General features: G+C 33.6%; 39 protein-coding genes and 1 pseudogene (1 of these 40 only partly in view). 37 read left to right on the top strand and 3 right to left on the bottom strand.

The window, feature by feature from the left end:
* A partial coding sequence (locus N7659_RS04160) for an IS3 family transposase (protein WP_263275970.1) occupies positions 1-578 on the top strand: 578 nt, incomplete at its 5' end.
* Positions 579-646: 68 nt separating this feature from the next.
* Here the strand turns inward: N7659_RS04160 and N7659_RS04155 are convergent.
* Complete coding sequence (locus N7659_RS04155) at positions 647-2,815, bottom strand: LTA synthase family protein (RefSeq protein WP_263275969.1); 2,169 nt, start codon at positions 2,813-2,815, stop codon at positions 647-649.
* Between the two features lie 238 nt (positions 2,816-3,053).
* On the opposite strand from N7659_RS04155, the gene N7659_RS04150 reads away from it, so the two are divergent.
* The 12 genes from N7659_RS04150 to N7659_RS04095 all read left to right on the top strand — a co-directional run bounded on the left by N7659_RS04150 (position 3,054) and on the right by N7659_RS04095 (position 23,375).
* Positions 3,054-4,217: a class I SAM-dependent rRNA methyltransferase gene (locus tag N7659_RS04150; RefSeq protein WP_263275968.1), complete on the top strand. Its 1,164-nt coding sequence runs from the start codon at positions 3,054-3,056 to the stop codon at positions 4,215-4,217.
* Positions 4,214-4,891, top strand: coding sequence for a type I 3-dehydroquinate dehydratase (gene aroD / locus N7659_RS04145; protein ID WP_263275967.1), 678 nt, complete (start codon positions 4,214-4,216; stop codon positions 4,889-4,891). Before N7659_RS04150 ends, aroD begins: the two co-directional genes overlap by 4 nt.
* Complete coding sequence (gene aroE / locus N7659_RS04140; RefSeq protein ID WP_263275966.1) at positions 4,881-5,753, top strand: shikimate dehydrogenase; 873 nt, start codon at positions 4,881-4,883, stop codon at positions 5,751-5,753. Before aroD ends, aroE begins: the two co-directional genes overlap by 11 nt.
* Before the next feature lie 11 nt (positions 5,754-5,764).
* Positions 5,765-6,835, top strand: coding sequence for a 3-dehydroquinate synthase (gene aroB / locus N7659_RS04135; RefSeq protein WP_263275965.1), 1,071 nt, complete (start codon positions 5,765-5,767; stop codon positions 6,833-6,835).
* Positions 6,832-7,998: a chorismate synthase gene (aroC, locus tag N7659_RS04130; RefSeq protein ID WP_263275964.1), complete on the top strand. Its 1,167-nt coding sequence runs from the start codon at positions 6,832-6,834 to the stop codon at positions 7,996-7,998. The genes aroB and aroC overlap by 4 nt, the downstream gene beginning before the upstream one ends.
* 129 nt (positions 7,999-8,127) lie before the next feature.
* Complete coding sequence (locus tag N7659_RS04125; protein WP_199567065.1) at positions 8,128-8,469, top strand: YlbF/YmcA family competence regulator; 342 nt, start codon at positions 8,128-8,130, stop codon at positions 8,467-8,469.
* 103 nt (positions 8,470-8,572) lie between these two features.
* Complete coding sequence (aroA, locus tag N7659_RS04120; protein WP_263275963.1) at positions 8,573-9,856, top strand: 3-phosphoshikimate 1-carboxyvinyltransferase; 1,284 nt, start codon at positions 8,573-8,575, stop codon at positions 9,854-9,856.
* Complete coding sequence (locus N7659_RS04115) at positions 9,849-10,331, top strand: shikimate kinase (RefSeq protein ID WP_263275962.1); 483 nt, start codon at positions 9,849-9,851, stop codon at positions 10,329-10,331. The genes aroA and N7659_RS04115 overlap by 8 nt, the downstream gene beginning before the upstream one ends.
* 164 nt (positions 10,332-10,495) lie before the next feature.
* The gene (locus tag N7659_RS04110; RefSeq protein WP_263275961.1) at positions 10,496-11,980 is read left to right on the top strand and encodes an LCP family protein; all 1,485 of its coding nucleotides are present in this window, start codon (positions 10,496-10,498) and stop codon (positions 11,978-11,980) included.
* Positions 11,981-12,055: 75 nt separating this feature from the next.
* Positions 12,056-13,411, top strand: a complete 1,356-nt coding sequence (gene rlmD / locus N7659_RS04105; RefSeq protein ID WP_263275960.1) for a 23S rRNA (uracil(1939)-C(5))-methyltransferase RlmD — start codon at positions 12,056-12,058, stop codon at positions 13,409-13,411.
* A gap of 291 nt (positions 13,412-13,702) precedes the next feature.
* Entirely contained in the window at positions 13,703-16,852 is a 3,150-nt protein-coding gene (locus N7659_RS04100) for a hypothetical protein (protein WP_263275959.1), read from the top strand.
* Positions 16,853-17,264: 412 nt separating this feature from the next.
* Entirely contained in the window at positions 17,265-23,375 is a 6,111-nt protein-coding gene (locus N7659_RS04095) for a ZmpA/ZmpB/ZmpC family metallo-endopeptidase (protein ID WP_263275958.1), read from the top strand.
* A gap of 68 nt (positions 23,376-23,443) precedes the next feature.
* On the opposite strand, the pseudogene N7659_RS04090 reads toward N7659_RS04095, so the two are convergent.
* Positions 23,444-23,645: pseudogene (locus N7659_RS04090) on the bottom strand (ISL3 family transposase); the annotation flags it as partial.
* A 379-nt stretch (positions 23,646-24,024) separates the two neighbouring features.
* Between N7659_RS04090 and N7659_RS04085 the strand changes: the two are divergent.
* The 20 genes from N7659_RS04085 to ldcB all read left to right on the top strand — a co-directional run bounded on the left by N7659_RS04085 (position 24,025) and on the right by ldcB (position 44,654).
* Complete coding sequence (locus N7659_RS04085) at positions 24,025-25,233, top strand: alpha/beta hydrolase family protein (RefSeq protein WP_263275957.1); 1,209 nt, start codon at positions 24,025-24,027, stop codon at positions 25,231-25,233.
* Positions 25,234-25,285: 52 nt separating this feature from the next.
* Positions 25,286-25,825 (top strand): hypothetical protein, encoded by a 540-nt coding sequence (locus N7659_RS04080; RefSeq protein ID WP_263275956.1) that lies wholly within the window; start codon positions 25,286-25,288, stop codon positions 25,823-25,825.
* Between the two features lie 52 nt (positions 25,826-25,877).
* The gene (locus tag N7659_RS04075; protein WP_263275955.1) at positions 25,878-26,933 is read left to right on the top strand and encodes a hypothetical protein; all 1,056 of its coding nucleotides are present in this window, start codon (positions 25,878-25,880) and stop codon (positions 26,931-26,933) included.
* Positions 26,934-26,983: 50 nt separating this feature from the next.
* A complete protein-coding gene (locus N7659_RS04070) occupies positions 26,984-27,703 on the top strand; it encodes a pseudouridine synthase (protein ID WP_263275954.1) in 720 nt (239 codons plus the stop codon).
* A gap of 168 nt (positions 27,704-27,871) precedes the next feature.
* Positions 27,872-29,167, top strand: coding sequence for a DUF262 domain-containing protein (locus N7659_RS04065; protein ID WP_263275953.1), 1,296 nt, complete (start codon positions 27,872-27,874; stop codon positions 29,165-29,167).
* 2 nt (positions 29,168-29,169) lie between these two features.
* Positions 29,170-30,960 carry a DUF262 domain-containing protein gene (locus tag N7659_RS04060; protein WP_263275952.1) on the top strand — a complete coding sequence of 597 codons (1,791 nt, stop codon included), beginning with the start codon at positions 29,170-29,172 and terminating at the stop codon, positions 30,958-30,960.
* A gap of 46 nt (positions 30,961-31,006) precedes the next feature.
* Positions 31,007-31,651, top strand: coding sequence for a hypothetical protein (locus N7659_RS04055; protein WP_263275951.1), 645 nt, complete (start codon positions 31,007-31,009; stop codon positions 31,649-31,651).
* 57 nt (positions 31,652-31,708) lie between these two features.
* Positions 31,709-32,167 (top strand): hypothetical protein, encoded by a 459-nt coding sequence (locus tag N7659_RS04050; protein WP_263275950.1) that lies wholly within the window; start codon positions 31,709-31,711, stop codon positions 32,165-32,167.
* 262 nt (positions 32,168-32,429) lie between these two features.
* The gene (locus tag N7659_RS04045) at positions 32,430-33,059 is read left to right on the top strand and encodes a hypothetical protein (protein ID WP_263275949.1); all 630 of its coding nucleotides are present in this window, start codon (positions 32,430-32,432) and stop codon (positions 33,057-33,059) included.
* A gap of 13 nt (positions 33,060-33,072) precedes the next feature.
* Complete coding sequence (locus N7659_RS04040) at positions 33,073-34,110, top strand: hypothetical protein (RefSeq protein ID WP_263275948.1); 1,038 nt, start codon at positions 33,073-33,075, stop codon at positions 34,108-34,110.
* A gap of 9 nt (positions 34,111-34,119) precedes the next feature.
* On the top strand, positions 34,120-35,508 hold the full coding sequence (locus N7659_RS04035) for an AAA family ATPase (RefSeq protein WP_263275947.1): 1,389 nt from the start codon (positions 34,120-34,122) through the stop codon (positions 35,506-35,508).
* Positions 35,509-35,694: 186 nt separating this feature from the next.
* A complete protein-coding gene (locus tag N7659_RS04030) occupies positions 35,695-36,498 on the top strand; it encodes a DUF2785 domain-containing protein (protein ID WP_263275946.1) in 804 nt (267 codons plus the stop codon).
* A gap of 91 nt (positions 36,499-36,589) precedes the next feature.
* The gene (locus tag N7659_RS04025) at positions 36,590-36,988 is read left to right on the top strand and encodes a hypothetical protein (protein ID WP_263275945.1); all 399 of its coding nucleotides are present in this window, start codon (positions 36,590-36,592) and stop codon (positions 36,986-36,988) included.
* A 162-nt stretch (positions 36,989-37,150) separates the two neighbouring features.
* Positions 37,151-37,567: a hypothetical protein gene (locus N7659_RS04020; RefSeq protein WP_263275944.1), complete on the top strand. Its 417-nt coding sequence runs from the start codon at positions 37,151-37,153 to the stop codon at positions 37,565-37,567.
* An 89-nt stretch (positions 37,568-37,656) separates the two neighbouring features.
* Positions 37,657-38,049: a hypothetical protein gene (locus tag N7659_RS04015; RefSeq protein ID WP_263275943.1), complete on the top strand. Its 393-nt coding sequence runs from the start codon at positions 37,657-37,659 to the stop codon at positions 38,047-38,049.
* A 159-nt stretch (positions 38,050-38,208) separates the two neighbouring features.
* The gene (locus N7659_RS04010; RefSeq protein ID WP_263275942.1) at positions 38,209-38,610 is read left to right on the top strand and encodes a hypothetical protein; all 402 of its coding nucleotides are present in this window, start codon (positions 38,209-38,211) and stop codon (positions 38,608-38,610) included.
* Position 38,611: 1 nt separating this feature from the next.
* Positions 38,612-40,987, top strand: coding sequence for an SA1320 family protein (locus tag N7659_RS04005; RefSeq protein WP_263275941.1), 2,376 nt, complete (start codon positions 38,612-38,614; stop codon positions 40,985-40,987).
* A gap of 221 nt (positions 40,988-41,208) precedes the next feature.
* Positions 41,209-42,258: a DUF6574 domain-containing protein gene (locus N7659_RS04000; RefSeq protein WP_263275940.1), complete on the top strand. Its 1,050-nt coding sequence runs from the start codon at positions 41,209-41,211 to the stop codon at positions 42,256-42,258.
* Positions 42,259-42,278: 20 nt separating this feature from the next.
* Positions 42,279-43,877: a TcaA second domain-containing protein gene (locus tag N7659_RS03995; RefSeq protein WP_263275939.1), complete on the top strand. Its 1,599-nt coding sequence runs from the start codon at positions 42,279-42,281 to the stop codon at positions 43,875-43,877.
* Between the two features lie 15 nt (positions 43,878-43,892).
* On the top strand, positions 43,893-44,654 hold the full coding sequence (gene ldcB / locus N7659_RS03990) for an LD-carboxypeptidase LdcB/DacB (protein ID WP_263275938.1): 762 nt from the start codon (positions 43,893-43,895) through the stop codon (positions 44,652-44,654).
* A gap of 480 nt (positions 44,655-45,134) precedes the next feature.
* Here ldcB and N7659_RS03985 read toward each other — a convergent pair whose 3' ends face one another.
* A complete protein-coding gene (locus N7659_RS03985; protein ID WP_263275937.1) occupies positions 45,135-45,689 on the bottom strand; it encodes a hypothetical protein in 555 nt (184 codons plus the stop codon).
* 212 nt (positions 45,690-45,901) lie between these two features.
* Between N7659_RS03985 and N7659_RS03980 the strand changes: the two genes are divergently transcribed.
* From N7659_RS03980 to N7659_RS03965, 4 genes are all read left to right on the top strand, one after another.
* On the top strand, positions 45,902-46,306 hold the full coding sequence (locus N7659_RS03980) for an arsenate reductase ArsC (protein WP_263275936.1): 405 nt from the start codon (positions 45,902-45,904) through the stop codon (positions 46,304-46,306).
* Positions 46,307-46,373: 67 nt separating this feature from the next.
* Positions 46,374-46,784, top strand: coding sequence for a PaaI family thioesterase (locus tag N7659_RS03975; RefSeq protein ID WP_263275935.1), 411 nt, complete (start codon positions 46,374-46,376; stop codon positions 46,782-46,784).
* A 315-nt stretch (positions 46,785-47,099) separates the two neighbouring features.
* Complete coding sequence (locus tag N7659_RS03970) at positions 47,100-49,418, top strand: dipeptidase (protein WP_263275934.1); 2,319 nt, start codon at positions 47,100-47,102, stop codon at positions 49,416-49,418.
* A 375-nt stretch (positions 49,419-49,793) separates the two neighbouring features.
* Positions 49,794-56,300, top strand: the 5' portion of a protein-coding gene (locus tag N7659_RS03965; protein ID WP_263275933.1) for a glycoside hydrolase domain-containing protein. Its footprint extends 747 nt past the window's final position; only the first 6,507 of its 7,254 coding nucleotides appear in the window; its start codon is at positions 49,794-49,796; its stop codon lies beyond the right edge, outside the window.

The following is a 56,300-nucleotide window of genomic DNA, read 5'->3' as shown; positions in this document are numbered from 1 at the left end:
GTCGCAAGCGTCAGTATTCTTCTTACAAAGGTGAGGTTGGCAAGAAAGCCGCTAATCTGATTAATCGCTCATTTGAAGCGTCACAGCCTCTTAAGAAGTGTTATACAGATGTCACTGAATTTGCGATTCCGGCTAGTGATCAAAAGCTTTATTTGTCTCCTGTCCTTGATGGTTTTAACAGTGAGATTATTGCTTACAACCTGTCAAAATCGCCAAATTTAAATCAAGTGAAAAGGATGCTGGAAGAGGCATTTCCGGATGACTGTTACTCTGGCACCATCTTGCACAGTGACCAAGGTTGGCAATACCAACATGATGTTTATCATCGCTTCTTAAGAAAGAAAGGCATGAGAGTTTCTATGTCACGCAAAGGGAATAGTCCAGATAATGGCATGATGGAATCCTTCTTTGGAATTCTTAAGTCTGAGATGTTTTATGGTTATGAGAAAGAGTTTCACTCACTGGAAGAGTTATCAGAGGCTATTTCAAACTATATTGACTATTACAATCACAAACGAATCAAAACAAAATTAAAAGGACTGAGTCCTGTACAATACAGAAACGCAATCCTTTATTAAAATATAATCTCCAACTTTTGGGGGTCAGTACATAAGCAATATAAGGTTTTTATCATCTTCTACTTGATTTATTCATCTTCTGAATTGTCTTCTATCGTATTGTCATCAGTTGCTATATCCTCAGGTTGTAGTGGGTTTAACTCACTATAACTTGGGGCATTGTAGAGGTCTTGAGTAGAAGTGTTATTATTTTGACTATAAAGACTTGTTGACTTTTCTCCAAGTTCTTCTTCAATTTGAGTTAGAATCTCAAAGGAATTATTGTAAGAAATGACAGAAGAATCAACTGGTGTCAGGCCACTATCCTTGTAAAAACGAAGAAGATCGCCAGTTTGGATACTATCACTAATATCTAGTTGTGTTTTAGCGATATTTCTAATCTCATCAATCACAAGGATGGTATTTTCATCTGGATTAGTAATCTCATCACCAGTCACTGTATGATATAACCGACCACCATAGCTAGTGTACTGAGGTGTAATGAAATAGCCAGCAGTTCTTAAGGCAACAATTTGACGATTGTCTTTAGAGAGTAAATCTTGTCCAAGTTGGATATATTGTTTTGTGTCAATTCCTAGAAGGTGTAGTAGAGTCGGGAGATTATCGACTTCACCACCATAGGTGTCACTGATAAATCCTTTATCCGTGCCTGGTATATGAATCATATAAGGAACTCTTTGGAGCATGGCATTATCATATTCAGACCAAGTCTCAGAATCTTTACCAAGCAATTCGGCGAGACTAGGATTTCTGGAGTTAGAAATACCATAATGGTCACCATACAATAAGATGACAGAATTATCGTAAAGACCACTTGCTTTTAAGTAGTCAAAGAAGCTTTTAACTGCTGAATCTAGATAGTTAGCAGTTGCAAAATAACCGTTAATGGTTTCATCATCTGTTTGAGCAAGCGGGAAACCAACTTCATCTCCTGAAAGATTTTGGTAGGGGTAGTGGTTTGAAACGGTGATAAATTTGGTGTAGAAAGGTTGCTGCATCCGCTCTAAGTATTTGATAGAGTCAGAGAACATGATTTTATCATTTAAGCCATATTGGAAAGAATTATCATCAGTTGCTTCAGACATATATGATTGATCAAAGAAATAATCATAATCTAAAGCCTTATAAACGTTATTTCTATTCCAAAAAGTGGCTATATTACCATGGAAAACGGCACTGGTGTAATTTCCATTTTCAGCTAAAATATGAGGGGCAGCTTGTTGAGTATTGTCGCCACCATATTGTACGAAAAAGGAACCTTGGTTAAGCCCAAATAGTGATGTTTCCATCAGGGTTTCAGAATCTGATGTTTTTCCAGCCTTGACTTGATGGAAGAAGTTAGAAAAAGAAAAGGTCTGATTTGAATGATAAAGTGAGTTGATAAAAGGGGTCACTTCATATTCTTTGTTATCTACGGTTAATTTGTAATCGATTAAAAATTGTTGGAAGCTCTCTAAGTGGATGATAATAACATTACGCCCCTTGGCCAGTCCAAAATAATTAGGATTAGGATTGGCGTAATGTTGATTCACATAAGATTTGACTGTCTCAATTTCTTCTGGTTTAGCTTCAGCACGTACTTTTTGTGTTTGGTAAGTTTGATTGGCATCGTACCCTAAAAAGGCGGTGATTCCAAGAGCTCGAACAACATAGGTATTTGAAAAACCTCTGGATAAGAGTTCTGGTCTGTCAATTTCAGCTAAAAAAAGATTGACTGAAAAAAATAGGGTAGATAGAGCAGTTACTGCAAAGCTAGCTCTTTTATTAAAAGGGCGGTGATCCAAAGTGATATGTTTCTTGACAAATAAAAAAGTGAGAACAAAGACATCAAAAAGATAAATCAAATCCCAAGGACGTAAGAGATTAATGGCAGAGTCGCCAAGCCCTGCCGATACCTTACTGGTTGCTAACATGGTAGTAATCGTGATAAAATCAGAGAATTCTCTAAAGTAAATAGCGTTAGCAATTAAAAGTAAATTTAGTAGAATATATATGATAAAGGTTACACTATAAAATAGCTTCGTATTTTTAATATAAAGAGCCAATCCAACTAATAATAAACTAATCGGAATCGGATTAATCAGGGTTAGAAAAAATTGATAGGGATTTTCTAAACCAAGATTAAAATCCACGGTATTTGCCCACATCGTTTTTAACCAGTAAAAACCGATTAAACTAAGGATAAATCCCAACCTTGTGCTCATGATATTTAAGATAAATTTCTTCATTTTTTTCACAAAATTATTTCCTTATTCTATCTGTTCGTAAAAGAGTTTCACATTCAATTATAACATAAATGAGAATGGTTGAAAAAAGAAAACCATCTCACTTAAAATTGTCATCATTTTGTCATTATTTAGAATTGTTATAGAATAGATTTAAAAAAGTGATAGTATTGCTATTTTATAGGGATTTAGATAGGATTTCAAGAATTTTTTGTAGGAAAAATATTAAATTTCTGTTATAATGTAGAGTATGAATAAACTTGTTGTAACCCCTTTTATCGAGAAAAAAATTAAAAAGGGTGTCCAATTGTTGGATGCACATGATTTTGAAGGCTTATCAATTGATAATCAATTAGTTGAAGTGTTTTCAACAGCACAACAATTTTTAGGAGTGGCTTACCTATCAAGACAAAATAAAGGGATTGGATGGTTTCTTTCCCATCAATCCATAACATTAAATGATGCTTATTTTAAGATGCTTTTTAAAAAAGCTAAAGAAGAACGTAGCTATTATTTCCAGTCTGATTTGATAACTGCTTTTCGAGTCTTTAATCAAGACGGGGATAATTTTGGTGGTTTAACCATTGATTTATATGGTGATTATGCTGTCTTTTCATGGTACAATCAATTTGTCTATCAGCTTAAAGAAATTATCATTTCAGCTTTTAAAGCAATTTACCCTGACATTAAGGGTGCTTATGAAAAAAATCGTTTTAAAGGTCTGGAAAATGATTCGGCTCATCTTTATGGTCAAGAAGCCCCTGAAACATTTACTATTTTGGAAAATGGTGTTAGCTATCAAGTTTTTTTAAACAAGGGTTTAATGACAGGTATTTTCTTAGATCAACATGATGTGAGAGAGGCTTTAACGACTCATCTTGCAAGTGGGAAAAAAATATTAAATCTCTTTTCTTACACTGCTGCTTTTTCTGTAGCTGCTAGTATGGGGGGTGCTCTTGAAACAACATCTGTTGACTTAGCCAACCGTTCTAAAGAAATGTCTGAGGCTCATTTTAAAGCCAATCATTTAGATACCAGTAATCATCGCTTCATTGTCATGGATGTTTTTTCGTTTTTCAAATATGCCAAACGACATCATCTAAGCTACGATGTGATTATTATCGATCCACCTAGTTTTGCTAAAAACAAAAAAAAAGTTTTTTCTGTCGCCAAAGATTATCATCAACTGATTAACCAGTCTCTTGATTTACTAGAAGATGATGGGCTAATCATCGCTTCCACCAATGCTGCTAATCTTAGTTTGACACAATTTAAAAAAGAATTAGAAAAAGGTTTTGGGAATCAAAAACATACCTATGAATCTCTTTACCGACTTCCATCTGATTTTAAAATAAACAAAAATGACGAAAGAAGTAATTATTTAAAAGTATTTACAATAAAGGTGAACAAATGAAAACAGTAGTAACGATTAACCCAAAAGGCTTTGAAGAAGTCCAGCAAATGGACATTGAAAAATTCTCCGGAGCAGATGTTATTGAGTGGCGAGCTGATTTTTTATCAAAAGATAACATTCTTAATGTTGCTCCCGCCATTTTTGAAAAATTTTCAGGTTTTGAAATTCTTTTTACTCTGCGTACGCAAAAAGAAGGTGGCATGATAGCGTTATCTCCTGAGGAGTACGTTGCTATTTTAAAAGAAATCCAAGCACTTTATTCGCCAGATTATATTGACTTTGAATATTTCTCATATAAAAGTATTTTTGAAGAGATGTTAGATTTTTCAAATCTGGTCTTATCCTATCATAACTATGAAGAGACACCAGAAAACATTATGGAATTGTTTTCTGAGTTAACAACTTTAGGACCTCGTATGGTTAAGATTGCTGTTACTCCTAAGAGTGAACAAGATGTTTTAGATCTCATGAATCTAACAAGGGGCTTTAAAACCTTAAATCCTGAACAAGATTATGTCACTATTTCTATGGGTAAATTAGGACAATTAACCCGTTTGGCTGGTCATTTGACAGGTAGCTCATGGACATTTACTTTTATGGATGATCAAATAGCATCTGGACAGATTTCACTGATTCATTACAAAAAGATTATGGAGATGTTAGATGCCGATTGATGGGAAAACCCGTCTAGCTGCTGTGATTGGAAATCCTATTAAACATTCCCTATCACCATTTATCCATAACTTGAGTTTTCAAAAAACAGGTATTAATGGTGTTTACCTTGCTTTTGAATTAACTTTTTCTGATATTGAACTAACATTAGAAACCATTAAACGATTAAATATGTTTGGTATTAATGTTTCTATGCCTTATAAACAGGCAGTTCTTCCTTTTTTAGACAGTATTTCAACTGAAGCCCAATTGATGGGTGCAGTTAACACAATTTGTCATAAAGAGGGACAACTGATTGGTTATAATACAGATGGACTTGGCTTTTTAAAAAGCTTAGAAAATCATGATCATTTTAAGATAGCAGAAAAAACAATGGTTATAATAGGTAGCGGTAGCGCAGCTACCGCTATTATTGTGCAGGCAGCTATTGAGGGTGTTAAAAAAATTATTATTTTTACAAAAGCGTCTTACCTTGAGGAAACAAAACAAAGGATGACCTTACTGGCTAAAAAGACCGAAACAACAATTTTAACCTATGCCTTAGCTCAAAAAGAGTTATTTGAAGAGGTTGTTTTAGGTGCTGATTTATTGGTTAATGCTACTCGTATAGGAATGGATGGTAAAAGTTTAGCTCTTCCCAGCCATGAGGTGAAATTACCTAAAAATCTCTTGGTGGCCGATATTATCTATCATCCACTTGAAACACCTCTAATCACCTATGCAAAACAACAAGGGTTGCTCACTTTTAATGGATTAGGTATGCTTATCCAGCAAGCTGCCCTTTCCTTTGAATTATGGACAGGTGAGAAAATGCCTGTTCAAGAAATTTTACCATTGTTAGAAGAACAGTCTCAACAAGCTTAAGGAGTCTGATGATGAAAATACACGTTAATCTTCCTAGTCATCCCTATGATATTCTTATTGAAAACCAAGGCCTTTACCGTGTTGGAGAATGGGTAGCATCTTTTTGGCAACCACAAAAAATTGTTATTATTTCAGATAATCGTGTGGCTAATTTATATGCCGAACATGTGAAATTACAGTTGGAGAGCCAAGGCTTTCAAGTAGCTGTTTTTGATTTTTTAGCAGGGGAACCATCAAAAAATCTGACAACTATTGAAAAAATATATGATTTTTTATCTTCATTTGGAATGAGTAAAGCTGATGGTATTATCGCTCTTGGTGGTGGTGTTGTTGGTGATTTGGCAGGGTTTGTTGCTTCAACTTATATGAGAGGGCTACATTTTTTACAAATCCCAACCAGTCTTATTGCTCAAGTAGATGCTTCTATTGGTGGTAAAACGGGTGTTAACACTAAAACTGCTAAAAATTTATTGGGGACCTTTCATCAACCAGACGGGGTTTTAATTGATCCAGAAGTCTTAAAAACTTTAGATGAACGTGAATTGATTGAAGGAATGGGTGAAGTGATTAAATGTGCTTTGATTGCTGATACCAATCTTTGGCAAGTATTAGAGGAGATGGCTGGAACAAGAGAGAGTATTTTGAAAAATGCTGAACGCCTTATTTATCATTCTTGTCAGGTTAAAAAAGAAGTTGTCCTAGCCGATGAATATGACACTGGTTTAAGGCATTTTCTTAATTTTGGTCACACGATTGGTCATGCCATAGAGCAGACGGCTGGCTATGGTGACATTTATCACGGTGAAGCTGTTGCGATGGGTATGATACAAGTCGCAAAAATAGCTGAAGAAAAAGGGTTAATGGCAAAAGGCATTTCTAATGAAATAAAAACCATGTGTCAGAAATTTGGTCTACCTGTTGCCCCTTTAAAATGGGATAAAGAAAAGTTGTATCAAGCTATCACACATGACAAAAAAGTAAATGGTAAACAATTGAAACTGGTTCTTGTTCCAGAAAAAGGGCAAGCAAAGATTGAGTCAATTGCTATAGAAGACGTTAGAGATTATTTGGAGAAAAAATGAGATATTTTACTGCGGGTGAATCTCACGGCCCACACTTAACAGCTATCATTGAAGGTGTTCCAGCAGGTCTTTTTTTGAATGCTGATGATATTAATAAGGAATTACAAAGACGCCAAAAAGGTTATGGTAGAGGCGATAGAATGTTGATTGAATCTGATCGCATTGAGATAACATCAGGTGTTCGACATGGATTGACTTTAGGAAGTCCTATCACTTTAACCATGCCAAATAAAGATTTTGACCATTGGTCTCAGGTCATGGCTGTCCATGAGATTGATGAGCGTCAAAAACACATACGCCAGTTAACCAAGCCTCGTCCTGGTCACGCAGACTTGGTTGGTGGGATGAAGTATGGTTTTTCTGATTTGAGAAATACGTTGGAGCGCTCTAGTGCGCGTGAAACAGCTATGAGAGTAGCTATTGGCGCAGTAGCAAAACGCCTTTTGGAAGAATTGTCAATAACAGTCTTTCATCATATCACTGTTTTTGGTGGTATGACTATTGACCTTTCAGATGAATTGACCTATCAAGAGATAAAGACGAAAGCTGGACAATCAGACCTTTCGATTGCTAATGATGCTTTTGAAATGGCTATTAAAGAACAAATTGACAATATCAAAAAACAAGGAGATACTCTAGGCGGTGTTATTGAAACGATTGCTCTAGGTGTTCCGGCTGGACTGGGTTCTTATGTGCAGTGGGACCGCAAACTTGACGGTAAACTAGCCCAGGCCGTTTTATCCATTAATGCCTTTAAAGGTGTCGAATTTGGTCTGGGTTTTGAATCTGCTCATCTAAGGGGTAGTCAGGTCATGGATGAGATTGTCTGGGAGAAAGAGACAGGTTATAGTCGAAAAACTAACCGTTTAGGTGGCTTTGAAGGTGGTATGACAAATGGACAACCGCTGATTATTAAGGGAGTGATGAAGCCTATTCCAACGCTTTATAAACCCTTGATGACTGTTGATGTCAAAACTCATGAACCGTATAAGGCAAGTGTTGAAAGAAGTGATACGACGGCTCTTCCTGCAGCGGGTGTTGTCATGGAAAATGTCATTGCAACTGTTCTTGCTTCTGAGATTTTAGAAACATTTACTTCTAATAATATGACAGACCTCAAAGAAGCCTTTACCAGTTATCAAGAAAAATTAAAATTGTTTTAATTTTAACTAACTCTTATGCTATTTAATGCTTTTAAACCGGATGATAAAAGCTAAAAACTAAGGAATATGTTATAATGGTAAAGATCATTAATCATTTGATTAATAAGACTTATCATAAAGGAGAACACTATGTCAGTAAATATCTATGACCTTGCTAATTCACTTGAGAGAGGCATTCGTGATTTAGAAGAGTACAAAGCAGTTGTTGCCGCTAAAAAAGAAGTGGATGCCAATGAAGATGCTAAAGCCTTGTGGCAAGAATTTTTAGAAGCACAACAAAAAATCCAAGCCATGATGACAACAGGACAAATGCCAGGTCAAGAGGAACAAAAAACCTTACAAGAATTAGGAGAAAGAATTGAAAAAAATGAACTCCTTAAACATTTCTTTGACAATCAACAACGCTTATCTGTTTATATTCAAGATATTGAAAAAATTATCTTTAAACCATTACAAGAATTAGCAGAATAAAATCTATTAAAACATCTTAATGTTTGAGTTTTCTCTCACATTTTAGGTGTTTTTGTTTATTGTCTAAGTGATAAGTCATATAAAACAGTAACAAGGAATAACTATGAAATTAAGAACACATGTATCATCATTAAAGGGGAGTCTTCGTGTTCCGGGTGATAAATCCATTAGTCATAGAGCCATAATGTTTGGAAGCATTAGTCATGGGACAACGATTATTCATGGTCTCTTAGAGAGTGAAGATGTTTTGGCAACCATCAAAGCCTTTCAAGCTATGGGAGTAGAAATTACTCAAGAAGCTCAAGTCACTAAGATTAATGGTAACGGTTTTGAAGGTTTGAAACAACCTGATGTTTCATTAGATATGGGCAATTCAGGAACATCCATGCGTCTAATCGCTGGTATTTTAGCTGGTTCTCCTTTTGAGGTTGACTTGGTTGGAGATGAGAGTTTATCGAGACGTCCGATGGATAGAATTGTGACCCCATTAAAGCAAATGGGGGTTTCTATCTCTGGTCATGAAAAAAAACAGTTTCCTCCTTTGACCCTTAAAGGGTCAAGAAATCTCTCCAAGATAACCTATCACTTGCCAGTTGCCTCTGCCCAAGTCAAATCAGCCCTGATTTTTGCTACTCTTCAAGCCCAAGGGGAGAGTGTGATTATTGAAAAAGAACTGACGAGAAATCACACGGAGGAGATGTTACAGCAATTTGGTGGCAGAATTGATTGTGAGGGGAAAACTATTCGTGTCTATGGTAAAGAGAAACTAAAAGGACAAGAGGTAACAATACCTGGTGATATTTCAAGTGCGGCATTTTGGTTGGTAGCGGGTTTAATTGTTCCAAATAGTCAAATCAGATTAGACAATGTTGGGATTAACCCAACAAGAACGGGTATTTTGGATGTTATTAAAGATATGGGTGGCAAGCTCTTTATCTCACATCGTGATGAGAAAAATCAATCTGCAAGCCTAACAGTTTCTTCCTCATCGTTAATAGCCACCACTATTTCTGGAGCCATCATTCCACGTTTGATTGATGAATTGCCGATTATTGCTCTATTAGCAACTCAAGCCCAGGGGCAAACGATTATTAAAGATGCAAAAGAACTAAAAGTCAAAGAGAGTAATCGCCTTGCACTTATTGTCTCTTCTTTGAAAGCTCTGGGAGCTGATATTTATGCCACTGATGATGGTATGGTGATTAATGGTCCAACAGCTTTACATGGTGCGATACTTGATAGCCATAAAGACCACCGGATTGCCATGATGATTGTGATTGCTGCTTTGATTGTTTCATCTGGACAGGTTCATTTAACAGGAGAAGAGGCTATTAAAACCAGCTATCCTAATTTTTTCAAGGATTTGGAGGGTTTAATTGATGGCTAAGTTTTTAATTGGTTTTATGGGATCGGGAAAAACAACCCTAGCTAAAGCTTGGTCAAAAGATGCTATTGACATGGATGATTATCTGGAAGAAAGATATGGACGTCTTATTTGTGATTACTTTGATCAAGGAGAAGAAGACCTATTTAGACAAAGAGAATCAGAAATCCTACAAGAATTGTTAACAACTGATCAGATTATTGCTACTGGTGGCGGAATTGTTGAAAAAGCCATTAATCGAGAACTTTTAAAACAGGCAGAGGCTGTTATTTTTCTACGATTAGATTTTGAATCCCTTTATGACCGTTTAAAACAAGATAGTAAGACTAATCGTCCTTTATTTTTATCACTGAAAAAAGAAGAGCTTTATCATCTCTTTTTAAAAAGACAAGCCTTATATGAAGAGGTTGCAACGACGATTATTGAGGTGGGAGGTAGAATGCCTAGTCAATTAATCAAGGATTTTCTTAATCAATAAATGATACTTAAAAAGAAAAATCTGTCAAAAATCCTGTAGAAATCGCCTATTTTACTGTGAATAGTTGACAGTTGCTTAAAATCAGTATAAAATTTTAGATGATTGTGTGACTATAGATAAAAATGCATTGTGTCACAGAAAAAAAGTACAGATAGGAAAAAGCAATGGCAAGAAAAAGAGATATTGGCTTGACCCACCATGAAGAACTGCGCTATCAGTACCTCTTAAAAAACATTCATTATTTGAATCAAAGAGAAGAAGAGGAATTTAATTATCTTCATAGTAAATTCCAAACTTATAGAGCACAAAGTGGCAGTTCTAATCAATTTACACAGGAACGTCAAGCACCACAACGAACATCAAGAAGAAGACAAGACGCCTACAGACCTTTTGAGTATGATAGGAGTTCTCAGTACGCTAGACAAAGACATTTCGAGCAAGATGACTATAATCAATACGATGATTATGACAATGATAATCATTACGATAGTTATGAGGATGTTGAAGATGATAACTACGTGATTGATGGCTTACCCAAATATCGCGCCAGTGAAAAGAGACGCTCAAGAAAACAAAAGCGACTTGTACAACGGGATATGGTTGAACCTACTGCACCACTTGCTAAGAAAAAACCAAGGAGACGTCGTTTTCGTTTTAAGACCTTTCTTAAACTCCTTTTAGCCCTCATTGTTTTAACTTTTATCGGCATGGTCATCATGTTTTTTAAAGGCATGAATGATGTCTCTTCTGATAGTGCCAACTTTAGTCCTGCAGTAGAAGAATTTTTTGATGGGCAGGACACTTTTGATGGTACCAATATCTTAGTTTTAGGTAGTGATAGACGTGTTAGTCAAGGGTCTGATGAAGCAAGAACCGACACGATTATGGTGGTTAATATTGGTAATGAATCAGGTCAGGTTAAAATGGTCAGCTTCATGCGTGATATTTTGGTCAATATTGAAGGCGTTAGCTATGATGACTATAGTTATGATAGCAAGCTCAATTCAGCCTTTGCGATTGGTGAACAAAATGACAATCAAGGTGCTGAGTTTATGCGTCAAACGCTCAAACGTAATTTTGATATTGATATCAAATATTATGTCATGATTGACTTTGAAACCTTCGCAGAAGCGATTGACACGCTCTTTCCTAATGGTGTTGCCATCGATGCTCAATTTTCTACTATTAATGGTGAAGTCGTTGAGTCTGTTGATGTGCCAGATGATTTAAGGATGGAAAATGGAATTGTTCCAGACCAGACGATTGCTGTTGGAAAACAACGGATGGATGGTAGAACCCTCCTCAACTATGCCCGTTTTCGTAAAGATGATGAAGGGGATTTTGGGAGAACGAAACGTCAGCAACAGGTGATGGCAGCTGTCATAGACCAAATCAAAGATCCGACGAAACTATTTACAGGGTCTGCTGCCATAGGAAAAATCTATGCCCTCACCTCAACCAATGTCTCTTATCCTTTCCTTATTAGTAATGGTTTATCTGTTGTGACTAGTGGTAAGGAAGGTATTCAACAAGAAACTATCCCTGAGTTTGGAGATTGGATTGACGACTATGACATGTATGGGGGCCAAGGCTTAGCCATTGATTTTGATAAGTACCAAAATCGTCTTTCTGAATTAGGCTTACGATAATGTGATATAATAGAGTGGCTTGCCACTCTTTTTTTGTGGAATGAAAGAAATGCTTAAAAGAAAGTAGTCTTAATAATGTTGAAAAAAAATGATTTAGTTGATGTGGAAATAGTTGATTTAAGCCATCAGGGAGAAGGTATCGCTAAACACGATGGTCTTGTCTTTTTTGTTGAAAATGCTCTACCTGGTGAAAAAATCACCATGCGTGTCTTAAAAATGTCTAAAAAAATAGGTTATGGTAAGGTTGAAAGCTATCAAACATACTCGCCTCATCGCAAAAAAAATATTCAGGTTGATTATTTAAGAACCGGGATTGCTGATTTGGCGCATCTGTCGTATGAAGAGCAATTAAAGTTCAAGCAAAAACAGGTGGCAGATAATCTTTACAAGATTGCTAAACGATCTGACGTTCCTGTTTTAGAAACTATTGGTATGTCTCAGCCCAAACACTATCGCAACAAGGCACAGATTCCTGTCCGTCGGATTGCTGGTCAAATCGAAACTGGTTTTTTTAGGAAACAGTCTCACGACCTAGTGCCGATTTCTGATTATTTCATCCAAGAGCCAGAGATTGACAAGCTTATCAATTATTTAAGAGACTTGTTTAGACGATTTGAGTTGACACCTTATGATGAGGAGCATCAAACAGGTTTGATACGTCACATTCTCATTCGTCGCGGGCACTATACGGGTGAAATGATGCTTGTTCTTGTCACCACTCGACCAAAGATTTTTAGGATTGACCAAGTGATTGATGCGATTGTATCAGAATTTCCTCAAGTCAAGTCCATTATTCAAAATATTAATGATCAAAAAGGTAATGCTATTCTTGGTAAAACCTATAAAACGCTTTATGGCAAGGACACGATTACAGATACCATGCTAGGGCATGCGTTTTCGATATCAGCACCAGCCTTTTATCAGGTTAATACAGAAATGGCTGAAAAACTCTATCAGATTGCCATTGATTTTTCTGATTTGTCTGCTGATGATGTGGTGATTGACGCCTACTCAGGTATTGGGACAATTGGTCTGTCAGTGGCCAATCACGTTAAGCACGTTTATGGTGTTGAAGTGATAAAAGAAGCGGTTAGAGATGCACAAACTAACGCCAAAAAAAATGGCATCACAAATACCACCTATGTCTGTGATAGCGCAGAAAATGCCATGGCCAAATGGGTGGCAGAAGGGATTAAGCCAGATGTGATTATGGTCGATCCACCAAGAAAAGGCTTGGCAGAGAGCTTTATCGAAGCCAGTGCCAAAACAAAGGCTCGTAAAATCACCTATATCTCATGTAACCCGAGTACCATGGCGCGTGATGTCAAACGCTATGAAGAACTAGGCTACCACCTTGAAAAAGTACAACCGGTGGACTTATTCCCACAAACGCACCACGTGGAGTGTGTCGGAGTGTTGGTGAGGGAGTAGAAAATATAGTTAAAGTTTGTACAGGATCATTTAGAATAATGACTTTTGAAATACTGATTGCTATTTTTAAAAACCATTACACAATATAGAGCCGAGGAATTTAAGAAAAATGTTTAATATCATAAAGTTATTGTTTGTTAGAGTATTAATCAACCTTGCAGATAGTATTTTTTATATTGGCATGGTTTGATATACAACAACTTTTTCATCAAGTAACTATTGAGGAATACTAATGCCTCTAATTATTATCGTTCTGCAATGAATTGTTTATCGCCGAAAAGGAAATATTAAATGATGACATTTGGAAAATTTAAAAATTTACAGCATGTATCTACTCATTTACCACAAATAAATATTCCTCGAGCAAAAAAACTGTTAATCAATACATTTCAACAGTTTCTATTAGAAAATCCTCCTTTTATAGAGGAGTTAAAAGAATATTATTTTCAAGTTATAAAAATTGCAAGTCAACGATCTTATGAAGAATTAGAATTGTTGTCAGATTATCTTTTCTTTGAAAAATTCTATCAATGGTGTATTGGTAGAAAGAGCCTATTTTATGAAGTATATAAAGAATTTGAAGGAAAAACAATTATTATTCGCTCTGATTCCTTAGAGGATAAAGAAACTTTTTCAAGTGCAGGTTTGTTTCATTCTGTAGTTGTTAAAAATCATTCGTGTGATAGTTTAATGACAAAATATTGTGAACTTATTGAATCATTTTTTAGCCTTAGAACAATATATCAGTTAAATCTTGACAAAACAATATCATTTGAAAATTATATACAATCAATTGATGTTTTTTTTCAGGAATTTCTAGAAAGTAATGAAGATATTTCTGATCAAGTTTTTCCAGAATTAGACTTAGATACTATAGATTTAATTTTCGATCAAATAGACTTACTAGCTGATTTATTTAAAATTTCAATTGATTCAGAGTGGGTATTAGAGACATTAGACAATCTAAAAATATCTATTGTAGGATTTAAATCCAATAATAAAATAGAGTTTAGCTGCGCTTTTGGACTCGGTAAAATTGTAGGAAAGACCTCAGCATATACGACATATTATAGATATAGAGAAAAAAGTGAAACCTTTTTTGATGTCAAAGGTAAGGATAAAAGGGTTGTTAATGGGTCTAGGCTATTCTTAGTACAGGCTAGAAAATTACATACCCTTCCTATCTCAAATAAATCACTTATTTCCAATAAAACGGATCAAGTTATATCATCTAATTTACTAAGTTATTATGGTGAGACGTATTCGGGTAAGTTATTATTATCTTATGACGTCATTACAGCATGGGACTGCTATATAAAAAATCTTGATAATAAGCCAATTGTTGTAGTTTTAGAAGGCAATGGATTTGAACATGAGATTTTAAGATTCAGAGAATCGGGGGTTTCTGTTTATAAAGTATCAATCGAAAAATACATTTTTTTACAACGAAATAGTAAAGCGAAATACTATGTCAGTGATCATGTTCTCAAAAATTTAATTCTGACAGAATATCTTCCTCAATACAAATATACTACAGGAGATGATAAGGCAAACGGTAAATTATTTATACCAAGCTTAGAAAAAAAGGTTCATGAGGGAAATTTCTTAGTAATAGAGAGAGTTTTTAGAGAATTCCTTAATTTAAATCCCGATGATAGTGGTGCATTACAAAAGTTTTTAGAGAATATTCCAAGTTCAGTGAGGTGGAAAGAGAACTTGGTATCTTTAGATACTAGCTTTGGCTTAGATTTATATAAAACTATAAATGAATTTCTTTTGGCAGATGATTGTGTAAGTATTCTTTTTGAATATAAACAATACTTACTGAAGCATAGGATAAATGAATCTTTTTATTATTATCAAGAAAAAATATCAGACGATATTTTAGAAATGATTGCTAGAGATTATTATTATTTTAATTTAGATAAAAATCGAGTCAAAAATTTAAAGTTGAAGCAAGTACTATCATTTTATGACGAAGATATCAATGGATTAGGCAATATTGATAATAGATTAAACTATATTGAACTGATTCAAAAAGTTAAATACACTGACTTTTTTAAAAAAAGAGTGACTAATAAAAAATATAAATTTTTACAATTAGTTGTAAATATCGAAAGTGGTCTTTTTTATGATGAAAAGTTAGTTCCCTATTTACTGAAAAATTATTTTATATACGATGAAAAAGATATTGAGATATTCCTTATGTTACAAAACTACGGTTTATTAGATACTGATATGCTAAAGGAAGTACCAGCTGATATCTTAGATTTTAAAAATTTTATAGATTCAATAACCACATTTAATGATGTGTATAAGATGATAGAAAAAGCGAAGGATGTTGGTCAGAGTATCTCATCAGAGTTTGTTTACCAAAATTGTCGAGAGTTAATGTCGTTATATGAGAAAGTCAAAAAAACTAATCATAATATTTATTTAAGGATTTTTAGTGAAGAATATCAGAAAAACATTGAATTGTGTGATCTATATGCAAAACAAATCGCAAAAGAATTTGTTGATGATATTGGAAAATATAAGAAATATAGAACCGAATTATTAAAATGGTTTCGTTATAGTCAATATTTTGTAGAATTGATAGATATAAAATATAGGAAAAATTATTTAAATTATTGTTCACAAAGCTTTACTTATTTAAAGACAACACGCAATACTAGTATGGTAATTGGCTATGGATATGATAACGTGTGGTATAACGAAATAAAAAAAGAAGATAAAAGTCAAACAAATTTACATAAACTTCATAATATCATTCATCAAATTCAATTAAAAGCTGTTAATGAAATAGATAATAGCATAAATGAAAAAAGAATTAATCAACAAATTCCTATTCTAGGATTCTTTAGAAATTTTAAATGTTATTTATCGAGAAACTATTTAAAAATCTTTTTTGATTTGACAATTCATAAATCTGAAATAGTTTATTCTCAAAATTATCTATCAATTGAATATACGGAGGCTCCACGTGGAAAAGAAAAAGGACATGATAAAGAACATATTGCTAGATTACATGTACTAGATAAATTACTAACTTTGTTAGCTAAGCATCTGGAACTTCCATATTTTTCTGAAATTAAGTACTCATTGACCAACTATAGATTGGTTGCTAAGGTTGAATTTGAAAATAGCATGGCAGCATCATTAAAAAATCAAATGCTATCTGACTTAGTTTTATTAATTAATCTGACATTTGATTTTTCTAAAGTTGATAATAACAAAGTTTTTAGTTTTATCTCGAAAATTGACTATACTTTGTTGAGAGAGCTTCTTGATTCTACAATAGAGATTATGAACAATGCAGAAGATATAAATTATGAAAAATTAAGTCAATTATTTACAATAATTTCCCAAGATGAGAATATCTTTGAGAAACTTCAAAACTCTAAAAGAAAGAAGAAAATTTTGTTGAGTATTATCAAGTAGACTGAAAAGAAACTATTGTAGACGGGGAGGCATACGAAGTGAAAATAGCACGCTTAACGCTTTAGTAAGCAAAATCATCAAAGTGTCCTTTATTGCTTAAAAATTTGAATCAATTTGGTTTTATATAGTTGTTTACAAACACTCTCGAAGGTATATAGCTTCGAGAGTGTTTGTATATTTTACTGATCTTGATATAGAAAACTATGTTAATTGTAGTGGCTGATTAGTCATGAGTATCTTCTTTTTGAGTAGTTGTTTTGGTACTTATTATATCAAGTTTTTTATTTTTTCTGATTTTTTCTCGTTTCAAGTGTAATAATGCATTTTATACAAAATTATTAATCAAATCAACTGTTTTCCTCTTATGTTTATGATAGAATAGAGAATATTATTATTTTTTTTTGGAGGCAATATGAAAGCACCTTTTAACCGTGAGAAAAGGCAGAAATTTTCCTTTCGTAAACTAACGATTGGATTTTTGTCTGTTGCAATCGCGAGCTTATTTGTAGGATTTTCTGATGGACCAGCACAAATTGTTTCGGCTGATCAGTTAACATCTAGTACAAAAGCTCTCAAAACAATATCCTACCACTATGTTACTGATTCCGAATTGACAAAGAAAGAGTATGATCAAATCATAAAAGGATTTCCTTCACAAATTGAAGAAAATGATACCGACTATTATTTTATCTATAAACCTCAAGAAAAAATAGTATCAGATTCTCAAAATAAAACTCTACCTAAAACAGGTCAACAAACATCTGATTTCAGTACTTTGATAGCATCTGGTTTAATACTTGTTGCCATTGTTATTATAAAAAAGAAACGTAAAAAAGAAGTTATAGTTAGTCTTTTGTTATTGACAGCTGGCGGAATAACAATGAGTTCACAAGAAGTTTTAGCATTAAAAAATGATGTTTTATCTCAGTTTAATCAAACATTTCAGATTGAATCAACACAATTTTTACCAAAGCCAGTCACTATAAATGGCTATGATTATATTGGTTATTTTAAAATCCCTAAAGATAATACCAAAGATGTTGAGATAGACAGTTCGACATCGTCTAACATCGTAAAAGTTCCTGAAACAGCACCTAGACAAGCTGATCCAAAAGAGGCAAGAGTTGAGAGTCGACTAGAGACCACAACGTCAACTATTCCATTTACCGAAGAAACGCAAAACAGTGATGAGCTTTTTGTTGGAGAATCAAAAGTCATTCAGGAAGGTGTAACAGGACAACGCACCATCACTACCAAAATTGATACAATTGATGGTAGTGTGATCAGTACCGAAGAAATCTCAAACGAAGTCAGCCAATCACCAGTCAATCGAATTGTTGCTATAGGCACAAAGATTAAAGAGAGCAATGTTCCTGAAACAGCACCTACACAACCAGACTCAAAAGAGGCAAGAGTTGAGAGTCGATTAGAAACAACAACATCTATTATTCCATTTACTGAAGAAACGCAAGACAGTGAAGAGCTTTTTGTTGGAGAATCAAAAGTCATTCAGGAAGGTGTAACAGGACAACGCACCATCACTACCAAAATTGATACAATTGATGGTAGTGTGATCAGTACCGAAGAAATCTCAAACGAAATCAGCCAATCACCAGTCAATCGAATTGTTGCTATAGGCACAAAGGTTAAAGAGAGTAAAGTTCCTGAAACAGCACCTACACAACCAGACTCAAAAGAGGCAAGAGTTGAGAGTCGACTAGAAACCACAACGTCAACTATTCCATTTACCGAAGAAACGCAAGACAGTGATGAACTTTTTGTTGGAGAATCAAAAGTTATTCAGGAAGGTGTAACAGGACAACGCACCATCACTACCAAAATTGATACAATTGATGGTAGTGTGATCAGTACCGAAGAAATCTCAAACGAAATCAGCCAATCACCAGTCAATCGAATTGTTGCTATAGGTACAAAGGTTAAAGAGAGTAAAGTTCCTGAAGCAGCACCTAGACAAGCAGACAATGTAGCTGAAGTTATTTATAAAATTGAGACAGAAATTGAAGACATTGATTTTAATCATGTAGTGGTTAACGATGCTGACAAATATGAAGATGAAGAAGCTGACATACGTCCTGGAGTCAAAGGTAAGCGCGAAATCGTTAGGCGTATCCATCTCATTGATGGTCAAACTATTAAAACAGAAGAAATATCGTCTACACAAACGTTAGCTCCTGTTGATCAAATCACCACCATTGGTATAAAAGTAGATAAGCGACAACTCCAAGCAGAATATGATGATAAAGACATTGTTAAACAGGATTTGTTATATCGACTAGCAGAAAATTTTAAAAAGAATGCTTATGATCAAGCGCTTTCCAATGCTTATGCTGTGTTAAATGATAAAGAAGCCAATAAAACAAATGTTAAAAAGGCACTAGATGATTTAAAATCTGCACGTCAAGCTTTAGATGGTCAATTAAAAAGTGTACCAACTTTGGCTATTAAAACAATCACTAAAAATGAAGAACGTAAAGAAGCTACGGTAACATTTACATTGAATGATCAAGATCAAGCCTCTCTTTCGTCTAAACTCTATCTTTATCATGATTCTAATCTTCTTAGAGAAATAGAAATTACAAATATCAATGATTCTTTAACCTTATCAAACCTTGATTATTATACTGACTATACTATTAAAACTGAACTTCAGTATAATATTGGTAACGGTAATATCACTAAGCTTTCAGACAATACTGAAACATTCCGACTTGACTATAAGAAAATTGAATTCAAAGATGTAGATGAGATAGAAATTTATGAAAAAGAAGAGCAAAACTTTAAACGCTTAATGTCATTTGCTGAAAAGCCAACGCAGTTAGATAATTTCTTCATCAAGATTAAATCAGATCGATTTAAAGAGAAGTTATTGCCTATTTCAGATATTTCAGAAGACCCAAGTCATCCAAATGCTTATAAAGTATCAGTGATGTTTGATGAATTAGTCCAAGATAAACAGATGGCAGAAGATACACAATATCAATCAGGTTTCCACTTTTTTGTTGCTAAATCTCAAAGGAATGATGCTGTCTATACAGACTTTAAGGATTTGATAGCAGCCATCAAAAATAATCCATCTGGTTCTTACACAATCGGTGCGAATTTAACCGCTAGTGATATTAACGTTTCACAAAATGATATCTCATATGTCGATGAATTTAGTGGCACTTTAACAGCAGAATATAATGGCAATAAGTATGCCATCTATGATTTAAGAAAACCATTATTTAACACCCTTAAAAAAGCTACTATAACACATCTTGACCTCAAAAATGTCTCCATTGAGGCAGTAACATCAGAACTTGGTAGCTTAGCCAATACTGTTAGCAACAGTCACTTGGAAGATATTGCTGCGACGGGTCATATCACAGGCTCTAATGTTGTAGGTGGTATCATAGGTGCTGGGATTGAAAATAGTACTATTCAAAATGTTAGCTTTGAAGGAACGGTTAATAGTTCTGCCAACTGGCAAACTGGATATATGGCAGGAGGGATTGCTGGTCGATTAAATAAAGCCAGTCTAAGAGCTGCTTCAACTAATGTGACATTGAATTTACCAACCACTGGTCAAACACATCGTGGTGGTGGACTAGTTGGTTTGATGGACAATAATGCCCGTTTATCAAACGCCATTGCTAGAGGAAAAATCAATTATTCTGGAAATAGTCAAGTTGGTGGAATTGTTGGTTCAACATGGGTTAACGGTCAAGTTAATGATGTTATTAGTGATATTGACGTTCAAAATGGTAATCTTATCCACGGGGATACTGCTCATAATAATGCTAATATCCGTCAAGCATATGCTGTCACAACAGACAATAAAGGACGAGCTGACAAATGGACAACACAGATTACATTTGCTGATATTGCTAATAAACTGACTAACTATCATATTACGGCAACGATTACTGATAGTAAAAATCCATTAGAACGTCATGAAAATTTAGATTATACAGTCCTTAAAAATGCTGTTTCTGAACGTTCTACTGCCTATTATAATGTGGAAAAACTCGTTCCATTTTATAATAAAGAATGGATTATCTATCAAGGGAATAAAATATCAACTAGCGATAAGCTGTATCAAACTAAGCTTCTTGATGTCGTTCCAATGAAAGACTCTGAAGTTATTATTGCTATTGCTAATCAAAAGAATGCTATCAATAAACTAATGTTACATTATGTAGATGGGACTATCGACTATCTGCCATTAAACGTTATTGGTCAGTTTAAAAATACAGATATCTTTGAATATCAAATAGCTAATACAGATCTTATCTATACCCCTGAGGAATTTATTTCAGATTATACCGATGTTATCAACCAAGTGCTACCTGAACTGAATACTGTTGTTTTTTCTGAGGAAAGTTTAAAAACGACTCTTAAAATGACAGATAATGATAAGTTATACGAATTGTTCCTTGAAGAAAGTTTTGCGGACGTTAAAAGTAATCTAGCTAATCAAATCAGAAAAATATTGACCATGAACCAGTCTATCAACACAAAAGGTAAGAGTGTGAAAGACTATCTGATTAGTACTATTAAAGAGAATAAAGAGGCTATTTTATTAGGTCTAGCTTATATGAATCGTTGGTACGACATTAATTATGATGACCTAAATACAAAAGATTTAACGGCATTCAAACATGACTTCTTTGGTTCTCAAGATAGTAATAGTTTAGATGTCATCATAAATATTGGTAAATCTGGTTTTGAACAATTAAAAGGTAAAAATACCGTTTTGACCTATAGTAAACTATTGGCATATCCTAAACAACAAAATACGCTCTTTAACTTATTGGAAACCTACCGTCAACTCTTTTTACCAAACAAATCAAATAGTCGTTGGTTCAAAGATAATAGCAAGGCATACATTGTTGAAACATTGTCTGATATTCCTGAGGTTAGGTCTAAACAAGAAACTGCTACACGTGATGATAAATTTGCCATTGGATTGTATGATAAACTAACACAAAATAGTTGGTCATTTAAAAATATGATTCTTCCTTTATTGACTATGAAAGAAGAAAGTCTTTATATTATTTCAACCCTTTCAACTATTTCCTTTGGTGGTTATGAAAGATATCTCTATAATAATGAAACGCCAAATGGGGAAGATTATAAGACATACATGCACAAACTAGTTGATACAACAGCTAAATGGCATCGTGATCATTTTGATTTTTGGTATAAAATATTAAGTCCAGAATCACGTGAGAAATTAGCAAATAGTATTCTCAATTATGATGGATTTAACTATCGAAATAATGCTACTCAATCAAGTTGGAGAACTTTAGAATCCAAGGATGCCTCTATTAGAGATTTCTTTGGTCCTGTTGGAAAATGGTATATCAATAACGGTGCCGGTGCTTATGCAACTGGTCATGACGTTAGTTTTATTTATTATCGTATTCTAGACAGAAATGGTGCCTCTACCATGACTCATGAAATGGTTCACAATTTTGATGGTAATATTTATTTTGAAGGAAATGGTAGACGAACAGGACTTGGGGCAGAGTTATTTGCCTTAGGCTTACTACAGGCTCCTGATAACATTGATGAAGCAACGATCACCATCAATCACATTTTCAACGATTATCCCGACTCTGATACGAGAATGCATACTATTTCTCCTAAAACTAGATTTAAAAATGCTGATGATTTACAACAATATATCAGAGGGATGTTTGATGTTGTCTATAGCTTAGAATATTTAGAAGCACAAAGTGTTTTAAAAGCAACTCCAGAAGTTAAAAAAGAATGGTATCGCACGATTGAAAATTATTATGTTACTGATGAAAAAACAGGTAAAGAGACACATGCAGGAAATACTGTCCGTGCTCTAACCGATGAAGAAGTCGCAAAATTAACGGATTTTAATAGTCTTATTGATAATAATATTCTTAATAGACGTGATTATAGAGAAGGAAAACGTGGTCGTAACGGCTATTATACGACTAGCCTACACTCTCCTATTTATGCTGCTTTAGATAATAAAAATGGCGCACCAGGAGATGTCATGTTCAGGCGTATAGCTTTTGAATTATTGGCAGAAAAAGGTTACCAAAATGGGTTTATTCCTTATGTATCAAATCAATTGGGTGATGTTGCTACTGCTGAAAACTCATTAACTTGGTCTAGCTGGTTTAATAGAAATGTACCATTGATTACAGACCAACATGTCCTACAACATATTTTTAATGGAAAATATGAAAGCTGGGCAGCCTTTAAGAAAGCAATGTATCAAGAAAGAATTGATAAATTGCAAACTCTTAAACCGATCACTATACAATATGAATTAGGAAATCCTCAAAGTACTAAAACTATTACTATCAGTAGTCTCAGTCAATTACAAGAACTTATGGATGCTGCTGCTCAGAAAGATTTTGACAACTTACCACGAGCTACTAATCATACTCCAGCAAGCTGGGTTAACTTGTTGAAAAAGAAAATTTATAATGCTTATCTGCGTGAGACAGATGAGTTTAGAGAATCGATTTTTAATTGATAAAAATTTTCTATCATTTCAGTTCAACACTATTTTAAGGCTCATTGTCAACTGTAGTAGGTGACTAGTCATCTAATTCGAGAGAGAATCATTTGATTCTCTCTTTTTATGTGCAAAGCAATGAACATTTTTGTTTTAAAGTTGTTAAAGTTTCTGAAACTACAAGCTTATAAAAGATTTGATTAATTTCTTTGTGTCTTCTAGTTTCGCATTCGAATAAGGAAGTTCAAATGCATTTGCGATAGATGTCTTATATTTTAAAAACCGTTTTGAAGCCAATCTCGAAGCTATATATGCTTATATGTCTTGATATATTTTGAAGTCCCTAAACAGCTGTATTTTTAGTATAATAGGTATATATTAAATTTCAGGAGGCTAGGGCATATGGTTCCTTTTTGAAATTGCTCCTGTTGAACTATTATAACGATATTTTTAAAGCAATAAATACTATATTTACCATCATCACTCAGAGATATCGGTTCATTATTTATATTCTTTTATAAAATATCAGAGATTATACTAAATCGTGATATAACGATAATTAGATAATAATACTGTTGTTATTTAGGAAAATAACTATTCTTAACTAAGAGACAAAAATTTTCTTTATTTTAAATAAAAAAGGTATTCTAAAAAGGAGGTGTTTCATATGGCTTTGAAAGAGGGAAGAAGCAATGCAAGGTGGAATATTTTTCGTGATGAAGAAATGGAATTTCAATTCATGAGAACTATGGCTACTTTAACTGAAAATGGTGCTGAGATTGGTGAATGTCTAAATGTTAAGAAAAATACTCAAGACAAAGATATAGATAGTTTAGCAAATGCATGGACTAATACAGCGTCATTTGTTGAAAAAGTTGGAGATAATCAACTAGAAAAAAATAATATTGATAGTGCTACAAAAAGTTATTTACGAGCTTCTAATTATTATCGTTCAGCGATGAATTGTTTATCACCAAAAAATAAATGGCATTTTGAAAATTGGAAAAATGCTAAGGCTTGTTTTGAAAAAGCAGGTGCACTTTTTGATCATCCATTTGAACCTATAAAGATTCCTTTTGAAAAAGGTTTTCTCCCTTGCTATTTTTTGCGACCTTCTCATAAAAAAGAAAAACGCCCAACATTGATTGTAGTCACTGGTGGTGAAGGAACAGCAATGGAAATGTATTTCTGGTGTGCCAGAGAAGGTTTAAGAAGGAATTATAACATCTTACTTTGTGAAATAACAGGAAATATTAGCACTATTTATGAAAATTCTTCTTTGACGCTTCGAGAAGATACAGAAGTTCCCATTGGAAGAGTTCTAGATTTTGTAGAAACAAGAGAAACTGTTGATGTGAATAAAATCGCCTTAATTGGTTATAGTGCTGGCGGATACTTTGCTGCAAGAGCAGCTGCATTTGATCATCGTATCAAAGCTTTAATTTGTAATTCAGCATTGAGAGATATTCATGGAATGTTTACAGCTGTATTTCCAAAAATTTTATTGTCCTCAAAATTGTCTTCTTTTGTAGATTTCAGTACTCAGCACTTTATTTCTAAAGCAACTAAAAATAGCATTGAATTAATTTTGTGGGAATCTGGGATTGAGCAGTTTTCAGAACTTTTAGAATTAACAAAGAGAGCAACATTAATTGGTATTGAAGACAAAATCACTTGTCCAACACTAGCTCTTTCAGGAGAAGGAGAAGGTGAACTTTTTCTAAAACAATCTGAAACTTTTTTTAGAAACATTTCTTCTTCTATTAAAACTTCAAAAGTATTTACTGAAGAAGAAGGAGCAAGCGCACACTGTCAAATTGATAATTTAACACTTGCCCGTAGTGTCATTTATGATTGGTTAGATTCAATCTTTTAAAGTAAAGGATATATCTATAACTAATAAAATCAGATGGAGTTAGGTGTTACACATGGCAAACATTGTTTATCAGCAAATTATTTGTTCAAAAGATTTTCTTGAGAAATATTTAATAGATTATTTTCCAATTTGTAAGAATGAAAAAATGGATCCACCCTATATTAGTTTTAATAAACTGTTTGGTGTTTCTAATCTTAATGACTACAGAGAAAAATATGGGGAGTATATTTACTATGGCGATGGTTTTTCATACAAGGAGCAAGAAAATGGAACCTATTTGGTGAAATTTACAACAAGATGGGATTATCCAATTGCTGCCATTCGAAAGGCTATTTTACTTGACCATTCGGTTGAATGGTATGCTATTGAAGAAAATGGCATCTATGTTTCGCATTTTTATTGGTCTCATGGTATACAAGAATCAGTTAGTATTCTTGATGATACCTTTGGAAAGTGGTCATGGGATAGGTATGAGTTTGAAGAAACCCTTGATAGTTGCGATCATCTTATCTGGTACTATTTACTGGAACACGAAAATCAATGCCTACCTTGGTCAAGTGCGTTAGAGTTACCGAGATTTTTTAGTGATTAATTTTTATATGATGATTGTCATTCACTGTCATTTATTAAAAAAGGAGAAAAACATGAAGAAAGTATGGCTTTTCTTATTAGCTATTTTTAGTATAGTTCTGGTTGCTTGTCAGTCACAACCAGAACCAAAAGAAATCAGTCAACCGTATGATTTTGCTATTTTTGATGAAGACAAGATTGTGACTTTTAAGCAAGAAGGAGATTCTGCTTCTGTTGTAGAAAGTGTTGCGAGAAAAAATCAGTTGCAATTTAACAAGGAGAATACTGCTCAATCGGATGCTAGTTTTTTTGCAGTATCTTTACAAAATGGAAAGACTGTAGAACCAACCATCATTTCTGTTCAGCGTGATGATTTAACAGAAAAAATTCACACTTTGGGTACGACTTTCCCTTATACGATAGCCTCTGATGGTACCTATCTTTATTCTGTCACGTTAGATGAAGGGATTCGTTTGGTTAAGTATGACAAAGATTTTAATGAAATCGAGAACAAACGTCTTATAGATAATGACTTTGTTAACATGGCTAACCAACTTTTAGTGGTTGATGACTCGCTTTATCTTTTGATGAGTTCAGTAAGTAATGACACTAGTATGCCATCTACACAGATATGGAAATTGTCCAAATCGTTTGATATTGAGGAGAAAATTAATATTGAAGAACCAGGTGTTTATGTCAAGATGGTTAATGTCGGTCGTACACTTTACTTGCTAGACAGAAGTAGTGGAGATTATGCTTCACAAGGACCGCTTTTAACCTATCAATTGGATACGAAAGAAAAATCCTATGTTGAAATCACTACACCTCTCTTACATCCTGTCTTTATAGACTATGAGCCTAATCGAAATGAGTTGTTGATTGCAACAGAAAATGGGAAATGGTTGACTTATCAGTTGGAGACACATGGGGAAAAAATATCAGAATTTTCAACGGTTTATGATGATATTGTTGTCCCATTTTTTGCAAAAACCCCCACTCACCAATATTTTTTATTTCACAAAACATTGTTTATCCTTAATGTAGAAACGAATTATTCTGAAATAATTTACTTGCAAGAATTCGATATTAAGTTGGCTCATGCTCTAGTGATAAACAGTGAAAATGACTAAGAATGATTAGAAAAAGAAGGTTGAAAATCAAAAAATGTTACACTATTATTATGAGATTAGACAAATTATTGGGTGAGTTAGGCTACGGGTCCCGAAATCAGGTTAAGAAAATGATCAAAATGAAGCAAATCACGGTTGATAACCAAATCGTGCTTGATGCTAGTCGCAACGTTGACCCTAGTATTCAGGAGGTTAGGGTTGGGAGTAAGTTGATTACTTATCACCAAACGATTTATTATCTGATGAACAAACCTCAGGGTGTCGTCACGGCAAAAAAGGATAAAAACTTTCAAACGGTGCTCGACCTTCTAAAAGAGACGGATAAACGAGCGGATATTTATCCTATTGGTCGTTTGGATCGTGATACCGAAGGATTAATTCTCCTCACCAATAATGGTCCACTAGGTTATCGGATGCTTCATCCCAGCCATCATGTTGACAAAACCTATCGTGTCACTGTCAATGGTTTTCTTGATGAAGATGCTGTTCCTTTTTTCCAAGCTGGTGTCGTCTTTTTAGATGGCACTGTTTGTAAACCTGCAGACTTAACAATCTTATCCTCCTCAGAAAATGAAAGCGAGGCTTTTGTCACCATTCGAGAAGGACGTTTCCACCAGATTAAAAAAATGTTTTTGAGTTATGGTGTTAAAGTCATTTCACTAAAAAGAATTTCCTTTGGTCCCTTTGCTATTGAAGACTCCCTTTTACCAGGTGATTATCGCTTGTTGACAGCAGAAGAAAAAGAACAATTAAAACAATTTTTGGATTAGAACGGGATGGAATATTGTTATCATGATAGTCAATGGAAAATGTTGCTAACTGCTCACGATTTATCGTGAGCTTTTTTATTTTCTTAAAATAAAATCTGATAAAGTATTATTTTATAAAGTTAGTCGTGCTATAATATAATTATTAATTTTGAACGGAGTTTAGAAATTGTGACGTTAATTGAAGGTGAATTAAAGATTGTTAAGATAAAAGAATTACTTGAACAAAAATTGACCATTCCTGAGTATCAAAGACCTTATAGATGGTCTGAAAAATCAACCAATACGTTATTTACTGATACTTATAATGCTTTTAAATCAGGTATCAATGAATACCGATTGGGTTCTGTCATTCTCCATAAAAATTTCCCAAATGAGGACTATAGGATTGTTGACGGGCAGCAACGAACCACAACACTATCAATGTTACTGTATGCTCTAGGTGATGATATTCAAACACTTTTGAAACAGGAGTATCAACCATCATCTTATGAGGCTATTAATAAAAATTTTGTCCTGCTTAAGAAACGTTGTTTGGAACTATCTGATGGAGAGAGAAAAAAATATAAAGAATACGTACAAGAAAAATGCACTCTTGTTCAGATTGTCACAGATAGTGAGCAAGAAGCTTTTCAGTTTTTTGATTCGCAAAATTCTCGTGGTAAAGCTCTTAAACCGCATGACTTGTTGAAGTCCTATCATTTACGTGAAATGAATCATGACCTAGAACAACTCAAGCGTCAATTGATTTCTTCTTGGGAAGAAACAGATCAAACTGCCTTGGAAGATCTCTTTCGAAACTATTTATACCCGGTGATTCGTTGGTTTAAGCATAAGGACGGTTTGAATTATTCTAGTGATAAAATTCATGATTTTAAGGGCATTAAACAGTCTAATACCTACAATTATGCGACTTACCATAAGGCAAGTAATATTTTTATCGAGCAAATTAATGCTAGTGGTTCAAGAGAACTACTGAGTTCTGAGGAATTAAATCAGTTTCAGCTGACTCAACCGATTATGGCAGGGAAACGTTTCTTTGCTTGGACCTTGCATTATGCAAATTTACTAGATAAGGTTAAGCATAAAATTGAAGATTACCATCAGCCTGAACAAATACCAAGTCAGAGAACTGGCGATATTTATATCAAACAACTTTATGAAGCTTCGTTGCTGTTTTTTGCGGATCGATTTAGTTTTGAAGCGATAGATGACTCGGTCATGCATCAATTATACACTTGGTGTTATTCATTGCGCTTGAAAATGAAGGCAGTTTATCCGCAAACCATCAACAAGTATGCTTGTGGTAGACATGAACGTATCAATGAAAACAAAGATTTATTTACACAAATGAGTGAAATGATTGATGCTCAAGACTTAAAAATCTTATTAATGGATAAGATTGAAGACCCAAATGATAACTATAAAGCAGTTTATGATGTATTAAAAGAATGGAACGGGTGGTAAGCATGAGTGAAACACTAAAATTGATAAAAGTATCAGAAATATTTTCCAACGTTTCTTATGAAGTTCCCATTTATCAGAGAAATTATGCTTGGGGAACAGATCAAATTGAACAATTGATAGATGATATTGAGACAGCTAATTCTGACTATTTTATTGGTAATTTAATTGTCAATCAAAAAGACAATAATGTTTATGAGGTGATTGACGGGCAACAACGTCTGACAACCTTATTCATACTCGAAAGGTACTTAGGAATGACCTTTAGTAAAGAGGCTTTACGGTTTGAAGCAAGAGAAAAATCAAATCGAACGCTGGCAGCTTTACCTGATATGACGCAATTGATTGAGGAACTACAATCTGATGAAATCAAAGAAGGTTATAAAATTATTTCAGACTATTTTAAGAAGACAGGTCTAGATAAAACGCAATTTATTGAGCGATTACATCATGTTAACATCATCCGTGTGCAAGTCCCAGCTAAGATTGATTTGAATCATTATTTTGAAATCATGAACACACGCGGGGAACAATTAGAACTTCATGAAATTGCCAAGGCCAATCTGATGGGGCAGTTGACGTCACCGAAAGCTAAAAAAATCGCCAAAGATATTTGGGAATATTGTTCCAATATGGATGCTTATGTGCAGATGAATTTTCCGTCAGATAAAAGGAATCAGATTTTTACAGATGATTGGTCGGATTTGTCACCGAAAATAAACAGTTTTGAAGCATTAGAAGATAGTTATGGTGAGACATCTGATAAAGAAGAGGCTAGGTCACTACAAGATATTATTGATAATAAACCAACATCAACGATTGGAAAACAAGATGAAACTGATGAAAATGAACGGTTTGAAGCCATCATTTCTTTTCCCAATTTCTTATTACAGGTCAATGAAGCAATCACAAGAACAACTGATGATGACGCTAGTTTAGACGATAAAAACCTTTTGGCTAATCTGGCAAAGAATTGGGAAAGTGAAACAGCAGCAAAAAACTTCTTTTTTACCTTGTTAAAGGCTCGAGTGATTTTTGACAAATATGTTTTGAAACGTGAGTACGCTAGAGACTATAAGGAAACTGGGAAATGGTCCTTGCAACAACTAAAAAAATATGTTGATTATAAAAGCAGAGCAAAACCACAATATCTTTCAACTTTTGGGGAAGAAGCAGATAAAGACAATACTAATGCTAGTATTAGTAATAAGCAGCTTCGTACTTTGCAATCGGCTTTGCGTATTACCTATACCTCACCAAAAACAATGCACTGGATTTCACTTATTTTAGCTAGTTATTTGAAAAACGAAGAGGATGATATTCTAAAAAGTCTTGAACAGTATGCTGCATCTAAAGTCAAAGATTCTCAATATAAAACAAAATCAGGCTTTGGATTTGACAGAATTGTTTTCACTTACTTGGATTATTTATTGTATAGAGAAGGTTTCAGTTATCAGGGTGAAACAATCGTCACACCTTTAGCTGATGACTGGCAATTTCAATTTAGAAGTTCGATTGAACATTTCTATCCCCAACACCCATCAGAACAAACCAAATGGCCAGATGCTATTTTAAATAGCTTTGGTAACCTAGCCTTGATTACTGTTTCAGGTAATTCTACCTTCAGCAATGCAATGCCAATTGGTAAAGCAAGCACAAACCCTGGAATAATCGAACAAAGTTTGAAACTACGAATTATGGCAGCAATGATGCGAAAAAATAATAACCAATGGACTGAAGACTTAGCAAAAGAACATCAAGCTAAAATGTTTGATATTCTTAGTGAGAATATTTGAAAAGGGAAGATTTTTAACAAATTTTTAAATGATTGGAGGAATATAGATGTCATACTGTAGCATTAAGAAAAAAAGATTATGGAAACAGCAACAAGAAATTTGGATCAATGAAATTACTAACAAAGTATCATGGGATAATTTTTACCAATACAATTTTTGTGAGAATGACGAATATACTATTTCAGATTTTGAACAATCACCACTAAGTCAAATTATTTGGGGTGAAATAATGACTAATTATCTAAATCAAAATAATAATGTTAGTCTCTATAAATATTACATTAATAGATATTATTTAATTATAGAAAATGACGACAACTCTTATAGGTTTCTCTTTGACGTCATGAATAATTTGAAACCAAGGTACTTTACTGAATTGACTGAGAATGAAGACTATCATTTTATTGGTAATTTCACTCCAATTCCAGCAAATAATAATTTGAAGCGTAGTCTTCAATTCGTTCACAAAAATTTAAATGAGGATTGGAATAAAATGATTATTTGCATAAAAGAACGCTGGCATGAGTTTGGGATGAATTTTTCTTTTGACGATTATATAAAAATGACTTTGCAAGAAGACTACTATCATGATGGAATATTCAAGAGTATATCAGAAATTGATGATATAAAGATGTTTATTCAAAAGAGAGGGAAGATTATTCAAGAAAAATGCAAAAAATTATTTAAATAAGATTATAGAGGATTATAAAAATTTTTAATAAATAAAAAATGAAAAGAGGAATAAAATTTGATTGATTTTAACAATATGCTTGTCATTTTATTACCTGTTTTAATAGGTGCTTTAATACCAATTGTTCCAAATATTATCTATAAATTTATGGATAATAGAAGTGAACGAATAAAGAATAATAGGAATTTAAAATTAAATAATTATGTAGAACTAATTAACTTAATAACATTTGTTTTAAAGAATCCTAATCTTGAGAATGGACGTCACAATCTAATGGCAATTATTAATCTAGTTAATTTAGTAGGGAGTCCTGATGTAGTGAAATCATTAAATGAATACATAAAAACATGGGGAAAAGATGATAATCAAGAAGAACAAAATAAAAGTTATAATAAATTACTGAGTTCAATGAGAAAAGATTTAGGAATTGATGTTGGAATCTTGCCTAATCTTCCTGTAGAAGGACTAATAGAAGTTAATATCCGGCAAGAAAATAGTGATTTTAATAAACCATGATATTGTTTTTTATACAAGCGACTAAGGATTTCAATCCTAGTCGTTTTTGTTGTATTTGAGGACGTCATAAGTGTAAAAAATAATAGTATGATTTTGTATAAGTAATAGTTTCTTTAATTGCCTTATGATATACTATTATAGAATAGAAATTTAATATATTATTTTAAAAATTAGTAACTAGTTTTAGTAAAATGATTTTTTTATTTTGACTTTGAAGATATATCATTTGCTAATTTAAATTGTTTGAGAAAAGAGGAGTAACATGAAGTCTCGTGATTTTATAACAACCACTGTTTTAAATCTTGGTGATGAACATTATGAAACATTGAAGCAGGTTCTTGTAGGTCAGTTTATTTCTTTTGCTATTATTGAGGATTCTGAAATAACAAAAGACATTTTTGCTGAAAAAATATATGATTATTTTGAAAAGCTCGAATTGAAAACTAATAAACCATTTCAATTTTATCTTAAAAACTATATGAACAATCTTGATGAAATTGTGAGAAGTAAAATAGCAAAAACAACAACTCCTAAAAAAGGAGAAGGCACTAATGTCATTGTTCCTAGGGCTAGAAAATATTATGAAAAAGCTCTAAAGTTAAAAGAAAGTCGAGAGTTAACTTTTAATAAGCTATATGATTATACAAGAATTATGCTGAGTCTTTACTCTGCAATTATTGAAAATCATTATAAGGAAATTCATAATATGGATTATTCTATAGAAAGCATCAATTCTCATAAGATCATAACTTCAATGAAAAATGAGAAGGAAGAGGTTTTCCTACAAGGAAAAAAACCAAAATTCAATTTAAAAGATTTGTATTCAGCTGATTCTTGTACATTTATCATTGTTAATATCTTATTAAACAAAATGCTGGAAGATAAATTTTAAGGAGATAATAGTTATGAATGACACGTTATTTATAGATTCATTAGAAAAACTGAAACCTTTCTTAAATGATGAGAACATTATTGAAATTGTTGTTCGTCAAGGCAATAAAAAAATTAAAACCTTTCAAAAGATTGCATTAAATGGTTTTCAACAACCAGAAGTTAAAGAATTGGCTAGTAAGGTTATTAAATCAATGAGTAAGAATAATCGCTTAGTTCAAAAAAATTTACAATTGACGCGTCAAGTAGCCAATCTTCAACAGCTGGACTTGGTTCTAAATGGTGCAAATCTTGCGGCTACAGCAGTGACTTTTGCTATTCTTTATGAAAAATTAAACAGCATTAGCGCTGAAATTAATCAACAAATCAATCAACTTCACCAGACAGTAAAACAAGGGTATGATATTCAGACTGGATTTGAGTTTAACAAAGTATTAGCAGACCATACGGATATGCTTGATAGTCGTAGAAGAAAGCAACCTTATCCAGAAGATAAAATGAGAGAATTAGTTGATAGAGAATTTAATGTCCTAACTCTTTTAATAAAAGCCTTTCAAAAGGATATTGCTGCAGATAATGAGGCGCTTATTGTTTCAATTTTCTCATTATTAGCCATGTTTACCATATCTTTACGTTATTTTGATGAGCTATATTTTTTTAATAATCATGATGTTTTGGGTGACCAAGAAGTGTGGCATTCCTCACATGGAAAATGGATGAGCATTTATGAGACATTATCTTCTGAGTGGTTCGTTGAGAGACTTCAAGACCATGGTGTTTTTAATACTAATATGACTACAAGTGAAGTAGATATTTATTATAGTGAACTTTTGAATCAAGTGAGAGATTTGCGTGAAGAGGTTGAAGATAACCAATCATTAATTCTATCCATTGGTGACTTGGAATTATTGAATGCTCTTCGTGAGAATAGCTCACGTCAAGTGAAAGAGTCCATAGAAGAAGCTTTGAAGGAAGCATTGGAGGGTGAAGAGTCTCCTGAAACTGTAAAAATAATGGATGAAGCATCTAAACAAGTAGCGTTATTAGCTTAGGAGTTTATTATGAATATAGATGTAAAAAATGCCATTGATAAACTGTTACTTGCTTGTAAATCCGCACAATCTGTGTTAACGTCAAACAAAAAAGTGGCAGATATCACTGAAATGGTTGTTCAGGATATTTTATCTTTCATTACAATTATTTCAATTTCAGGCGCTGAAGATAGAGTAAAGCGTTTTAAGGAAATTTATTTAGATGACTCATTAAGAGAAATCAATATACCTAATAAAGCAAAGTCATTTCCAAGTTCTTTTGAAATACTATGTCTCCTTGACCAAACACTATTAGAAAAGAAAGATATTCAACTGTCACCACTTTATATTGAAATGATTATTGAGTTGGGGAAATACTATTCTTTCAGCCAATATGATAAAAAACAGATTGATGTGAAAAAATTCAAAGACTATCTTAAAGGATTGAATGATTATTTATCTCAAACTGTTACAAACATAGAATTCGTTTCACAAAACAAAAATACTGATAATAATGACCAAAAAATTGTTTCTGAGGCACCAATCTCTGAGTTATCCAATAGCTCTAATAAATCTGCTAGTTCAAAGGAGTCTGAAGAAACTATCGAAGAATTATTAGAAAACCTCAATCAACTGATTGGACTATCAGAAGTAAAACAAGAAGTTAATACACTCGTTAATCTGTTGAAAATCAAAAAAATACGTGAAAAAAGAGGATTCAAGACAGCAAATATCTCCAAACATCTGGTTTTTTTAGGAAATCCTGGAACTGGGAAAACAACTATTGCCAGACTTATTTCTAAAATTTACAAGCAATTAGGAATTTTAGACAAAGGTCAGTTAGTTGAAGTTGATCGTGCTGGTTTAGTAGCTGGTTATGTTGGACAAACGGCTTTAAAAACAAAAGAAAAAATAGACGAGGCTATGGGTGGGATTCTCTTTATTGATGAAGCTTATACTTTGGTTAAAGGTGGCTCTGATTTTGGTCAAGAAGCTATTGATACTATTTTAAAAGCCATGGAAGATAATAGAGAAAACTTTGTTGTTATCGTTGCTGGCTATCCTGAACCGATGGCAGAATTTTTAGAATCCAATCCTGGTTTGAAGTCGAGATTTAATAAAACGATTTCTTTTGAAGATTATAACGAAGAAGAATTGTTTGAAATTTTTGAATTGTTTTGTCGTTCAAATGATATGAGACTCGCTAACAATGCTATTGAAAACTTTAAGAAATACCTAAAAAAATTAGTTGAAAATAAGCCTAAAAATTTTTCAAATGGACGTACGATGAGAAATCTCTTTGAAAGAGCAGTGTCTAATCAGGCAAACAGACTTGCTCAACTGACTGATATAACCGACGATGAGTTAAATGAAATAACAATTGAAGATCTTGATTTACCACATATAATTATCAACTAGACTATTTTTCTTAAAAGAAAGATAGTCTTTTATTTTATAAGACAAATAATAAATATCCTGTGATAATCCACCTTTAAATACCAAATTATCTGTTATAATAAAAACAACAACCAAACACTCAAGCTTTACATACCAATCACCAATGTTCAACCAAATCAACTTTTTAGGATTAACAGGAGAAATCAGATGAATTTAAAAGAAAAATTAAACAGTAGTGAAAAGCTTACCATCTCTGACGCCGAGTTAGCCTATATGTTGGAAAACATTGGCCATCCTGATGCTGAACTGCGAGATGAGACGATTTATGCTTTATTTGGAGAAGCTTTCTATCAAAACGCCTTTTCTTTAGAGCAGGTGACAAGTCTTTATCAGGAGGTGATGAAGCGTCAATTGCTCTTTTATCACAGCAATCAAGAGGAAATGTCATATGAGTTGGTTCGTAGCTTCTCATCCTTGCTTTTAGCTTTGATTGTTTTTTATGATAATAATGACGACTCAATCTATCAAGGGGTTTTGGATGATGAAACGAGAAATCAGATTTTTAGGGATGCCATCAAGCACATCAGTCAAGAACCTAATGCCCATGGCTATCTTAAGGAGTTTGGCTGGGTTCACTCCATTGCCCATGCGGCTGAGTTATTGCTAAGAGTTGTTCAGCATTCTCTGTACCCGAAATCCTTGAACAAAGATTTGTTAGAAGCCTTGACAAATTGTTTTATCAAACAAAAACGCTTGTTTTCAGATGCTGAAGAAAAAAGGATTGGTCTCGTTTTGACTTCTATGATTAAGCACAACAAATTATCCTTAAAGGCATTTGAAGAATGGCTTGATGCACTAAAGGGGCACTACAACACGTTAGATACCTTGTCCGTTAGCACTTTTAGAAGCCAAGAAAACCTTGTGAATATGCTTAATGATATGAATGTATATCTTGATGATGAAAACTTCACCAGTATTATTAAAACATTTCGTACGATTTATGATGTTTAGGATGGTTTGCTGACAGAAGATTAAAGCTGGAAAGGGTGGAAAGTGAGTAGCTGCTCAGAAAAAACATCACTTTTTATGGAGAATAACTAAAATGAGATTTAAAAAATTATTACTGGCTTTCATAGCTATTGTGGGACTTATCAGTATTTTTAGCGGATGCAGCACGACAAGTCATGAAGAAACCTTGACAAAAGAACAACAGGATAATGTTGTGAAAAAAATTGCAAGAAATTATAATATTAATAAAATTGAGTTTGTGTATTTTGAAAAAAATCTTTCAACCGGAACTTATGATTTATATTTTCGTGTCAATGACAAAAAAGATGGTCCTATGCTTCCAATAGAAAAATTAGAAACACTGGACACAGATCAGGGAGCCATTGGTTTAGATCCTATTGAAGACTACGAGGATATCAAAAAGAGCGATAACTATGATGAAGAGTCCCCTGTTGATATTAGCGACATCACCATCATTTATTTAGAGGAATGAGTGATTTTCGATAGTACAAAAAATAAAAGATGTAAGAAAACATTATCATTTAATGATGATTGATTTGTTTTTTCAAATAGTAACACTATCAATAAAAGTTTCATTTTCTAATAAAAATTTTAATAATATTGTATACTAATATTAACTAAGGAGGCTAATCTAATGAAAACTGTTTTAAAGATTTGTTTGGGACTATTGTTTGCAGTTGTTGTTTTAGGAGGATGTCAACTGCCCCAAAAAGATAGTGACAGAAATGATAGTCAAAAAGATGTTCGGTTCTTACAAAAAGAACAAGAAAGAGTTGCTATGTATTTAGCCAACAAATATGAAGGGGTAGAAAAAATCGAATACTCAGATGTGAGCTCTAACAAAGAAACGGGATCAACAGATTTATTCCTTACCATTAATGATAGTCAACATTTAGAAATAACATTTTTTGGTGATAATCGTGATGATTATATCGAAACTTTTCATGATAAATTTTCATTAGAAAAACGAGAACAATCCTTAGACAACGACATCTCACTAAAGGAGATAGAGGTTATTTATTTAAGTAAGGAAGCCTATGACAACAGATAGAAACTATAGAGATATTGCTGAAAATCATATAATTTAGATTCACTAAGCATCTTTATTGTCTAATAACATTACCAAGAAAGGGAAGCCCAATGAAAAAATTTTTACTACCAATCCTAGCTATTCTAAGTATTATGGTTATTCTAAGTGGATGTAGTATGATAGGTCATGAAGAAACCTTGACAAAAGAGCAACAAAATAATGTCGTGAAAAAAATTGCAAGAAATTATAATATTAATAAAATTGAATTTTTGGATTTTGAACAAGATCTTTCTACAGGAACGTATGATATATTGTATCGAATCAATGATAAAAAAAATGCTGCAATGGTACAAATAGAAAAATTAGAAACACTGGACACATCACAGGGAGCCATAGGTTTAGATCCTATTGAAGACTATGAGGAAATCAAAAAGAGCGATAACTCTGACGAAGAATCCCCTGTTGACATTAGTGACATCACCATCATTTATTTAGAGGAATAAGAAGATGATAAGTCAAGAACAAAACAGATGGCTGTCAACAGACTATTAAAAATTCTATTTTCTAATAATTTTATAAGCAATTGTGTAAGAATATTTTTTTATTAATAAGAGTTTTAAGAATAATATGGTATACTAATGTCAACTAAGGAGGCTAGTCTAATGAAAAAGATTTTAAGAATTTGTTTAGGGCTATTGTTTGCAGTTGCTATTTTAGGAGGGTGTAGTATGACAAGTCATGAAGAAACGTTGACGTTGACAAAAGAGCAACAAGATAATGTCGTGAAAATGATTGCTAGAAATTATAATATTGAAAGCATTGAATTTGAAAATTTTAATCAAAATGAAAGTACAGGAAATTATTTACTAAAACTTAAAATAAATAATGATGAAGATTTAGGCACAGTAATATCAGCTGATAAGATAAACATATTTGATCATCAAAATGGCTTACTTGCCTTAGACCCAATTGATAACTTTCAACCACTATTAAAAGAGGTCCCACTTCCAGAAAATTCAGATGTTGATATACAAGAAATAAAAATTATTTATTTAGGAGAATAGAATGATAACTGATAAACAAAATAATATATTATCTGAACATTCATACTGGGTTGATAGTAGTAGGACAGATACATATCCTCGAGAGGAAGGAGAGAGTTATTATTATGATACAAAGAACCCTCAAATTGGTTCCTATAAAGTCCTTGAAGTTTCTGACAATCAATCCAATGGCATGCAAGCAATGGCTATTGCCCCAATTGTAGATGGAAAAGTGGACTACTCTAATATTACTATAGCTTATGCTGGTACAAATTTTGGAGATCCGAATGATCGTCGCACTGATATAGAAAATGTTATTTGGGGTATGAAAGGTTTAACAAAAGACATATCAAGAACAGAGAAGATTGATAGTCAAGTGGATACCGCTATGGCATTTGCTGCTGAGATACAAAAGAAATATCCTCAAGCTAATATTTCAACAACCGGTCATTCTTTGGGAGGCTATTTAGCCACGATAGTTGCTATTAAAATGAAGTGGCAAGCGACCGCTTTTAATGCTCCAAATCCTCAAAACATGCTCACTAAAAAAGAACAGGAATGGGCTAAAGCAAATACTGATATTATCATTAATTTTCGTAATAATATGGATAATATTGGTAACTTTGGAGGAGATCCTTTAGGAATAGCACGCTATGTTGACACTTACAAACCTCAAAATTCTAAATTATTTTATTATCATAATCTTTCTACATGGGACTTTGATGACAACGGGAATTTAGTTGACAAATATGGTTTAATTGTTGATAAAAAGAACTATAAGACAAGCATTGATATCAATGAAGATGGTGTCATAGATATCAGTTTGAATTCCTCTAATATTGAACCAAAGAACCTCTTCTTATCCGGTGGAAACATTGGTTTATCTGATAGTAAAACTATCAAGGTTAATCCAGATAGTTTAAGAGCACTATTTGCTAATTTAAACTTATTAGCCTTAACAGAGTTACCAGCCATGATTAGGGTATGCCAACTGTGTTTGGAAAAAAACGCTAAAATACAGAATGATTTTGAAACAAGAAAACAAAAAGTGGAAGAGACTATTGTTCAACGATTTAAAGAAACCCGTTTAACAGATGCCTTTTATGAGATATATGACTCTATTGGAAATATTATTAGAAAAAAACATATTTTTGATTATTTATCATCACCCAAAACTTTGGTAGATACCATCCCTGAACCAGCCTATTTTGAAAGTGGTGCCTATTTAGAGTTATCTTCTTATAATAGAACACTTACAAATCTTGCAGAAAAAAGCAGGAATTTGGTGCAACATTCGTCACAGGAAAAATCAATCAGTTTTCAAGATGGAACCTTGATTAATCCAACTCCAACAGCCCTAAAAACTTCTGTAGTTTTGGAAAACACAGCAAAAAGACTAAAAAACAAAAGTGAAAAAATTTTTGAAGGAAGAGGTCTTCGTGAAGGGAAGAAAGATGGTATTAGTGAATCACTAAATGACGTCTTAGAAGTAGAACAAAAAAATCTTTCTGAGTTAACATTGGCTGTTGAAAATGTCGCAAGGCTCACTTTAAGCTTAGCTAATAATTTTAAACAAATGGATGATTGGCTAGGCAGTCAAATAGCAACAGGTGGTCAATTAGAAGGTATGACAGTCCAAAATATTCCAACCTCTTATCAAGCATATCTGGATGAGTCGGGAGTTTTTGATGATGTTAAAGATGTTCTTCAAGCCTTTGATGAACAAGTTGAAAAAAATAGTAATACTTATGCTCGAGAAGTTGCATCAGAATTTTCAAACGCTTTCCAACAAGTCCAATCTTCTTTGGATAACTGGTCAACACAGATGAATGATTTCAATAAAGCAGTGAATTCTATTGAAGAGTCATTTGATACTAAAATATATATTGATGAAACGCGAAAAATTAACAAAAAGTTTGTGACAAGTCGGACCTATTGGGGACCATTAGTTAGACTATATGATGCAACAACGACTTCAAATATTCGTGCTGCTAAGAGTGAGTTACAACCATTATCAAATAAAATAATGGTGGCACTTCAAGTAGCACAGACAGCTAAAAATGATTTACAACATTTAAAACCGCAACTCAAAACGATTATAGAAGAAGGAGTCTATACTGCATTTGAATTGGATGAAATAGTAGCAAGTCAAAAAGCCATCCAAACCATGACAAGTCGTATCATGCAAGAATTAAAATATGTGATTGATACAATTTCGAGTCAAATGTCTGGTCAGGCAATCTCTACCTTGACATTACAATTGAACAATGTTTATCACTTAACAGAATATTTCAATCAAATGGTCGGTGATTGTTTTGGTGATCAAACCACAGCTCAAGCTGTTTTGTCAACGGGGGTATTGAGTTCTCAAGCCAATCAATTTTCACTAAACAATTAGAGAATAATATAATCAGCTTAGTTTTAGAAACTAATTAGTTTTCATCAATTATTTGCTAGCTTTTAAAAATAGAATATCAGTTAAGGCACCTACTTTTAAGGTGTCTTTTAGTTTTTTTTAAAATAAATTATTTAACCAATTAAAACTAAAAGGGATATTGATGAGATAACTCTTAAATGGTATAATTATTTCTATAAATATACTTTAAAAAGGAGATTATTATGGAAAAACAAGATTGGTTGGATTATTTTGAAGCAGTGAATGGACGTTCTCCAGAACCCAATGAGATAGAAGCTGCTAAAAAAGCAGGGGAATTTGTTGAAGAAGATTCATCTGAAATAAAAGAGCAAGTGTCTCAAGAAATAAATAACACTGATATAGAAGAACAGTTAACGCAAGAAGAAAATAACGGTGGAGTAGAAGAACAAGTGTCTCAAGAGAAAACTTCACCTGAACCAGAAGAATTACAGACTCAAGAAACTAAAATTTCTGATACTGAAAAGCCATTAAGTCAAGTGGAAAATAATCATAGTACAGATCAGTCGCAAGCTTTTTCTGGGTCTTCAAGTCAACAAAATAATCAAGTACCTTTTCAAAATCAAAATATGCAACAACCAATTCAACAAACACAACAAACTGCTCCTTCACCGTTTAGTTTATTTGTAAAGCAGTTTTGGCAATGGCTTTTAAATTCATGGAAATCACCAACAAATGTTTTTCCAACTCACAAATATAACGGGATTACAGCTTTCGGACTATTGGTTCTGTTTACAGCGTTCATTATTTTGAAACCTATATCAGAATTTCAACCGATTGGAATTAGTCTGTTTATCAGCATGATAACTGCTATTGCACTAATCTATTTTTCATTTATATTTGGAGGATTTATCGTTAAACGTTTTGTATATAATGAAAAATCATTTACTTTTATGTATAGTTTTGAATGGTTTGGTCGATTACTCTCGCTTAATGTTTTGTTTTTAGCATTATCAGTCCTCTTTTCTTTTGTGAATGTTTATACTGTTGTTGGACTATTAACTTTTGCGAGTTACTTTATTTTTGGTGCGGCATCCTCTTTCACTATTTTTCACAACAAAAATTATACTAACGTTGATATGTTTTATAAGTATATTATTGCTTCAATTGTGTATTTTTTAGTAGTTTTTACTATTATGTTCCTTGCCTTTACAATTAGTGGTGAATTAATTTTCAATGGTTTTTTTAACAATATTGAAAATCAAATTTCTAACTTTGGTGGCTACGGGTATTAATAATAGTTAGAGGAGAAAATATGAACAATAAGGAAAAGTGGGTCGACTTATTTGAAAAAGTTATTGGCAGAAAACCTACGCCAGAAGAGTTTGTAAGAGGAAAAAAGACAGATTTTGATTTTAAACAAATTAAATATATCGCTGGTGTTTCTAAGGATGATACTTTGGTAGATGAAACTGTTAAAAATATAAATCCACAAATTCTAGAAAAAAATAATGTTGACATCTCAAAATCACAGCTACTTGATAATCAAGTTGATAAAATAGAATCCCCTTTGTCACAACCTACTCCAGAAATAATGCCCACCGCAATTAAAAAACCAAAGCGTGTTCTTTCACCAAAAGAAAAAAGAAAACGAGTAGGAATAATTATTATTGGACTTTTATTAACTATCCTAATTGGTTTGTTCTTCTATTTTCGTTCTATTACTGGAAAAGAAGTTGCGGGAAAAGAATTTATTAAAGCTGTTGAGGCTAATGACTACGCAAAAATTGCAACTATTTTTTCATCTGGAAAAGAAAAATGGTCCGATGAAGAAGCTAAACAATTTATTAGTTATCTAAGAGATGAAAAGATAGATATAGAAACTGTTGTTAAGCATATTTCTGAATCAAAAAACGACCATGTTTATAAGGATAGCAACTATAATAGATTGTTCGGGTTTGAAGAATCAGGAAGAAAATTTGGTATTTTCCAAGAATATCAAGTAACACCTTATCCTATTGAAATTAGTGTTAAGACTAATATGAAAAATCTTAAAGTCAATAACGATTCTATTAAAGAAAATGAAGAGACAGTATTAGGGAAATTTAAATTTATTCCTACTGAACTCGTTATGGAAGGAGAGACTGATTTAGGAAAACTGACTTCTAATCTCTCTGTTGACTTGAGTAAAGTAGAGTACAATCAATTATTATTATCTCTTGAAACGAAAATGGTGACGCTTCAGGCAAGTCTACCAAAAGAAGCAAGTTCTTATAAAGATGTTAAACTTTTTGTTAACAAAAAAGAAGTAGCTAATGGTTTGACAAAGGAGTTAGAGCTTTTAAACAATCAAACGATAGAAGTATATGCCACATTTAAGATTGATGATAACCAGTACAAGACAAAAATCTTAAAAAAGGCTGTTCCTGAAGAAGATATTGTCATAGATTTACCTTTAGTCTTTGATGATGAATCGGTAAAACAATTAGAAGATAGTGTTAAGGCAAAAGCAGCAAAAGAAGAAGAAGCAAAAAAAGCTGAAGAAGATAAAAGAAATATCGGCTACTTTTTAGAGGATTATCGTAGTGCTGTTTTTGATTCTATTGATAATAGAACAAATACTTACGCCCAATATTATGATACTAATAGTACCGTTTACAAAGAAATGGTTGAGTTTACTGAAGGTGGTGGTGTTGCCAAAGCTCAAATTTCATATTATATAAAAGGTACTCTTGATGTCAAAAGTGTTTCAAAAGAAGGAGACACTTATATTGTCAATACTTACGAAGAATTTACTTCAGTATACACAAATAATAATCCCAATAAAGTTTTTCGAAAAAATAAAACCTATTATTTAAAGAAATCCGGTGACTCGTTTATTATTTCTAATCTAGAAGTTAGTGATTTGAGTTAGAAATGAGGTAATTTAATGAAGTGGATTAAACATAGCTTAATTATTTTGGCTTTGATTAGTTTGAGTGCTTGTCAAAAAGAGATGAAAACGGATGAAACAAACAAAGAAACAACGACTAGTCAGCAATCAGTCAAGCCCAAAAAGAGCCAAGAAAATGAAAAAAGTGTAACAACTACGCAAACTCCAAAGATAAAGGAGTCAAAAGATTCTAAAGAATCCAGTGATAAAGCGACTTACAAAGGTGATTATTACAGTGTTCAAGGCAAATATGACGAAATTATTATTGTTAATAAACAACATCCTTTATCAAGTACTTATAACCCTGGTGAAGATCCAACAGCCAAAGCAGCACTTTTACAAATAATTGCTGATATGCAGGCATTAGGGTATGATGTAAGTAATAACTACAGCGGTTTTAGAAGTTATGAAACCCAGGATAGTTTATATCATTCTTATGTTGAAAGAGACAGCAAAGAGAATGCGGATCGTTACTCTGCTCGACCTGGTTATAGTGAACATCAAACTGGATTAGCCTATGATTTGATTGATAATTCTGGTCAGTTATTAGAAGAACCAAATGCTTCTGCTTGGCTAAAAGAACACGCCCCTGAATATGGTTTTATTGTAAGATATTTACAAGGAAAAGAACATATTACAGGTTATCAAGCCGAAAGTTGGCATCTACGTTATATTGGCAAAGAAGCTCAAGACATTGCTGATTCAGGATTAACTTTAGAAGAATATTTTGGTATTGCTGGTGGCGACTATCCTGATTAATGTAGCTATAGTCTCTCATTATTAGCTAAAATACAAATTAATATGTTAACGATATAAAACTAATGACCTAGTTACTATGCTGGCAAAGTAACTAGGCTATTTTAATGATTGTGTTATTTTGATAATTACTAAAGTAGTTTGATTTTAAACAGGGTAAATAGTTTGTGTAAAAAATAAAACCTTTATCATATGAAATGCCAGTGGTAAATGATATTAATTGTTTTAATGAGTATGACTAAGTTTGATGATATCGTCGAATAATTAACGCATTGACTCAAGATAAATTGAGATTTAATAAAAACTTTGCTACTAAACTAGAAATAAAAAAAGCACCCCAAAAGTTAGACACAAAATCTAACGATTGAGGTGTTTTTTCAGAATATTTAAGAAATGCAAATTCCAGTATTAATTTTCATGATTTTATAATGAATGATAAGTAGGATTCAGTATCTTTTCTTGATAGAGAATTTAGAGTTATTTTCAGGAATAACCTCTAATTTTTTGGTTTATTGATTTAACAGGTTCTGACTTGGCTAAGCGTTTTATAACTTTTTGTGAAACAAAGAAACCAATCAAAGATATTAGAAAAACAGGATATAAAAAGGGACTATAGTTTTGTTCAAGTTGATATAACATCTCTAGTTTTGAAGAATCGTAAGCCCAACGCTCTTTTACCGAGTCATCCACAAGGATAAAAAGAATTAAAGAGCTGATTATCAAAAGAATCATTGACCAAATTCTCAAACTCTCAAAAGTTTGATAGATTTTATAACGTTTTGCTAATTGATTATCTATCAAAATGTAGCTGTATTTTGGTTTAATTATAATTTTATGAGCAGTGTTAAAATAATCATGATTCTTAATCCTTATTAATTGATAGCCTCTATGTTCAAGATAATCAATCTCTTTTGCATCAATTCGATTGACTAGCTTTCCATTATTAGACATCTCTAAAGTATCGCTGTAAGGAGCAGTAAATTCAAATTCTTTAATACTTTTTTCAATGATTTCCAAACTTTTTTTATCTAAATCCACTAATACTACCTCCAGTTTCAGAAACCTGTTTTTATGCCATTTTTCATTTTAACGATATTATACCAAAACATATAAAAAATAAAAATAACTAAAATTTATCAAATTGTAATGCTACATTCATGTTTCAAGTAACAAAAACCAACCTTTTTAACTTTTTACCATTATAGTGTATACTAGAGGTTAAGTGTTTTGATAAGAAAAAGAGGTTATCTATGAAAAAGAAAAAAGTGGTTTTTTTGTGTGTTCACAATTCCTGTCGCAGTCAGATTGCTGAGGCTTTGATGAAAAACTACGGGTCACATGTTGCCGAGGTTTATTCTGCTGGGACAGCTCTTAAAAATCAAATCAATCCAGATGCGGTGAGACTTATGAAAGCACTCTATGGTATTGATATGGAAAAAGAGCAAACTCCCAAGCTAATGACAGACATTCCAGCTGTTGAACAGGTGATTACTATGGGTTGTAATGTCAGTTGTCCAAGTCTACCCTACCAGTATGACACAGAAGATTGGGGTTTGGATGACCCAACAGGAAAATCAGATCAGGCCTTTATTGAGATTATTTCAGAAATTGATGAAAAAGTGAACGAGCTTATCAAACAATTGGAGCAAACATAATGATTTTCAGGCTTTTATTTTTATAGTATAATAAGGTCTGTTTGATTTAAAGGAGAAAAGAAAACTAATGCAAGACATTCATTTTAAGGAATTAAGAATTTTTGAAAATTATCATATGGAAACAGTTGAAGAGGGACATGTAGTGATGACCACCAAGGTGACGCCTTCTTCTCTTAACTACTACGGTAATACTCATGGTGGTTATCTGTTTGCCTTGTCTGATCAGGTCAGTGGATTGGTTGTAAGGACTACTGGCTTTGAATCGGTGACTTTGCAGTCAAACATTAATTATTTAAAGGCCGGTCATTTGGATGAAACCTTGACGATTGAAGGTCAGATTGTTCATAATGGTAGAACAACCAAGGTTATTGATGTTTTGATTCGAAATAATAAAGAAGAAATTTTGACTAAGTCTAGTTTTACCATGTTTGTGACAGGAAAAAGAGAAAATAGAGACAAGGTCGAAAACAGTGACTAATAGTTAAAGAATGATAAACGCTCAACAAGATGTTTTAAGTCTCTCTTGTTGAGCGTTTTTTCTTTTGATTTGATTTTCAAAGATCAATTATAATAAAAATCGTTTTCAGAAAACAAATGAAAGATAAAAGCCATTTTCAGTGAAAAACAATATTGTTTTTTATATCACAAATCAGTTTATTTGTAATATTTAAGGGATTTTTCAATCATTTTTCAAGTTTTAAATTATTTCTGTAAGCGCTTCAAAAAATTGCCTGTTTTCTATTGATTTTATAAGAAGCAATGGGTATAATACGAATGAAAGGGGGGATAACCTATGAAGAAATTCTTCTATTTCATAGGCGTTATCATGTTATGTTTTGTTTTCTTTAGTGTCACTATGACGGTAGATGCCTGTACAGGTTTTATTGTCGGTAGTGATTTAACGGAAGATGGCAAAGCTTATTTTGGTCGAACAGAGGATCTTGAAATCAATCACAACAAGGTCTATCAAGTTCATGAAGCTGGTGAATACAAAGAAGGCGATAAAATCGTTGATGTTTCAACCAGTGAAGAGGGTGGTTATGAGTATGTTATGGAAAAAGACTCTAACCAATTCACCTCAGTAAGTGATACCACACCAGAATATGGTATTTTCGATGAAGCTGGTTTCAATGATAAAGGTTTAGTTGTTGATATGACAGTATCTGCCAGCTACAGAGATGAAATTGGTGAAGTTGACTCTTATGTTGAAAAAGGAGTCACTGAAGCAGTACTTCCAACAGTTGTTTTGGCTAATGCTGATACTGCAGATCAAGCTGTTGAACTTATTGCTAATGAAGTAGCTACAAAAGGTGCTTCAGAAGGTAATGATTTAGTGGTAGCTGACCATGATGACACTTGGTATATGGAAATCTACAGTGGTCATCAGTTTGTGGCAATGAGATATCCTAAGGATAAATTTTCAGTTATGCCAAATACTTTCTGGCTCAATGAAGTGACTTTAGACATTGGTCAAGAGTTTGACAATTACATTGTTTCTAAAAGTGGTCAATTCCTCTATTCTAAAGGGATCTTTGATGTGGCTAAAAAAGCCGGCACCTTTAAAGGAGATGAAGCTAAACGAGTGATTGACTTAGCAGGTTCTTATGCGCCTGAGAAATTAGTAGAATCCAATCGTTCTCGTGTTTATTCTGGTATCAAACACCTCAACCCAGATGCTAATGTGACGCTTGAAGATCAATACTACAATTTCTTACAAGATGCGCCAGAAAAAAGCATTAGCTTACAAGACTTAATGGCACTTACCAGAAATCGCATGGAGCACATTGGTTTAGTAGCTGATGAATTAGGTGATCCAAGTCTTTATCCGATTGGAAATCGCAACACCATGGAAGCACATATCTTCCAACTTGATCATGAAAAAATGACTGATACTTATCCTGGTGTGATGTGGCTTGCGATGGGCTCTCCATTAGTATCTCCTTATGTGCCATACTATCCAAATCAAACAACAGGAATTGCGGCTATTCAAAATCAAACCAATGCCTTTTCTGAAGACTCAATGTATTGGGTTGCAATGGACATTTTACACATGGTTGAAACTAACCGTGACGAATTCATGAAGATTGTTAATGACAAACTAACACCAGCACAACAAGAAATCATGAACCAAGCTGTTTTAGATGGTCCACAAACCAGTGAAGCAGCAACCGCAAACAATAACGAATTAGCTGAGAAAGCTTTTGCTACTATGAAAGAAATTCGTGAGGAATTAATGGTAGCTCATGCGAAATATCTAGCAGAAAATGACTATGTGGCTAAATATCGTGCCAATAGAAGAACAAGAGATTTTGCTGGTTCAACAATAACTGTTGAAAAAGGCACTTCAGATAAGAAGATTCTCATAAGCATTAATGGCGCTGGACAAATCACAGCAACTGATGTGTATGGTAATGATTTGCCAGCATTAAATAAAGAATTGATTTATTCTATCGCCAAAGCAGCTATTGACAATCCAGTTTTCTATGATGATCAAAATAATATAATCGCTTATGACTTAGTGAATGACTTCTATGTCTTTAAGACCAAGTCAACACATGTTACCTTTAAAGAAGCCGTTGAATACAAGATTATTGAAGGTGCCAATCAAACTTGGCAATCTGATAAAACAACTGGTTTAACCATTGTTTCAGATGGTGATTTGGCTAAATTCCTCAATTTGACAATTGACGGTCAAGTCGTTGATGCTAACAATTATGAGCTTTCAGATGGTTCAACCAAACTGACTTTGAAAGCAGACTACTTAAAAACTCTAGCAACAAACGAAGATAAGGAACACGACATAATACTCAACTTTAACGATGGTAAAGCAAGTACTAAATTGACTGTGACTAAACTTTCAAACAATCAAACGCCACCATCTACTAAAGATGAAGAGTCTAAAGACACTAAAAAAGATAATACTACCCCACCAAAAGATAATCAAACAAGTAAAGAGCCTACTCAATCGCCCAAGGAAAAAGGAAACAACCAAAAAGACTTACCAAAAACAGGAGATGAGACAAATTCATCAGTAGCTGGTACTTTACTTGCTCTATCATCACTAGCTTTGTATGGCTATGGCAGAAAAAAACGTGAAAGCGAGTTACAATAGGTAAGGCTCATTTTTACAAAAACAAAATCATTGAGACTATTTTTTTAAATGAAGTCTCTCATTTATATAAAACATCCCAAAAGTTAGTTGTAACGTCTAGTGCTTGGGGTGTTTTTAATTGGTTCAAGAATTAATCTTTTAAAAAGAGTTCAAAGACGACATGGCGCAAGCTATTTTTTATGAATGTAAGAGTTTAACTGCTGTTTTTGACTTTTTTTAAAAAAAAAGACTAAACAACTTGACATAACCAGTTATAAACGTTAATATACTAACTATAAGGAAGCGTTTTCAGCCTTTTTTTATTCTCATTTTTAAAAAGAGATTTAAAAACGTTGAAAATAAACAATATAAAAAAAGGAGCATTAAGAAATTCTTATGGCAAAAAAATTATTTGAAAAACAAAATAAGTATGCTATCCGAAAATTAACAGTTGGGATTTGTTCCACTGTTATTGGACTAAGTTTCTTGACTGGTCAACAAGTTTCCGCAGATGTAAATACTCAGCCAACCGCTGAAGAAGCTGCTGTAACTGAAGTTAGACCTGAAGAGGGTGTCCCTGATGTAGCGAGTGTTGAAGCAAGTTCAGTTGAAACTATGGCAGTAAATGAAACAGCTGCTGAAGAAACAGCAGAAGCTGAAGCACCACAAGCACCAGTGGCTAATACAGAAGTAGCACCAACACCAGTTGCTACAAGTGAGGAGACAACTGAAGCTCCTACTAATCCTTCTGTAAATGAAGAAAATCAACCAGAAGAAGTAGAAGCTGATGCAGAAGCAGAAAATGAAGCTGAAGCACCAGAAGAAACAGCACCAGTTGCACCAGTGGTTACACAAATTGATTTAGATTCAAGAAATGCTCAAAGAAGCACTAACAAATTCATCTTCTCAGAAGGTTGGACGTTTGTTACTGGTGAAGCTTACAAAGATGTCCCTAAAAACACACCTAACATCAATGAAGTTGGTTATGCTATTCCTTTTGTTGGTCAAAAAATTGAATTACTAGCAACCAAATCTCATAATCATGGGGTCGTTGAAGTAAAAGTTGATAATGGGAATTGGACTAGAGTTAATCTTCATCAAGCAAGACGTGGCACTCCTGTTGTAGTTTATACTTCTGAACAACTAGAAGAAGGAGAACATATCCTGGTAGTTCGTTCAACAAGTACAGCTGCTCCTAGACGTAGCAATCATGTTAACCAAGTTAATGGTGCTAAAATCACACATTTGCCTTATGAGGCTGAAAGTCTTGAGTTCCCTGACTATACTGAGTCTACCATTAGTTTAGCTGTTGATGCTCAAATTGACTTAAACCCTGTTATTCAACCAGATTTTCTTGAAAATCCAAGTATCAGCTATACGATTGAATCTGAAGGCAACGAAGCTATTGCAAGCGTTGAAGGAAACAGACTTATTGCTCTTAAAGCAGGAACTGGTAGCTTAAAAGCAACTCTTGATGGAATAACTAAACAATGGACATTAACAGTTACAGCGCCTGCTAGCGAAGAAGAAGGTGAATCAGACGCTTCTGGTGAGGATACAGGAACATCTTCAGAAACTCCAGGTGATTCATCAACTCCAGGTGATACTCAAGAAGGATCTGGCTCAACAAATGAAGCTACTGGTGAAGAGACAGATACACAAGATGGTTCTCAATCATCAGATACATCAGAAGAGGCAGCAGATGAAGAAACAGAAGAAGATGCTGCAGAACCTGTTGTCACTCAAATTGATTTATCTTCTGTTAACTCTCAAAGTGACACTAATAAATTTGTCTTCTCACAAGGTTGGGTTGTAACAGCTAATGAAGCTTATCGTGATGTACCAAAAAACACACCTAACATTGAAAACATTAAATATGACATTCTCTTTGTTGGTCAAAAGATTGAGTTATTAGCAACTAAATCTCACAACCACGGTATAGTTGAAGTGAGTCTTGATGACTCCGGTGTTTGGACTGCAGTTGATTTGTATCAAAGAACAAGAGGACAAGCAGGGGTCGTTTATACTTCTGATTTATTAGAACATGGACCACACAAATTAACTGTTCGTTCAACTAATCGAACAAGTTCTGGTCGTAGTAACCACGTTAACCAAGTGAATGGTGCTCGAGTCACTCATAAACCATATAAAGCAGAGTCAATTCGCTTTACAGAAAGTGGTTTAACACTTAAAGAATCACAATCACTAGACACTCATCTTGAAGTAAATCCTTCTTATGCAGATGCATCACAAGTTACTTATCGAATTGAAGATGATACTATTGCAAGTGTTGATGTTAATGGAAGAGTTAAAGGATTAGTTAGAGGAACAACAAACTTAATTGCAACATTAGGTAAGTTAACTACTAGAATTCCAGTAACTGTTGAAGCAACTGTTGCTGCTTACCGCGGTACTTTTGTTGATAACAACCGTCATTACTATGGTGATGCTTACGCTGAATTAAAAGCTCAAGCTCAAGATGTTGCTAGTCAAAAACTTGTTGGTTGGAAAAAAGAAACGGTTAATACTCAGATAGCCATTTTACCAATTGATTCTGGTTTGAAGAATTTACGTTTTGAATTAGTAGATTTACAAGATGGTAACGGTAACAGTATTGCTAAATCAAATATCACTGCTAATTTCATTAAAGAAATTTCAGGATATCGTGGAAATGCTGGATATCATAGAGCAAATAAATTAACAATTAACAAAACACCAAGTATTTCACGTCCAGATATTTTATCAAATGCTTCAAGTGTTCAAGTTGACTACAATACTATTCAAAATCTATGGTTATCTGTAGCAATTCCTGAAAATGCCAAAGCTGGTAAGTATACAGGAACTGTAAAAGTTTATGCCGATGATATTGCAACACCTCTAAACTTTACCTTGAATCTTGATGTTCAAGATGCAGTTTTAAATGAAGAAAAATCATTTGACATTGAACTTTGGCAATACCCATATCGCTCTGCAGAATACTACAAGGTTGAACCATTCTCTGACAAACACTTAGCAATATTACGTCCAATGATGGAGAAATATAAAGCTATCGGAGGAAATGGTATTACTGCTTCAATCGTTGAAGAAGCTTGGGGTGGACAAACCTATGCTGATGGCGAAGTTAGAGTCCCTTCAATGATTAAATGGACCAAAGAAACAAATGGTGAATTCTCATTTGATTATACTGATTTTGATAAATGGGTGACATTTGCTGATAGTCTTGGTTTAGCTGATAAAGTGGTTGGTTACTCTATGATTCCTTGGGGCAATAAAGTCACTTATCTTGACAAGGCTACTAACGAAAAAGCTTTCGTAGAAGTTCCTGTTACTAGTCGTGATTATGCTACTGTTTGGAGACCTTTCTTAACTTCTCTAGTTGCTCACTTAGATGAAAAAGGCTGGTTCGATCGTTTCTATGTCGGAATTGATGAAAGACCTAACATGGAACTTGCTTTTGGTCTCATTGATAGTGTGAAAAACAAAGACAATAAAACACTTAAAATTGCAGCTGCAGCAAACCACTTCTCAGGTAACTTTGCTTCAACAGCTGAAAGAATTGACCATTTAAGTATCGGAACACCTCACATGAAGTCACAAGCTGCTGAATTTAAGCAAATGGTGGCTGATAGAGCGAAAAAAGGTAAGAAAACCACTCTTTACACGGCTACTGAAGAATATCCAAACTCAATGTTATTCAATATGCCAGGTGAAAGCTACTTCTCAGTACTTTATGGTGCTAAATACAATACTAATGGTTTCTTACGTTGGGCATTGGATGCTTGGGTAAAAGAGCCGTTGAAAGATTTATCACACTGGGCATTTGAATCTGGAGATACACAACTCATTTATCCAGATGAGCCAACAGCAGCAAATCCAAAACCTCAATCAAGTGTTCGTTTAGAAAAAATGGCTGAAGCTGTTAGAGATGTTAATAAGATTTATCAAATGAGAAAAGAATATCCTCAACTAGGAATAGAAATTGATAATCTTTTGAGTTCTCTTGAAGATCGCTATGATAGAACAACACCACATAACGGTATTGGTGAAAGAATTGCAAGAGAACCAAGTGCAACAACTCTAGTAAGTATTCCAAGAGATTTAGCAGCCTTTAAAGTAAGATTAAATGAAATTATTGATCGCTACCTTGAATTGAAAGCATCTGGTGCTGATCCTATTGAAAATCCAAGTATTCTAGATGTTCTTGATAAAAATATTAAAGCGCGCTTCACTTTTGATGGTACTGAGCAGTTGGCTAATGTTAAAACCAATGTTTCAGGTGCTATTCAAAATGATGCTCAAGCAGAATTTGGTCAAGGTGTTGATGGTAAGTCATTGATTGTTAAACCTGGTCAAGCATTGGTTGTTTCAGAAGAAATTAATCTAACTGATAACTATAGCTTGTCATTCTGGATGAAACCAGGTGAAAACAATACAGGTATTTCGTCAATTTTCTGGGATGGTACAAATCCAACTAATACTGGTGCACAAAGTATTTCATTTGACTTGAAAGTTGGTCAAGGCACTTCAGCTAATAATATGGGAATTCATGTTAAAGAAGGTTACTTGACATACCAATATGCTGAAAATGGTAATGGATGGAAACACTATACTATTGTTAAAGACACAGCAGCTGGTAAGTTGAAACTTTATGTCAATGGTGTTAAACAACCAGATATTCTTTGGCCACCTGCTAATCAAACCAAACAACCTGTTAAGTTACCAATTAAATATATTGGTGGTAAAAACTTTAATGGGGAATTAGATGATGTTATTGTTTTTGATAAGGTTCTTTCAGACTTTGAGATTGCTGAGTTAGCAACTAGACCAGGTATCAATGCACCAGATACTGTTAGTCTTTCAAAAGATCAAACAAAACGTATTCCAGTGACACTTTCTAAAATCACAGGCGACCTTGTATATCAAGTCGCAGATGTTGCTATTGCAACTGTTGATGCAGAAGGTCTTATCACTCCAAAACATGCTGGTGAAACATCTGTAACAATTGCAACTACTGATGGATTGCATTCTAAAGTTGTTAAAATTATTGTTACTCACGCTTTACATAGTCAAATTCCAACACATGTCTTACCTGAAGAATTCGCTAAAGCAATGGACCGTGTTCCAGGTGAATACTTAGGTCAACCTGATATGGTTATGCTTGAAGATGGCAAAACACTGATTACTGTTTACCCTAAAGGTCACGGACATGGTGAAATTGTTCTTCGTCGTTCAGAAGACGGTGGTCTCACTTGGTCTGATCGTTTACCAGTTCCAGATGAGTGGAAAGAGTCTCGTGAAACTCCAACACTTTACACTCTAAACTTTGCTGACGGACGTCAAGAAGTAATGCGTATTACTGGTGGACCAAAACAAGCTGGTTGGGGTGATGGTAAAGGTGGATTCTACACCTCAATTTCTAAAGACAAAGGTCGCACATGGAGCCCAGAGAAAAAATTCTACACTGACCAAACAGTTGTAGTAGGTATGGCATCACTAGTTCAAATGTATGAAAATGGTCGTCCTATCGATAAATGGATGGGTGTCTACCATGACCATACTAACTTTATCAACTATAAGACTTATCTTACTTTTGATGCCGATGGAAATGAGTTATGGTCAACTCCAGAAGCTTATCTCTCACAACACCGTCAAACTGAAGCATACTATCAAATTAGTGAAGTTGGTATTGTTAGAACACCAGATAAGACAAAACTTATCGCTCTTGGTAGAACACAAGCACACAATGACTTATCAACAATCTTCTTCTCAGAAGATGAAGGTCAAACATGGAGCAAACCAAAACCAATGCCTGCTTCTCTTCTTGGAGAACGTCATAAGATTGCAGTTGACCCAGTTTCAGGTCGCTTAGTGATTACCTTTAGAGAAATCATTCAAGATTACAATAACAATGGTGCTCTAGAAAGAAATGACTGGATGTCAGGTGATTGGATTGCTTGGGTTGGTACATTTGACGACTTGTTAAATGGCGGAGAAGGTCAATACCGTATTCTATTAGGTGAAGATTTCACTCCAAATGCTAAATCAGGAGATACTGGATACACAGGACTTGTTATCTTAAGTGATGGTACAATTGTGGCTAATTCATATGGTGTCTTTTATCAAGAAGATGCTAGAGTGAAACCAAACAATACTGCTAGCAATATTACTTGGACAACTTCAATCAGAAGTGTTCGCTTTAAACTAGAAGATATTGACTTGTTGGCTGCAACACCTGAGGAAAAAGTTGCTCTTGCTGAACAGTTAGACACTCTTGCTAAACAAGCACTTACTGTTGCTAACCAAGACGGACTTATCAACCCTGAGGAAGCTTTAGGACTCACTGAGTTAAACAAAGAAGTTGTCGCTAAAAAAGCCTTAGCAGATAAAGCTGTTAAAGCATTGCCAGCTACAAATGCTGATAAAGCAGGTCTTCAAGCTCGACTTGATGCTCTTACAGGTATTACTGTTCCAGAAGTAACAGATGCAGATAATAATGGTAAAGCAGATGCTACTGAGTTATCTGAAGCTACTGAGTTGGTTGTAGCAGCTGAGGAAGCAAATGCTGTTGTTAAAGAAGCTTTACGATTATTTAATGAAGATGGTAAGATTACTCAAGAAGAAGCTACTGAATTAACGTCTTATAATGATGATGCCAAAGCTAAGAAAGCTGCTGCTGATGTTGCAGTAAAAGCCCTAGCAGATACAGTATCAGAAAAAACTGCTCTACAAAATCGTATCAATGCTTTAGAAGGTATTGTTGTACCAGAAGTTAGTGAAAGCGATGACACAACACAAGAAACACTTGAAGAGACTAAAGAAATTGTTGATTCAACGTCTGGTGTTCGTATCATGTTAGAAGAAGGTGAATTAGCTTCAATTAAGGATGTATCTGTTTCTCAAATT

Origin of the sequence: Streptococcus sp. CSL10205-OR2 (assembly GCF_025660655.1) — a bacterium.
Lineage (GTDB): Bacteria > Bacillota > Bacilli > Lactobacillales > Streptococcaceae > Streptococcus.
This window is presented reverse-complemented; position numbering and strand designations above follow the sequence as displayed.

Bases quoted from the DNA above. Each gene is read 5' to 3' on its own strand.
- N7659_RS04110 (WP_263275961.1), top strand. From the start codon at position 10,496: ATGGCAAGAAAAAGAGATATTGGCTTGACCCACCATGAAGAACTGCGC.
- N7659_RS04015 (WP_263275943.1), top strand. From the start codon at position 37,657: ATGAAAAAATTTTTACTACCAATCCTAGCTATTCTAAGTATTATGGTT.
- N7659_RS04085 (WP_263275957.1), top strand. From the start codon at position 24,025: ATGGCTTTGAAAGAGGGAAGAAGCAATGCAAGGTGGAATATTTTTCGT.
- aroC (WP_263275964.1), top strand. From the start codon at position 6,832: ATGAGATATTTTACTGCGGGTGAATCTCACGGCCCACACTTAACAGCT.
- aroB (WP_263275965.1), top strand. From the start codon at position 5,765: ATGAAAATACACGTTAATCTTCCTAGTCATCCCTATGATATTCTTATT.
- N7659_RS04025 (WP_263275945.1), top strand. From the start codon at position 36,590: ATGAGATTTAAAAAATTATTACTGGCTTTCATAGCTATTGTGGGACTT.
- N7659_RS03980 (WP_263275936.1), top strand. From the start codon at position 45,902: ATGAAAAAGAAAAAAGTGGTTTTTTTGTGTGTTCACAATTCCTGTCGC.
- N7659_RS04060 (WP_263275952.1), top strand. From the start codon at position 29,170: ATGAGTGAAACACTAAAATTGATAAAAGTATCAGAAATATTTTCCAAC.
- N7659_RS04080 (WP_263275956.1), top strand. From the start codon at position 25,286: ATGGCAAACATTGTTTATCAGCAAATTATTTGTTCAAAAGATTTTCTT.
- N7659_RS04045 (WP_263275949.1), top strand. From the start codon at position 32,430: ATGAAGTCTCGTGATTTTATAACAACCACTGTTTTAAATCTTGGTGAT.
- N7659_RS04115 (WP_263275962.1), top strand. From the start codon at position 9,849: ATGGCTAAGTTTTTAATTGGTTTTATGGGATCGGGAAAAACAACCCTA.
- ldcB (WP_263275938.1), top strand. From the start codon at position 43,893: ATGAAGTGGATTAAACATAGCTTAATTATTTTGGCTTTGATTAGTTTG.
- N7659_RS04055 (WP_263275951.1), top strand. From the start codon at position 31,007: ATGTCATACTGTAGCATTAAGAAAAAAAGATTATGGAAACAGCAACAA.
- N7659_RS04125 (WP_199567065.1), top strand. From the start codon at position 8,128: ATGTCAGTAAATATCTATGACCTTGCTAATTCACTTGAGAGAGGCATT.
- rlmD (WP_263275960.1), top strand. From the start codon at position 12,056: ATGTTGAAAAAAAATGATTTAGTTGATGTGGAAATAGTTGATTTAAGC.
- N7659_RS04020 (WP_263275944.1), top strand. From the start codon at position 37,151: ATGAAAACTGTTTTAAAGATTTGTTTGGGACTATTGTTTGCAGTTGTT.
- N7659_RS04030 (WP_263275946.1), top strand. From the start codon at position 35,695: ATGAATTTAAAAGAAAAATTAAACAGTAGTGAAAAGCTTACCATCTCT.
- N7659_RS04070 (WP_263275954.1), top strand. From the start codon at position 26,984: ATGAGATTAGACAAATTATTGGGTGAGTTAGGCTACGGGTCCCGAAAT.
- N7659_RS04040 (WP_263275948.1), top strand. From the start codon at position 33,073: ATGAATGACACGTTATTTATAGATTCATTAGAAAAACTGAAACCTTTC.
- aroD (WP_263275967.1), top strand. From the start codon at position 4,214: ATGAAAACAGTAGTAACGATTAACCCAAAAGGCTTTGAAGAAGTCCAG.
- N7659_RS04010 (WP_263275942.1), top strand. From the start codon at position 38,209: ATGAAAAAGATTTTAAGAATTTGTTTAGGGCTATTGTTTGCAGTTGCT.
- aroA (WP_263275963.1), top strand. From the start codon at position 8,573: ATGAAATTAAGAACACATGTATCATCATTAAAGGGGAGTCTTCGTGTT.
- N7659_RS03970 (WP_263275934.1), top strand. From the start codon at position 47,100: ATGAAGAAATTCTTCTATTTCATAGGCGTTATCATGTTATGTTTTGTT.
- N7659_RS04005 (WP_263275941.1), top strand. From the start codon at position 38,612: ATGATAACTGATAAACAAAATAATATATTATCTGAACATTCATACTGG.
- N7659_RS04150 (WP_263275968.1), top strand. From the start codon at position 3,054: ATGAATAAACTTGTTGTAACCCCTTTTATCGAGAAAAAAATTAAAAAG.
- N7659_RS04095 (WP_263275958.1), top strand. From the start codon at position 17,265: ATGAAAGCACCTTTTAACCGTGAGAAAAGGCAGAAATTTTCCTTTCGT.
- N7659_RS03995 (WP_263275939.1), top strand. From the start codon at position 42,279: ATGAACAATAAGGAAAAGTGGGTCGACTTATTTGAAAAAGTTATTGGC.
- N7659_RS04000 (WP_263275940.1), top strand. From the start codon at position 41,209: ATGGAAAAACAAGATTGGTTGGATTATTTTGAAGCAGTGAATGGACGT.
- N7659_RS04075 (WP_263275955.1), top strand. From the start codon at position 25,878: ATGAAGAAAGTATGGCTTTTCTTATTAGCTATTTTTAGTATAGTTCTG.
- N7659_RS04035 (WP_263275947.1), top strand. From the start codon at position 34,120: ATGAATATAGATGTAAAAAATGCCATTGATAAACTGTTACTTGCTTGT.
- N7659_RS03975 (WP_263275935.1), top strand. From the start codon at position 46,374: ATGCAAGACATTCATTTTAAGGAATTAAGAATTTTTGAAAATTATCAT.
- N7659_RS04100 (WP_263275959.1), top strand. From the start codon at position 13,703: ATGATGACATTTGGAAAATTTAAAAATTTACAGCATGTATCTACTCAT.
- aroE (WP_263275966.1), top strand. From the start codon at position 4,881: ATGCCGATTGATGGGAAAACCCGTCTAGCTGCTGTGATTGGAAATCCT.